46 protein-coding genes are annotated in these 49,749 nt (G+C 70.2%); 22 read left to right on the forward strand and 24 right to left on the reverse strand.

The features are described 5' to 3' along the window. Nucleotides 1-241: 241 nt before the first annotated feature. The 3 genes from ACZ7IB_RS12280 to ACZ7IB_RS12290 form a co-directional block, all read right to left on the reverse strand. Nucleotides 242-670 carry a hypothetical protein gene (locus tag ACZ7IB_RS12280; RefSeq protein WP_470911881.1) on the reverse strand — a complete coding sequence of 143 codons (429 nt, stop codon included), beginning with the start codon at nt 668-670 and terminating at the stop codon, nt 242-244. A gap of 123 nt (nt 671-793) precedes the next feature. Next, nucleotides 794-2,887 carry an ATP-binding protein gene (locus ACZ7IB_RS12285; protein WP_470911884.1) on the reverse strand — a complete coding sequence of 698 codons (2,094 nt, stop codon included), beginning with the start codon at nt 2,885-2,887 and terminating at the stop codon, nt 794-796. Continuing rightward, complete coding sequence (locus ACZ7IB_RS12290) at nt 2,865-3,593, reverse strand: response regulator transcription factor (protein WP_470911886.1); 729 nt, start codon at nt 3,591-3,593, stop codon at nt 2,865-2,867. Before ACZ7IB_RS12290 ends, ACZ7IB_RS12285 begins: the two co-directional genes overlap by 23 nt. A gap of 72 nt (nt 3,594-3,665) precedes the next feature. Between ACZ7IB_RS12290 and ACZ7IB_RS12295 the strand changes: the two genes are divergently transcribed. From ACZ7IB_RS12295 to ACZ7IB_RS12305, 3 genes are all read left to right on the forward strand, one after another. Then, nucleotides 3,666-3,824 carry a hypothetical protein gene (locus tag ACZ7IB_RS12295; protein ID WP_470911887.1) on the forward strand — a complete coding sequence of 53 codons (159 nt, stop codon included), beginning with the start codon at nt 3,666-3,668 and terminating at the stop codon, nt 3,822-3,824. Between the two features lie 218 nt (nt 3,825-4,042). Then, entirely contained in the window at nt 4,043-4,855 is an 813-nt protein-coding gene (locus ACZ7IB_RS12300; protein ID WP_470911889.1) for a maleylpyruvate isomerase family mycothiol-dependent enzyme, read from the forward strand. Nucleotides 4,856-5,011: 156 nt separating this feature from the next. Further along, nucleotides 5,012-7,144, forward strand: coding sequence for a tetratricopeptide repeat protein (locus ACZ7IB_RS12305; protein ID WP_470911890.1), 2,133 nt, complete (start codon nt 5,012-5,014; stop codon nt 7,142-7,144). Nucleotides 7,145-7,171: 27 nt separating this feature from the next. Here the strand turns inward: ACZ7IB_RS12305 and ACZ7IB_RS12310 are convergent, their stop codons facing one another. The 3 genes from ACZ7IB_RS12310 to ACZ7IB_RS12320 all read right to left on the reverse strand — a co-directional run bounded on the left by ACZ7IB_RS12310 (nt 7,172) and on the right by ACZ7IB_RS12320 (nt 11,046). Beyond that, on the reverse strand, nt 7,172-8,551 hold the full coding sequence (locus ACZ7IB_RS12310) for a hypothetical protein (protein ID WP_470911893.1): 1,380 nt from the start codon (nt 8,549-8,551) through the stop codon (nt 7,172-7,174). A 615-nt stretch (nt 8,552-9,166) separates the two neighbouring features. Then, nucleotides 9,167-9,382 carry a hypothetical protein gene (locus tag ACZ7IB_RS12315; protein WP_470911896.1) on the reverse strand — a complete coding sequence of 72 codons (216 nt, stop codon included), beginning with the start codon at nt 9,380-9,382 and terminating at the stop codon, nt 9,167-9,169. A gap of 35 nt (nt 9,383-9,417) precedes the next feature. After that, nucleotides 9,418-11,046, reverse strand: coding sequence for an IS200/IS605 family accessory protein TnpB-related protein (locus ACZ7IB_RS12320; RefSeq protein ID WP_470912473.1), 1,629 nt, complete (start codon nt 11,044-11,046; stop codon nt 9,418-9,420). Between the two features lie 235 nt (nt 11,047-11,281). On the opposite strand from ACZ7IB_RS12320, the gene ACZ7IB_RS12325 reads away from it, so the two are divergent. Continuing rightward, the gene (locus ACZ7IB_RS12325) at nt 11,282-11,548 is read left to right on the forward strand and encodes an SMI1/KNR4 family protein (RefSeq protein WP_470911898.1); all 267 of its coding nucleotides are present in this window, start codon (nt 11,282-11,284) and stop codon (nt 11,546-11,548) included. Nucleotides 11,549-11,704: 156 nt separating this feature from the next. Here ACZ7IB_RS12325 and ACZ7IB_RS12330 read toward each other — a convergent pair whose 3' ends face one another. Both ACZ7IB_RS12330 and ACZ7IB_RS12335 read right to left on the reverse strand, forming a co-directional pair. Further along, nucleotides 11,705-11,890, reverse strand: coding sequence for a DUF397 domain-containing protein (locus ACZ7IB_RS12330; protein WP_266904782.1), 186 nt, complete (start codon nt 11,888-11,890; stop codon nt 11,705-11,707). Beyond that, nucleotides 11,887-12,744, reverse strand: coding sequence for a helix-turn-helix domain-containing protein (locus ACZ7IB_RS12335; protein WP_470911900.1), 858 nt, complete (start codon nt 12,742-12,744; stop codon nt 11,887-11,889). Before ACZ7IB_RS12335 ends, ACZ7IB_RS12330 begins: the two co-directional genes overlap by 4 nt. Before the next feature lie 364 nt (nt 12,745-13,108). Here ACZ7IB_RS12335 and ACZ7IB_RS12340 point away from each other — a divergent pair, with 364 nt between their 5' ends. Beyond that, complete coding sequence (locus tag ACZ7IB_RS12340) at nt 13,109-13,555, forward strand: ATP-binding protein (protein ID WP_470911902.1); 447 nt, start codon at nt 13,109-13,111, stop codon at nt 13,553-13,555. 42 nt (nt 13,556-13,597) lie between these two features. Here ACZ7IB_RS12340 and ACZ7IB_RS12345 read toward each other — a convergent pair whose 3' ends face one another. Continuing rightward, nucleotides 13,598-14,785 carry a MarR family transcriptional regulator gene (locus tag ACZ7IB_RS12345; RefSeq protein WP_470911904.1) on the reverse strand — a complete coding sequence of 396 codons (1,188 nt, stop codon included), beginning with the start codon at nt 14,783-14,785 and terminating at the stop codon, nt 13,598-13,600. 483 nt (nt 14,786-15,268) lie between these two features. Here ACZ7IB_RS12345 and ACZ7IB_RS12350 point away from each other — a divergent pair, with 483 nt between their 5' ends. From ACZ7IB_RS12350 to ACZ7IB_RS12375, 6 genes are all read left to right on the forward strand, one after another. After that, nucleotides 15,269-16,528 carry an esterase/lipase family protein gene (locus ACZ7IB_RS12350; protein WP_470911906.1) on the forward strand — a complete coding sequence of 420 codons (1,260 nt, stop codon included), beginning with the start codon at nt 15,269-15,271 and terminating at the stop codon, nt 16,526-16,528. A gap of 24 nt (nt 16,529-16,552) precedes the next feature. Then, nucleotides 16,553-17,614, forward strand: a complete 1,062-nt coding sequence (locus ACZ7IB_RS12355) for an alpha/beta hydrolase (protein WP_470911907.1) — start codon at nt 16,553-16,555, stop codon at nt 17,612-17,614. 181 nt (nt 17,615-17,795) lie between these two features. After that, a complete protein-coding gene (locus ACZ7IB_RS12360) occupies nt 17,796-18,620 on the forward strand; it encodes an SAM-dependent methyltransferase (RefSeq protein WP_470911909.1) in 825 nt (274 codons plus the stop codon). Nucleotides 18,621-18,725: 105 nt separating this feature from the next. Continuing rightward, nucleotides 18,726-20,039, forward strand: coding sequence for a cytochrome P450 (locus ACZ7IB_RS12365; RefSeq protein ID WP_470911911.1), 1,314 nt, complete (start codon nt 18,726-18,728; stop codon nt 20,037-20,039). Beyond that, nucleotides 20,036-21,298: a cytochrome P450 family protein gene (locus tag ACZ7IB_RS12370; RefSeq protein WP_470911913.1), complete on the forward strand. Its 1,263-nt coding sequence runs from the start codon at nt 20,036-20,038 to the stop codon at nt 21,296-21,298. Before ACZ7IB_RS12365 ends, ACZ7IB_RS12370 begins: the two co-directional genes overlap by 4 nt. A 241-nt stretch (nt 21,299-21,539) precedes the next feature. Continuing rightward, nucleotides 21,540-23,597, forward strand: a complete 2,058-nt coding sequence (locus ACZ7IB_RS12375) for a phosphocholine-specific phospholipase C (RefSeq protein WP_470911916.1) — start codon at nt 21,540-21,542, stop codon at nt 23,595-23,597. Between the two features lie 57 nt (nt 23,598-23,654). Here ACZ7IB_RS12375 and ACZ7IB_RS12380 read toward each other — a convergent pair whose 3' ends face one another. From ACZ7IB_RS12380 to xylB, 5 genes are all read right to left on the reverse strand, one after another. After that, nucleotides 23,655-24,191, reverse strand: coding sequence for a DUF4232 domain-containing protein (locus ACZ7IB_RS12380; protein WP_470911918.1), 537 nt, complete (start codon nt 24,189-24,191; stop codon nt 23,655-23,657). Nucleotides 24,192-24,430: 239 nt separating this feature from the next. Then, a complete protein-coding gene (locus ACZ7IB_RS12385; RefSeq protein ID WP_470911920.1) occupies nt 24,431-25,798 on the reverse strand; it encodes a cytochrome P450 in 1,368 nt (455 codons plus the stop codon). Between the two features lie 261 nt (nt 25,799-26,059). Beyond that, nucleotides 26,060-26,905, reverse strand: a complete 846-nt coding sequence (locus tag ACZ7IB_RS12390) for a hypothetical protein (RefSeq protein WP_470911922.1) — start codon at nt 26,903-26,905, stop codon at nt 26,060-26,062. Continuing rightward, nucleotides 26,905-28,182, reverse strand: a complete 1,278-nt coding sequence (locus ACZ7IB_RS12395) for a VWA domain-containing protein (protein WP_470911924.1) — start codon at nt 28,180-28,182, stop codon at nt 26,905-26,907. Before ACZ7IB_RS12395 ends, ACZ7IB_RS12390 begins: the two co-directional genes overlap by 1 nt. Nucleotides 28,183-28,361: 179 nt before the next feature. Then, nucleotides 28,362-29,843, reverse strand: a complete 1,482-nt coding sequence (gene xylB / locus ACZ7IB_RS12400) for a xylulokinase (protein WP_470911927.1) — start codon at nt 29,841-29,843, stop codon at nt 28,362-28,364. Between the two features lie 300 nt (nt 29,844-30,143). Between xylB and xylA the strand changes: the two genes are divergently transcribed. Continuing rightward, entirely contained in the window at nt 30,144-31,313 is a 1,170-nt protein-coding gene (xylA, locus tag ACZ7IB_RS12405) for a xylose isomerase (protein WP_470911930.1), read from the forward strand. A gap of 206 nt (nt 31,314-31,519) precedes the next feature. Here the strand turns inward: xylA and ACZ7IB_RS12410 are convergent, their stop codons facing one another. The 4 genes from ACZ7IB_RS12410 to ACZ7IB_RS12425 all read right to left on the reverse strand — a co-directional run bounded on the left by ACZ7IB_RS12410 (nt 31,520) and on the right by ACZ7IB_RS12425 (nt 35,028). Further along, nucleotides 31,520-32,761 (reverse strand): ROK family protein, encoded by a 1,242-nt coding sequence (locus ACZ7IB_RS12410; RefSeq protein WP_470911932.1) that lies wholly within the window; start codon nt 32,759-32,761, stop codon nt 31,520-31,522. A gap of 429 nt (nt 32,762-33,190) precedes the next feature. Then, the gene (locus ACZ7IB_RS12415; RefSeq protein WP_470911934.1) at nt 33,191-33,835 is read right to left on the reverse strand and encodes a DUF305 domain-containing protein; all 645 of its coding nucleotides are present in this window, start codon (nt 33,833-33,835) and stop codon (nt 33,191-33,193) included. Then, nucleotides 33,832-34,482, reverse strand: a complete 651-nt coding sequence (locus ACZ7IB_RS12420) for a DUF3105 domain-containing protein (protein ID WP_470911937.1) — start codon at nt 34,480-34,482, stop codon at nt 33,832-33,834. The genes ACZ7IB_RS12415 and ACZ7IB_RS12420 overlap by 4 nt, the downstream gene beginning before the upstream one ends. An 87-nt stretch (nt 34,483-34,569) precedes the next feature. Beyond that, nucleotides 34,570-35,028, reverse strand: coding sequence for a hypothetical protein (locus ACZ7IB_RS12425; protein WP_470911940.1), 459 nt, complete (start codon nt 35,026-35,028; stop codon nt 34,570-34,572). A gap of 102 nt (nt 35,029-35,130) precedes the next feature. Here ACZ7IB_RS12425 and ACZ7IB_RS12430 point away from each other — a divergent pair, with 102 nt between their 5' ends. Both ACZ7IB_RS12430 and ACZ7IB_RS12435 read left to right on the forward strand, forming a co-directional pair. Next, complete coding sequence (locus tag ACZ7IB_RS12430) at nt 35,131-36,000, forward strand: LURP-one-related family protein (RefSeq protein WP_470911942.1); 870 nt, start codon at nt 35,131-35,133, stop codon at nt 35,998-36,000. Nucleotides 36,001-36,094: 94 nt separating this feature from the next. Further along, on the forward strand, nt 36,095-36,703 hold the full coding sequence (locus tag ACZ7IB_RS12435; RefSeq protein ID WP_470911945.1) for a GNAT family N-acetyltransferase: 609 nt from the start codon (nt 36,095-36,097) through the stop codon (nt 36,701-36,703). A gap of 49 nt (nt 36,704-36,752) precedes the next feature. Here the strand turns inward: ACZ7IB_RS12435 and pcaB are convergent, their stop codons facing one another. Continuing rightward, nucleotides 36,753-38,126 (reverse strand): 3-carboxy-cis,cis-muconate cycloisomerase, encoded by a 1,374-nt coding sequence (pcaB, locus tag ACZ7IB_RS12440; protein ID WP_470911948.1) that lies wholly within the window; start codon nt 38,124-38,126, stop codon nt 36,753-36,755. A gap of 268 nt (nt 38,127-38,394) precedes the next feature. Then, complete coding sequence (locus ACZ7IB_RS12445; protein WP_470911950.1) at nt 38,395-39,165, reverse strand: VOC family protein; 771 nt, start codon at nt 39,163-39,165, stop codon at nt 38,395-38,397. A gap of 148 nt (nt 39,166-39,313) precedes the next feature. On the opposite strand from ACZ7IB_RS12445, the gene ACZ7IB_RS12450 reads away from it, so the two are divergent. The 3 genes from ACZ7IB_RS12450 to thrS all read left to right on the forward strand — a co-directional run bounded on the left by ACZ7IB_RS12450 (nt 39,314) and on the right by thrS (nt 43,100). Next, complete coding sequence (locus ACZ7IB_RS12450) at nt 39,314-41,038, forward strand: FUSC family protein (protein ID WP_470911953.1); 1,725 nt, start codon at nt 39,314-39,316, stop codon at nt 41,036-41,038. Further along, nucleotides 41,035-41,541, forward strand: a complete 507-nt coding sequence (locus tag ACZ7IB_RS12455) for a MarR family winged helix-turn-helix transcriptional regulator (RefSeq protein ID WP_470911955.1) — start codon at nt 41,035-41,037, stop codon at nt 41,539-41,541. The genes ACZ7IB_RS12450 and ACZ7IB_RS12455 overlap by 4 nt, the downstream gene beginning before the upstream one ends. Before the next feature lie 263 nt (nt 41,542-41,804). Further along, nucleotides 41,805-43,100, forward strand: coding sequence for a threonine--tRNA ligase (gene thrS, locus ACZ7IB_RS12460; protein WP_470912476.1), 1,296 nt, complete (start codon nt 41,805-41,807; stop codon nt 43,098-43,100). 29 nt (nt 43,101-43,129) lie between these two features. Here thrS and ACZ7IB_RS12465 read toward each other — a convergent pair whose 3' ends face one another. From ACZ7IB_RS12465 to ACZ7IB_RS12480, 4 genes are all read right to left on the reverse strand, one after another. Further along, nucleotides 43,130-43,381 carry a hypothetical protein gene (locus ACZ7IB_RS12465; protein WP_470911958.1) on the reverse strand — a complete coding sequence of 84 codons (252 nt, stop codon included), beginning with the start codon at nt 43,379-43,381 and terminating at the stop codon, nt 43,130-43,132. A gap of 51 nt (nt 43,382-43,432) precedes the next feature. Next, nucleotides 43,433-44,188, reverse strand: coding sequence for an IclR family transcriptional regulator (locus ACZ7IB_RS12470; RefSeq protein ID WP_470911961.1), 756 nt, complete (start codon nt 44,186-44,188; stop codon nt 43,433-43,435). Between the two features lie 96 nt (nt 44,189-44,284). Next, entirely contained in the window at nt 44,285-44,404 is a 120-nt protein-coding gene (locus ACZ7IB_RS12475; RefSeq protein WP_470911965.1) for a hypothetical protein, read from the reverse strand. A gap of 5 nt (nt 44,405-44,409) precedes the next feature. Next, the gene (locus ACZ7IB_RS12480; protein WP_470911967.1) at nt 44,410-44,574 is read right to left on the reverse strand and encodes an SDR family NAD(P)-dependent oxidoreductase; all 165 of its coding nucleotides are present in this window, start codon (nt 44,572-44,574) and stop codon (nt 44,410-44,412) included. A gap of 429 nt (nt 44,575-45,003) precedes the next feature. On the opposite strand from ACZ7IB_RS12480, the gene ACZ7IB_RS12485 reads away from it, so the two are divergent. The 5 genes from ACZ7IB_RS12485 to ACZ7IB_RS12505 all read left to right on the forward strand — a co-directional run bounded on the left by ACZ7IB_RS12485 (nt 45,004) and on the right by ACZ7IB_RS12505 (nt 49,650). Continuing rightward, entirely contained in the window at nt 45,004-46,611 is a 1,608-nt protein-coding gene (locus ACZ7IB_RS12485) for a sensor histidine kinase (protein ID WP_470911969.1), read from the forward strand. Further along, on the forward strand, nt 46,608-47,015 hold the full coding sequence (locus ACZ7IB_RS12490) for a roadblock/LC7 domain-containing protein (RefSeq protein WP_470911971.1): 408 nt from the start codon (nt 46,608-46,610) through the stop codon (nt 47,013-47,015). The genes ACZ7IB_RS12485 and ACZ7IB_RS12490 overlap by 4 nt, the downstream gene beginning before the upstream one ends. Next, entirely contained in the window at nt 47,012-47,383 is a 372-nt protein-coding gene (locus ACZ7IB_RS12495; RefSeq protein ID WP_470911973.1) for a DUF742 domain-containing protein, read from the forward strand. Before ACZ7IB_RS12490 ends, ACZ7IB_RS12495 begins: the two co-directional genes overlap by 4 nt. After that, a complete protein-coding gene (locus tag ACZ7IB_RS12500; protein WP_327371360.1) occupies nt 47,364-47,978 on the forward strand; it encodes a GTP-binding protein in 615 nt (204 codons plus the stop codon). Before ACZ7IB_RS12495 ends, ACZ7IB_RS12500 begins: the two co-directional genes overlap by 20 nt. 70 nt (nt 47,979-48,048) lie before the next feature. Next, nucleotides 48,049-49,650, forward strand: coding sequence for a cytochrome P450 (locus ACZ7IB_RS12505; RefSeq protein WP_470911978.1), 1,602 nt, complete (start codon nt 48,049-48,051; stop codon nt 49,648-49,650). Nucleotides 49,651-49,749 lie beyond the last annotated feature (99 nt).

Consider the following 49,749-nt stretch of genomic DNA (forward strand, 5'->3'; position numbering starts at 1 on the left):
TTCCCTCCCCCCCCCCCCCCCACCCCCCCTGTGCCCATCGGCGAACCGCGAGGCGACCCCCCCCCCCCCCCCCTTTTTTGGGGGGGGGGGGGGGGGGGGGCCCCACCCCCCCCCCCCCCCCCCCCCCCCCCCCCCCCCCCCGCCACGAGAGAAGGTCAACCGCTGTGCACGGTCAGTTGTCGTGCGCGGTCAAATGGCCGTGCATGTGAGTTGCCGTGACATGACTGACGCGTCGGCAGTTTCAGCGGCCCTGCTGAGCGGCGGAGCGGCGGCGCAGCACGACCGTTCCCGCTCCCGCGACCAGAAGGGCGGCTGCGGCCGACCCGGCAAGGGCGGTGGTGCTGTCACCCGAGGTCCCGGCCGGTCGCTCGCCCGCGGCGACGCCACCGCGCGGAGCGGCGGCAGCGGGACGCTCGCCCGCGGCCGAAGGCTCGACCACGGCCGGGGCGGGACTGTCGCCCGCGGCAACACCGCCACGGGGCGCAACCGACGGCTCCGAGCCCCGCGGGGGCGCGCCGGTGACACCGGCCGGGGCGGCTGAGGCGGACCGCTCGACGGACGGCTTCGGTGCGGGCGTGCTGTCGGCGAAGGCCGCGGTCGACGGGACGAGTACCGCGCCGGCCGCGACAGCGGCAAGGACGGCGGTACGCAGGGACAGACGGTGGGGCATGGGCATGGCTCCATTCCAGGTCGGCCTCGGTGTGCCCGGAAGCCGGTTAGCACCGGGCGCAAGGCATGCCGACAGGCTGGCGTGAAGTTATGAAGAAACTGTCAGATCGCTGTGGTCATCGCATCAGGCCTGGCCCGCACCGCTTCCACGGCCGCCCACGGCACGCTCGGGTCCGCCCGCGCCGCTGCCGCGCTCGCAGCCGCCTGCCGTGCTCCCCGACACGCTCGTCGAGGCTCCTTGGGACTCGCCCGACCCACCAGCCTCTCCGCATTCATCCGACCCCGTCTGCGCAGGATCTGCCGGCAGCCGGAGCGTGAACACCGAACCCTGCCCCTCGACGCTCATCGCACTCACCGAGCCGCCGTGGGCCTCGACGAGTTTCCGTACGATCGCCAGGCCCAGCCCGCTGCCGCCGGTGCGGCGGCTGCGGGACTTCTCCGCGCGCCAGAAGCGGTCGAAGACATGGGGCAGATCCTCGGCCGAGATGCCGCCGCCCGTATCCGTGACGTCCACCACGACCAGGTCTGCGCACTCGGAGCCGTACGCATGCAATGTGACATTTCCACCGGCCGGAGTGTGACGCACCGCGTTGGAGACGAGGTTGCCGATGGCCTGACGCAGCCGGACCGGATCGGCAGTCAGCTCGGGACCGGAAGCGCCGGCCGTCGCCGTGAGGACGGCCAACGTGACTCCAGCCGTCTCCGCTCCTGCCTGGTGGGCCGCGGCGACCTGGCTCAGAACGTCCTCGACGCGTACCGGCTCGGGGTGCAACCGCAGCGCACCCGCGTCGGCCGCGGCCAGATCCTGGAGATCGTCGATGATGTGCTGCAGCTGAACGGCCTCCGTGTGGAGCGAGGAGATGAACGCCGGGTCGGGCTCCGCCAGACCGTCCTGCGCTGCCTCCAGCCAGCCGCGGATATTGCTCAGCGGGGTGCGCAGTTCGTGGGCGACGTCGCTGACCATGTCCTTGCGCTGTCCTTCGAGGCGGGCGCGGTGGGCCGACATGTCGTTGAAGGCCGCGGCGAGCCGCCCGATCTCGTTGTCGTCGGTGACCAGCACCGGCGCGGAGTCCTCCCCGTCCCGCATCCGTTGTGCCGCACCGGTGAGGGCGTGCAGCGGCCGTACGAGCCGGGCCCCGGCCAGCACGGTGGCTCCGACCGTGAGCGCCAGGACGAGCGCCGCGGCACCCGCGATCTTTGCGGTGTTCGCCGGGGAGAGGTCGAAGCCGGGCACGGTCGTGCCGCCCTCGTCGCCGATGAACAGCAGTGCGGGCGAGGCGACATAGGAACTGAGCTGCTCACGGCGGGCCGTGCCCACGCAGGATGCGGTGGCCCGGTCGTCGTCGCCGGTGCGGACGCTCGGCGCGGGAGCGGGCGACGGGGTGGAGACACCGGCGCTGGGCATCGGCTCGGGACCGCCGCCCCAGGACAGGTCCAGATTGAGCTGTACGCCCGTGCGGCCCTGACGTTTCAGGCAGGCATCGGCGAGCTGATTGAGCGCCCCCAGCGCCTTTCGCTCGGTCGCTGTCGGTTCATCCAATTTGTCGGATGCGCACCTGGTGCCCTGCACCCGGTCGGGATCGTTGCCCACGACCTCGATGCGCGGACGCCCACTCGGGCCCCGGACGACATCCGCCGCAACCCCGGACCGATTCAGGCACGCCACACTCCGGTCGGCGGCACGCTGCAACGCCGTACGCTCGGCCGCGGGCAGCTGGAACGGACCGACCGCGCGCGGGTCGACACGGTCGGCCGTGACGCCGGCCCGGCCCACCGTCTGGGACAGCGCCGTGTCCACGGACAGCGGATCCACGATCGCCGATGCCTCGGGCGGCAGCGCGGGCGGGGACGGCCGTGTGGCGGAATCGGCGAGTGGCCGGCGCTGCTCGGTGGTGAGGGCGATCCGCCGACCGGACTGCCGCGCCAGGTCGCGCACGGTGCTGTCGACGCCGTCCCAGGTCGGGTGGGTCGCCGCGTATCCGAGCAGGGTGTTGTAGATCCGGGCGTCCGCGGTGAGATTCTGACCCTGTTCCTGCTTGATGGCGCCGGAGGTGGTCTGTACGGCAAGCCAGGCCGTGGCGGCCACCGAACACGCCGCCACCAGCGCCGATACCGCCAACAGACGGCCGAACAGACTCTTGCGGAGCGGCAGCCGCGCCCGCTGCTCACGTCGAAGGGGCACACCACGCGCCCGGCTACGACGACGCACGCGAAGCATTCCTCGCCGGGTCCGTCAGCTTGTAGCCGACACCGAAGACGGTGATCAGCCGGGCCGGCCGACGCGGTGCGGGCTCGATCTTCTTACGCAGGTTCATGATGTGCACGTCGACGGTGCGAAAGCTGATGTACCGGTCGAAGCCGTGCAGCTCCTCCAGGAGCCGCTGCCGGGTGAAGACCCGCTCGGGCTCGGCCGCCATGGCGGCGAGAATCCGGAACTCACCGGGCGTGCACTCCACGAACCGGCCCTCGACCGACACCTCGTGCCGGACCGGATCGACCACGAGCGCACCCACCGTCAGTACCACATCCGCGGCGGGATCGACACCTGCCGCAACCCGCCGGGTGCGACGAAGCAGCGTCCGTACGCGCGCCATCAACTCACGCGGGCTGTACGGCTTCGTCACATAGTCGTCCGCACCGAGTTCCAGACCCAGCAGCAGATCGTCCTCCGTGCTGCGGGCCGTCAGCATCAGCACCGGCAGCTCCCGGTGCTCGGCGCGCAGCACACGTACCACGTCCAGACCGTCGGCCCGCGGCATCATCACATCGAGCACCAGCAGATCGGGCTCCCGGTGCCGGACCTCGGCGAGGGCCGCCAGGCCGTCCCCGACGACCGTGACCGCGTGACCCTCGTGTTCCAGATAGCGGCGTACAAGTTCGGCCTGCTTCTCGTCGTCTTCGGCGACTATGACGTTTGCGCACACGCGGACGATCGTAGATGAGTTCACCCAGGCCCCTCGTGGCGCCGGACAGCCGGGTTGCGCCACAAGGGGCTCGTGGCCGGCCGGCTGCTCGCGGTGGCGGGTGTCGGCTCGGCGCACGACCAGCATTCCGGCAGCGACGGTTCCGCCGTCTCCCGGGTGGCCGGTGCCTGTGCCGTCATTCTGCTCCGCTCCGCCCTTTTCGCCGACGCGGACGGGCGGGCAGGGCGGTAGCGCAGGACTGTGCGCCACCGAGCAGCCCTGCGCAGATCGCGCGTTCCGGCACGGGGGAGGCCGATGGTTCCGATTCTGGTGCTCCGGCTCTTGTCGCAGGCCCCGCCACCTGGTCTTGTGTACCGCGGGCACCGTGGGTGATCCGTGACGAGGTCCGCGGCCGGGCTGCGCACATCCGGCGCACAGACGTGGTCGAGGCGGGAAGAAACGTGGAATCAGTGACCGGACACGATGTACGAGACACGCTGCCCGAAGGGCTCGGCGAGGCGATACGCGCCACCGCCGAGGAGATCGCCGCGGTGCTGCACGGGGTTGCCGACACGGGCGTTCCGGTGCCCGGCTCGGAATGGACCCTCGGGCAGGCGGCAGCGCATCTGGCGCAGGCCAACGAGCTGATGGCCGACATCGCGGCCGGGAAGGAACGCAGCTACGGCGACGGAACGCCGCAGAGTCTGGCCGAAGCCAATGAGCGCGCGCTCGCCGGCTTCGGGGAGCGGGACGCCGGTCCGCTGGCCGAGATGATCGTGACGCACGCGGACGCGTACCTCACGGCGGTGGACCGGTGCACGACGGACGCCAACGTGGTCACCCCGTTGGGCCCGATGAGCAAGGCGGTGCTGGGCTCGTACCTGCTGACACACATGCTCGGCCATGGTTACGACCTCGCCCGTGCGGTGGGCCGCCCGCACATGCTCGACCGCACCCGCGTCGAGCTGTCGCTGCCGTTCATGATCACGGCGATGCCCCGGGTGACCGATGCCGCTGCGATCGCCCGGCTGACCGCCCGCTACACGATCCGCCTGTGGGGCGGAGCCCGCTTCGGCGTCACCTTCACCGACGGCGTCGTATCCGTCACCCCGCAGCCGCCCACCCGCCCGGACTGCACCATCCTCATCGAGCCGGTCACCTTCCTCCTGATGGCGCTCGGCCGGTGCAACCCATGGGGAGCCATGGCCCGCGGCCGTGTCCTCGCCTGGGGCCGCAAGCCCTGGCTCGCTCCCCGCTTCCCGGAGCTGTTCAAGGCGCCCTGAGGGGCGGGCGGATTTCCGGCGTCGGGCCAGGACGATCATCATTGCCATGTCCAAGGGATATCGACCCGTCTGACGCTAACGTTGATCCGGACGGTGGAAGCGGCGGTGCCGGGGAGGGCGCACCGCGCGGAACACCGGGAACGAGGAGTGCGCGACATGCTCGATCCCACTTCGGTGGCGGCGATTTCGGCGGTACTCGGCGCAGTTGGTTCGGGGATGGCCAACGAGGCCGGCAAGTGGGCCTGGGAGTCGACCGGCGGCGTCGTACGGAGAATCGTCGGCCGGGAGGTCCCCGCGCCCGTCGCCCCCCAGGAACGGGACGACGTGGCCCACATGGTCTACGAGCAGATCCGTACGAACCCGCAACTCGCGGCCTCGTGGAGCGCGTTCGCGTCCAGAGTGCACGGAGGACCGAATCCGGTTCGAGCCGCGCAGTCACACCTCCCCGCCTCCATAAGGTTCTTCACGGACCGCAAGGAAGCGATGAAGCAACTCCAGCGAGAGGCAACCCGCCGCGCGGACGGAAGGCCCCGGCTCGCCCTGGTGCACGGCCCGGACGGCATGGGTTCCAGCACGCTCGCCGTGCACTTCGGATCCCAGCCGACCCGGCTCTTCCCGGACGGCCAGATCTATGCCGACCTCGGCGGCGGGGGCGCCGGGAGCGCACGCGACGTCGGAACCGTACTGCGCACACTGCTTCGCCAACTGGGCGCGCGGGACGAAGAGATGCCGACCGCCACCGACCGGCTCGGTGAGTTCTTCCGCCATTGCGCAGCGGACCGCAAACTCCTGGTCGTGCTCGATCACGCGCACTCCGCAGCGCAGGTCCGGCCGTTCCTCACGTCGGCGCCCGGGGTGTTCACGATCGTCGTCGCCCGGACCCCGTTCCCCGGCCTCGACGCCGTACGGGTTCCCGTCGGTCCGCTCACGGACAGGGACGCCGTGCGTCTGCTCACCGATATCACCGACAAATCCACCGTCGCCGCGGCCCGCGCCACGCTGCCTGCGCTGCTCGCACGATGCGGCGGATCGCCGTACGCCCTGCGCGCCGCGGCGGACCGGCTCTGTGCCCCCACGCTTCCACCGCGTCAGGCCGTACCGGACAGCGATCCGGTACAAGGGGCGGCGGAGGACAACTACCAGCTCCTGACGCCGGAATCCGCCAAGTTGTACCGGCTGATGGCGCTGCGCAACTGGCCCGCCTTCGACGCCGCGACGGCCGGACCGGCCACCGGCCAGGACCCGGCGGTCACGGCACAACTCCTGGCGGATCTCGCCGACAGGATGCTCCTGGAACGCAGCCGGAGCGGCACCGACAACGGCCGCTACCACTACCGCCCCGGGGTCCGTGCACACGCCGAGGCGACAGCGATCCGCGAGGACGGAATCGCGGCCTGCTCCGCGGTTCTCACCCGCACGCTCCACGCATATGCGGACCTGGCGGCATCGGCGGCTCACCAGGCCCTCCCGGAGAGCTGGCGCGTCCCGGCACCCGTCGAGGACCGGATCGGGCAGAGGTACGCGGACCGGGGCGCCGCCCTCGACGCGCTGCTCGCGGAGCTGGGCAACCTGGTCGAAGCCGTTCGTTGCGCCGAGGAGTCCGGCGACCCGGACACCGCCGTACGCACGAGCCGATCCCTGTGGCCGCTGCAGCTCAAGGCGGGACACCACGAGATGCTGCTGCCGGCGCTGCGCATCGGAGCGCGTCTCGCCGACGCCCATCTCCCGGAAAGCCTCGATGCCGGAGCGCTCCACGCCCAACTGGCGCACTCACTGACCGAGTTAGGGCGTTGGGAGGAAGCGGAGACGGAGACACTGGCGGCAGCGCGGGCCGAGGAGTCGGCCGCCCACAAGCGAGGCCACGCCTCTGCCGTGGAGTTCCTGGGACTGCTCAGGCTGCATCAGTGGCGTTACCAGGAGGCCTACGAGTGCTTCGACGAAGCGGGCGTCATCCTGAACACGATGGGCGCACACGACGAGGGAACCGCCGACCTGCCGCGTGCCCAGGCCCTGTTGGAACGCCATCGCGGCCGAGCTTTGCGCGGGCTCGGACAAGGCGGGGAGGCCCGCGAGAGGCTGGAGACCGCACTGCGCCACTTCCGGGCGAGCGGCGATACGTACAACACGGCCCGGACGCTCACCGATCTGGCCGAGACCTGGTTGGACGAGGAGGACACCGAAGCGGCACTGCCGCTGATCGACGAGGCGATCACAACGCTCGACGGCCAGCGCGCGGAGTACCACCTGTCGCATCTGCGACGCATGAGAGAACGCTGCGTCACCCCGTAAACCCTCTTCCCGCCTCTGGCATCCCCGTCACTCCGGGGGCGTCAGAGGATCAACCCGCACGCGGTGAAGCCGAGTACCTGTCCGCACGGAGAGCCCGTCGGCCATCGCTTCCGCGAGCCGTTTGTCGGCTGCGGCCGCGTCGGGGCTGCCGGTGGCCAGCCAGGCGTACAGGGCGGAGGCGTACGCGGCGGGGTCCACACCGGACACGTCCCCCGCATCGGTACTGGGTACCGCCACCACCCGGATCGGCTCTTCGTCACGCACTCGGACCACACACGCGGACGGCCCGGTCACATAGGCGGCAAGGGAACAGCCCTGATGGCGCCGGAGTATCTCGGCAGTCCAGATCGAGGGGGATCCGAAACGCGGATCGTCCGGGGCCCCGTCCCGGAAGATGACATCGGCCAGATCCAACTGGTCCACGTCACGGGTGTCCTCGTGCACGGCGACATGCAATTCCCAGCCGCGATCCGAGCCCGCCCTCGGCAGCGGGCCCGCCCGACGGCTGACCGCGACCTCACCCGGCCCGAGTACCCGCGACAGAACGTGCAAGGGGACAGTGACCGCTCCGACCTCGTAGTCGGGCAGCGGGAGAGGCTTCAGCGAAGCCGGCCAACCGGGCTCCGGCGCACCCATCATCGAGTAGAAGAGCCTGCGCAACCGGACCGCTGATTCACCCGGCACGGAGGTGGTGAACCCGGCAGGCCCCGACAACGGCCGGTGACAGCCTATGAGTCTCTCGATCTGCGCCGACAGTGATACGTCGGGATCGAGCCGCGGCGCCTCCCGCATGAACGCGGAGATCGGCGCATCGGGATCGAGGGCGTCGAGCGGCGCGGCCCCCAGGAGCACAGGAGTGCCGAGGGCGGCAGCGTAGTAGGTGACGGAACCGTGGTCCCCGATCACGGCATCGGCGGCCAGCAGAGCCTGCCGCCACCCCTTCAGCGGATCGATCAGCGCCAGCCCGCCGCGCCGCGCGCGATCGAGCCAGGCGCGGATCTGACCGGGCCCATGGCCGTGCCAGATGTTCGGGTGCAGCACGGCGGCGAACCGGTACTCGTCCACGGGGAACTCGGCAGCGACTCGATCCAGCAGCCCAGCCACGACGTCACCGCCGCCCCCGCCATCACCGAAGAGCGACTCGGAGTTCCAGGTCGAATTCAGCAGGACCAGCTGCTGCCCAGGTCGCACTCCCAACGCACGGCGGAAGCGTTCGCGATAGGGACGGGCGGCGAGTATCCGGTCGAAGCAGGGATCCCCGGCGAGTACGGCTGTCGGCGCTGCCTCGGGACAGGCGATACGCAACCGTTCGTACTGCTCGGGATGGGAGAGGACGAGCGCGTCCGCGACAGGGGCGCCCTGCGACAGAAGCCACTCCGGCGCAAGCCCGAAAACGGGCGCAGGCACCGCCGCCCCCGCCCCCGCCCCCGACCCGGTGTCCGGTGTCCGGTGTCCGGTGTCCGGTGTCCGGTGTTGCCAGCCTCTTAGTGTATCCAACACCGTGCGACAGGATCGCCAACTTCCCGGAAAGAACGTCCAGTTGGCCGCCAAAACTGGCGGAGACGACCAGGTCCGCCGCTGTCTCGGCCGCCTGTTCCCACGGCAGGACCGGCACCCCGGTGTCGGCCAGCAACTCGGCCGTGCCGGCTGCGAACGCCGACGAGCCCGGACAGGTCACCAGCAGCTGGACGCGCCAGTCGTCGTCGAACAGGGGGAGCACGTCGAGCAGCCGGGTCGCGGCGGTCACGTTGTGCACGACGACGAGGACCCGCAGACACTTTCCCCGGGTCGCCCACCGCGCCGCATCATCCCCCACCGGCACCCGCACCCACCCGGCCCGCCCGTTCTCCATCCGTACGCCCCTCATCCGCCCCGGCCCACCCGTGGGACCCATGCCGCCCACGCGACCGGCCACGATAGTCAACCAGCGCGACCCATCGCGCCGACCAAGGGGGCGGAGCAGAGCTGACAGAGGGCGACGGAGCGACGCGCATCCGACGGGACGCCCCCGGGCGCCACCCCTCACGCAGCCATCGCCACCGCAGCCTTGCTCAGCGAGTCATCGCGCGACTGGGTCTGCTTCCGGTCGCCGAAGACGACGACCCGCAGCAGCGCGAACCGTCCGATCCCCGCCAGAGCGGACGCCGACAGATAGACCGTCTGCTCGACCAGGGCCGAGGGCTCGGACCGGACGGCGTACAGACAGAGCAGCGCCCCCGTCGTGAACGCATAGCTCACGGCGACCATCACCCCGGACTGAAGATGGACCGTTCCTAGCCAGTGTGCATGAGTGGGTCCTGGACCCACTGCTGCGTGCTGGGCGCATCCCGAACGGTGTTGGATGCGCTGGGTTGCCGCTTTCTCGTCCCGTTCGGCGGCACGTCTCTGGGGGCGTGATCCGTTGCGGGTGGGCGGGTTCCCTCACGCCCCCGGTCACCTGGTCCGGCCTGGACGGTCCGATGCCCCGCACGATCGCTCCGGTCGTGTGGGGGCGGTGCCGTCCGACGCCGGACCGGGTGTCCGAGGGCGCGTCGTCCGATCGCGATGCCGGCGGCATCGTGACGGGACATCTTTCGCTTGGGGGTGGCCAGTGGTTTCTGCCAGTGCTGGGCACCCCACATGCTGGTGTAGGCGGGGTCGACCGCGACAATGCTCAGGCCCTGTTCGGCGGCCATGGAGACCAGTCGGGCCTTGAGCTTTCCGGTCGGAATACCGGAGATGAGCCTCCGGAACCGCTTCTTGCGGCCGTGTTTCTCGCGGGTCTTCTCGGTGGTGAAGTCGAGGTCTTCGATGGCGATCGCGGGCACGCTGCACCGCTTGGCCCAGTTGATCAGGCGGGTCAGTGCGTGGCGGATCTGGGCGTCGCGGTGAGCAGTGGTGCCGGACAGGTCGTAGAAGAACCGCCGGGGCTCGCCGATGGGGTTGCCATGCGGGTCGAGGTGGTAGGCGGCGAAGTGGTCGGCGTTGGTGTCGACGCCGATCATGCCCCGGGCGCGGGCCGTCTCCAGCGGGATGGTCTGGACGACGGGGCGTTGCCAGGACGCGGTGAGGTACCAGCGGCAACGGTCAGTGTCGAGGTGGATGCGGTAGGCGACGGCCCGGTTCGCTTCGGTGCGGTCGGCCCACTCCTGACCCCGGTGCGCAAACGCCGCGGTCGAGGTGAGGGTGTACCGGCCGTGTTTGGCGTTGGCCAGGTGTGCGAGCGGGGCGGGCAGTTTGATGCTGACCTCGCCGTCCGGGGTGACGCGGATGGTCTCGTTCCCGAACCGTTTCCCGGACTCGCCGTCGGCGGCGATGAACCAGCGTTCCGCCTCCCAGCGATCCCGCCACTGGTCTTCGGTCAGCCGGGCCTGGGTGAGGTGGTGGCGGGTGTTGAGGAGGCGTTTGCCGCCCCGCACGACCCGGACGCGTCCGGCCTGCCGGTCGGAGACGGCGGCGGCGTGCCGGGCTTCCAGCGCCGCGAGGCGGCGGGACTTGTGGAACCACTCGCCTTTGGAGCGGTAGCCACCGGCTGCCCGCTTCGTTCCCGGCGCGCCGATGGGGAGGGACAGGCGGTGCCGCAGCGTCCCGATCCCGGCTTCCAGCGTCCGGATGTGCGCGGCCTGGCAACGGCGCGCCAACGCCCACTGATCGTGCGTGGCCTTGGTGATCGCACCGGCGATCCTCGACGATGACTGTGCGGTCAGGTCCCGCTTGCGCGACGCCCAGGTGTCCGCGCTGTGCTCCAGACCATCCGCACACCGGGCCCTGAGATCACGGGAAGCCAGACGGCCCTGATGCTCACCGACCGCACGCAGAACCTTCTCGTCTTGGGGCGTGAGGTGCTTGAGACGGTCCCGGACCGCCACCCCGCAAGGCCCGGGCACCACGAAGGGCGCGGCCAACTCCCGCACACCACCCACCACAACACCCCCCAGACTGGACACCTGCCACCTGCCCAACGAGCAATAGACGCCAAGGTCACCCATTCGATCCTAGAACTTCCGTTCCCGCTCGGTGAACCCGCCGACAGGACTCACTCCTGCTCACTACAACGCACTTCAGCTCAGCAAACCGACAGCAGCTCACAACCCTCGAAACTCGATGTCGGTGGCGCCGGATACCTTGCATCCGACGATGCACAACACTGGAGGGGACATGCCGTCTCAAGGAACAGTTCTCGCCGCACTCACGGTGGTAATGCCGCCACATGACGGGGCCGATGAGCAGGTGGACTGGGATGCGATCCGGCGGGCTTGGGGAGTCGGCTTCCCCTCCGACTACATCGCCTTCATGAGCACGTACGGAGTCGGCGGCATCGACGGCGCGCTGAGCGTCGTGACCCCCGAAGCGAGCACGCAGCCGGCCGACAGCCCAGACCTCGACGGCATGGCGGCCGAGACAGCCAACATGCGGCACATGTAGGAGTCCGAAGGAGGACCGGACGGGGTCGATGCCGGACCTGATTCTGTCGTCGCTTGGGGCGTCAGCTGCGGAGCCGACATCCTCGGCTGGCTCGCTGCTTAGGCCTGATGTCGGCCGGCCCGGTCCATGTGTGGACCGGGCCGGCCGCACGTGTCGTCAGTGATCCGCCGCGTACCGTACGAACCGGCCCCAGCCCTCGCGTCCGACCGCGAACGCTGGGCGGCTCAGGTCCTTGGAGTCCCGGACATGGACGGCCTGCTCGGCGACAGCGACCTCCACGCAGTCGTCGCCCTGGCTGCCGCTGTAGCTGGACTTGAACCAGGCGAGTTCCGTCGTACTCATAGCTCTCCTCGCAGTCGCTCCAACAGACCCCGCGATTCCTTGGGGTTCAGGGCCTGCGAACGCAGTGTGTCATAGCGCTGGTGGAGGAGACTCACCTCTTTCGGATCGGTGATCAGCCGTCCGTTCTGCTGTCCCTCGGAATACCCGAGGCGGCGCCCTTCCGGCGTTTCCAGCAGGCGCACCGGCCCGTCCAGGCACGCGTGTAACCCAGCCTCCAACGGCACCACTTGCAGCGTCACATTGCGCGGCGCGCTGAGCTCCAGTACGCGATCGAGCATGTCCCGCATCTGCTCCGGACCGCCGAACCTGCGCCGGAGGACATGCTCTTCCACGATGAAGCTGAACGGGACGGTAGGTCGTTCGTGCATCATCTTCTGCCTCTCCAGCCGCGCTGCGAGCTGGGCTTCCAGCTGCTGATCCGTCAGCAACGGAATCGTGCCCTCGAACACCGCCCGCGCATACGCGTCCGACTGCAACAACCCCGGCACCAGCCTGCACTCGTACGTGCACAGGCTCACCGCAACCTTCTCCAGCCGCGCCCACCTGCGGAACCAGGCCGCCAGTCCCGGCTCGCCGCGCGTCAGATGGGCTGCAGCTTTTCTCAGCGCGCCCGTGTTGCCGAGTGCCTCCTCCGCCCGCTCCACGAACGCGTCATCCGGCATGCGGCGCCCCAACTCCACCGACTCCACGGTGTGTTTGGAGAACCTCACGTGCGTGCCGAAGTCGGTCCGGCTGAGCCCGGCGTGTTCGCGGAGGGCCTGGACGACGGCCCCGAAAGTCCGCAGACTGTCCGAGGGGTCGGGTTCCCGCTCCTCCCGATCAGCCCCTGCCACAACGGCGTTGTCGGTCGTCATACGCGGCCACCTCCAGGTGCATGCGCGCGCGAACTTTCCGCGCTCAACTCACCCAGGGTGACGGAACGGCCGTCATGCTGTCCACCGAACGTGCCCGTACGCTGACTGAGCGTACGGAGTCCGACGGCCTGCGTGCAGTCTGGCGCGGACGGTGAACATGCCCAGGGGTCGCGGGCCCGGTGGTCAGCGGAACGCACTGCCCCGACACCTTCCCGAGCGGGAACTGTCTGGCATCAGCGATACGGGCCCGGCCCGGTGTGACGTCCGTACAACGTTCCGCCCCGGGGTCCTGCTCTCCGTACCCCTGTCTGCCGTACGGGAGTAATCCCTGGTCGGAGGCGTCTTACGGGGAAATCATGACGAGGTGAAACCATCGAACAACCAACTGGCCGAACCATCCCGTCCGGCAACCGAGTTCACGTTGCGGCTCAGCAGCACCCGCCGCGGTGCACGACTCGCCCGTACCCTCGCAGTCCAGCAACTGACCGAGTGGCGCGGAGTTCCGCACGACTCGGCCGCTGCGCAGGCCGTCGCACTCGTCACGGCGGAGCTCGCGTCCAACGCGATCACCCATGGGCGTCTGCAGGGCCGCGACTTCCGGCTGACGCTGCGGTTGTTGCCCGAGGCCGTCCGTATCGAGGTGACCGACACCCGTCCCGAACGCCTCCTCCCGGCTACAGCTCCGAAGCCCTGCGATCCGGTCGACGAGACCGGGCGCGGTCTGCTGCTCGTCGAGGCGTACGCGAGCCGCTGGGGATGCGCGGTTCTCGATGCCTGCACCAAGTGCGTGTGGGCCGAAGTGCTCTGCTGAGGGCGCAGGCAGGGGGCTGTGCTTGCCCATTTCCTGGCCGGTTCAGGGGGACTTGAGCATGCCGCGGAGCTCGGCGACGAGACCGTGTACATCGCGTTCTGTGACGGGTGCGGTGACGTGGCCGGTCATCGGGGCCGGGGGCGTATCCGGCTCCGAAGCGGGTCGGCGGCAGGCGCGGCAGAGGCCGTCGGGGAGTGCTTCCGGGCGGCCGGGGACACCGCACTGGGTGCACTCCATCATCACGCGGGGGGTATGAGCAGCCTGGGCGGTGGGGGCGGCAGTGGCGGGCAGGCGAGGTGGCATCTTGTCGCGGAGCCTGCGGCGGACGAAGCCCAGCGGTGAGTTGACCTCGCCCGGCAGCCCGGCGACGAGGGACCGGACGAGGTAGTCCGGGGCCACGCCCCGCGCCAGCCAGCCCGCGGCCAGCTCCTCCAACACCGTGCAGTCGGCTGCGGAAAGTGCCAGGCGCGGTTCGGTGCGGCCGAGTTGGGCCAGCGCCAGATAGGCGGCGGAGGGGCGCTCCGGGCCCGGGGCCGAGGAGGGCGCCGGGGACTGTGTGGGTGTCGGCTGTGTCTGCGGGGGAGTGGCACTCCGTTGCTGCGGTACGACGGCCGGAACGCGGGCGGGCCGGACGGGTGCGGGCGGGAAGAGCGACGGGGACAGGGCATCGACGGCGGTCGGCGGCGCGGGCTGTGGCGCGTCGCCGCGTACGGGCTCCGCAGCAGGTGCCGGAGACAGGGTCTCGTCCGGGACCCAAGGTGGCGGCGGGGCCGTAGCTGCTGCCTCGGCTGCGAACTCCTGGATCTCCGCCGGGACGATGCCCTGGCCCGCTTCGGCCGCGAGGTAGGCGGCCCACCACTCGTTGTCGTGCGCGGCGCGGGTCCAGAAGGTCCGGAAGACCCAGCGGACCTGCTCGCCCTCGCCGACCCGGCGCCGTACTCGACGCAGATGACCGGCCACCGACAGGGCGGTCAGGGCGGTGCTGACGGCCTGCTGGCCGTAGAGCGGGAGCTGCTTCGCGAGCGTCTTCACGCTCATCGCGGCGCCTTCGGGCAGGCGGTCGATGAATCCGGCGATATGGCCCTCGCGAGCGGGCAGCAGCGCGAAGTCATCGGCGTGGGGACGGCGTTGGTCCGGTACGCATCGCTTGCCGTAACCGGGCTTGGCCATACGGCACGGGGGTGAGGATGCGGGCGCGGGCAGGGCGGCGCTAAGGTTCTCGGTAGCCACGAGATCGGGGTCCTTCGATCTTGGGGTGAGACCCCGGCATGGTGCTCGTAACACCGCGTCGGGGTCGTTTTGTTGTGGCGGCACCGTAAGCAGGTGCGACGACGCGTCGCAAGCCGGTCACGATTAGTCGTACTTGCTCGCCGTTACGGGGCGGGGAGGTCAGGGGGGTTCCCACCCCCCTATGACCCGCCGGTCAAAGAAGGCACTCGGATCCCGGCGCCCGGGTCCTGCCGTTCGTGTCCCGGCGCCCGGATCCCGAAGCTCAGGACTCGGCCGAAGAGCCTGCTGCGTACCCACGAAAGAGTGAGGAGGGTCGTGCTGCAACTCGGGTTTCGAGACCCGGGTTTCGGGACCCGGCACATGGCGACACGACACACCCCTGCGCCCCGCACCTATGGCTGCCCACTCCATGGGAAGGTCCCCCGCACCGCCCTACCGTGGCGGATTCGGACCACCGAGCCCACCCCGGACGGGAGAGCCGCAATGCGCAGAGCAACGAGCACCCTGCTCGGCCTGCTTCTCACACTGCTGAGCCTCGGAGCAGCCACCACACAGGCCCACGCCGCCCCACCCAGCTACCTCACCCTCGAAGCCACCTACACCACCGTCGCCAACGGCTGGGATCACGTCGATCGCTACCTCGACACCACCAGCGGTTTCCATGCCGAGCAGTACCCCCAGGACGGCCGTGGCGACCAGGACGGTCAGCGACGCACCTTCTTCGGCGGCGTCAAGCAGCCCCATTCCGGCCGCTTCCTCCTCTACTCCGCCCCCGGCTGGAACAGCGGAAGTCACCAGACCCCCGTCCTCCTCGTCCACGGCGCCAACGACAACGCCGACCGCGCCTGGGCCAACCCCGGCGAAGCCGGTGGCTACGGCTGCGGTGCCGTCTCCTGCCCCAGCACCGGACTCATGCAGTACCTCGCTGCCCGCGGCTACCGTGTCTTCGCCGTCAACTTCGCCCATAAGCAGGGCGACAACCTGATGCAGGCCCAGCAGGTCGGCGACGCCATCGCCGTCATCAAGGACCGGCTCGGCGTCAGTCAGGTGGACCTCGTCGGCTGGAGCAAGGGGGAGATGTCCACCCGAGCCTACGTCTCCTCACTGCGCCCCACCTGGGGACGCCCCTATGCCGGAGACGTACGCCGCCTCATCACCCTCGGCGGCCCCAACGGCGGCTACGACTACCCCTATGCCCACGGCTGGGCCCATGACTTCAGCATCTGGCCCCAGTGCGGCGGCAGCGTCAACGCCCCTTCGCCCCACCTCTACATGACCTGCTACGGCACCTACACCGCCCACCCGGAATTCGCCTTCGCCCCCACCGACGGCTACGACGTCTATCCCGGACAGCGCCAGATGCTCGCCCGCTGGGACGCCACCTACGGCATCGACATGACCCAACAGGACTGGTACACCACCTACCACGGTGGCCAGGGCTTCTATACCTCCGGCACCGGCATCCAGACCGCCATCGACGCCGGCTCCCTGATCACCCCCCTCCACAAGGCAGGCATCCCCGGCTCCGTCGCCACCTACCTCCTCGCCGGCGGATCCCCGAGCGTCCTCGGCATCTACAACGAGAACCGCGGACCCAGCGACGGCGTGGTCTTCGTCGACAGTGCTCTCGACCGCACCGGCATCGCCAACGTCGCCGGCACCGCCCTCATCTCCACCGCCAACCACCTCCAACTCGGCTGGCACTCCTCCGCCGGCGCCCAGATCGCCGCCTGGCTCGGCTGACCCTGCCACTCCCAAGGACGGACCATGACCTCGCCCGCACTCCTCCCCGGCATCCACGCTCGACGGATCACCACCCCCCGGCTCACCCTCAACCTCCTCGAACTCCCCGGCCGGACCGGCGAACCCGTCCTCTTCGTCCACGGCAACGTCTCCGCCGCCACCTTCTGGCAGCAGACCATGCTCGACCTGCCGCACGCCTACCGCCCCCTCGCCGTCGACCTCCGCGGCTTCGGCGACACCGACTCCCTCTCCGTCGACGCCACCCGCGGCGTCCGGGACTACAGCGACGACCTCACCGCCCTCTGTGACGCCCTCGCCCTCGACCGCGTCCACCTCGTCGGCTGGAGCATGGGCGGCGGCATCGCCCTCCAACACCTCCGCGATCACCCCACCGCCGTCCGCAGCCTCACCCTCGTCAACCCCGTCTCCCCCTACGGCTTCGGCGGCACCCACGGTCCCGACGGCCGACTCAACCACCCCGACGGCGCGGGCTCCGGCGCAGGAACCGTCAACCCCGAATTCGTCCAGCGCCTCAAAGAAGGCGACCGCAGCGAGGACTCGCCACTCTCCCCCCGCGCCGTCCTTGCCTCCAGCTACGTCAAACCGCCGCTCCGCCCCGCATTCGAGGACACCTTCGTCGACGCCATGCTCTCCACCCGCACCGGTGACGACCATTACCCCGGCGACACCCGTCCCAGCGACCACTGGCCCGGCACCGCCCCCGGCCGCCGAGGTGTCCTCAACGCCATGGCCCCCACCCACTTCCGTATCGACGACCTGCACCGGATCGACCCCAAACCGCCCATCGGCTGGATCCGCGGCACCGACGACCTCATCGTCTCCGACACCTCGCTCTTCGACCTCGCCCACCTCGGTGCACTGGGCGTCGTCCCCGGCTGGCCCGGCGCCGAACACTGCCCGGCCCAACCCATGGTCGCCCAGACCCGCCACGCACTCGATCACTACGCCGCCACGGGGGGCTCCGTACGCGAAACCGCCATCCCCGACGCCGGCCACGCCGTCCACATCGACAAACCCAAGGAGTTCACCGCCGCCCTCCTCGACACCCTCACCGCGGGCCGGTGAAGCGGCCGGGCTGTCCCCCGCGAGGACCTGGATCAGCCGCCGTGTGAGCTGCTCGCCGAGGTGGGTGGGTTGGCCCGACTGATGCCGCGGGACGTTGGCGAAAACGCATATGCCCATAACTCTCCTGATGCCCAGGTAGGTTGAGGCCATAGCTTGATCACTTTCGCGTCCGGAGGTCTCCATGAGCGAGCAGCAGTCATCCGTCACCCTGCCTGCCACGCCGGTGTCGGATCGGATCGACACCACCAGGCCGCACTCCGCCCGCTTCTGGAACTACTTCGTCGGCGGCAAGGACAACTACGAGGTCGACCGTGAGATCGGTGACCAGATCAAGACGTTCTTCCCGGGCCTTGTCGACGTAGCGGTAGCGGGGCGGCAGTTTCTGCGCCGCTCGGTGAGTCACCTGGTGGAGGATCGGGGAGTCCGGCAGTTCCTGGACATCGGGACCGGTCTGCCCACTGCCGACAACACCCACCAGGTGGCCCAGGACATCGCCCCCGAGTCACGCATCGTGTACGTGGACAACGACCCGCTCGTGCTGGCGCACGCCCGTGCGCTGCTCACCAGCTCACCCGAGGGTGTCACGAACTACATCGATGCCGACCTCTACGAGCCGGACGTCATCCTTGCCGAGGCCGCGAAGACACTCGACTTCGACCGGCCTGTGGCCCTGATGCTGCTCGGCATACTCGGTCACGCGGGCGACTTCTCGCGGGCCCGTGAAGTGGTGGGCCGGCTGATGGCGGGCCTGCCGTCCGGCAGCCACCTCGTGGTGTACGACGGGACGCGTACCAGCGAGGGCATGATCGCCGCGGAGAAGGCATACATCGAGAGCGGCGCGGTGCCGTACTACGTCCGCGAGCCCGGCGAGATCGTCACGCTCTTCGACGGGCTGCGGATCCTCGACCCCGGCTTCGTCCGGCTCAGTGAGTGGCGGCCCGACGCCGACAGCGCGAGCGTGCCCGCCGACGTCGATGCCTTCGGTGGAATCGGCGTCAAGGAGTGACGCGCAGGCGCTGTCGGCGTCGGGCCGCACGTGAAACCTATAGTGAAGCCGCGTTGATCGTCCGACCACAACGCGCGAAGCCTTCGGCACAGGAGAGTCCGCACGATGACGATGCCCGCATCCGGTGTGCCCGAGCGCTCGTCCGTTTCCGTGTCGGCGCCTGGCGGAGGTTGCCCAGCGAGCGCCGTCGCGTCCGCCGTACGGCTCAGCGGTCCCGAGTTCCACACCGAACCCCATCTCGTCTACCGCGCCATGCGAAGCGAACACGGGCCCGTTGTGCCCGTCGAGCTGCCCGGCGGGTTTCCTGCCTGGCTGGTCATCGGGTACCGCGAACTCCACCAGGTGACCAGTGACGGCGAGTTGTTCCCCAGGGACGTCGGACTGTGGAATCAGTGGGAGCACATCCCGGAGGACTGGCCGCTGTTGCCGATGATCGGCCGGCCCATGCCGTCCATCTACTTCACAGCGGGGGCCGAGCACCGGCGTCACGCCGCGATGGTGGGGCAGGCCCTGGAAGAGGTCGAGCCATTCGAACTCCGGGGAGACTGCGAGCAGTTGGCCGACCGGCTCGTCGACGGGTTCTGTGAAAGCGGTACGGCCGATCTGATCGCCGATTTCGCCGTACCGCTCCCCGTACTCGTCCTCGCCCGTCTGCTCGGCTTCCCCGATGAGGACGGGGCGCTGATCGCCGGCGTTCTGAGGGATCTCGCCGACGGCGGACCGGGTGCGCAGGAGGCTCATCTGCGGTTCGGGGAGCACATGCAGCGGCTGTTGGCGGCCCGGCAGGCCGTGCCCGGGAACGATGTGACCTCCCGGATGCTGGCATACCCCGGCGAGTTCACCGATGAGGAGTACGTGCTCGACCTGATGGCCATCACGGCCGCAGGGCACCTCACCACCGCCGACTGGATCGGCAACTCGCTGCGGCTGATGCTCACCGACGATCAGTTCGCAGTCGCGCTCTCCGGCGGACGGCACAGTGTCGCCGAGGTCATGAACGAGGTGCTCTGGGAGGAGGGTCCGACGCAGATCCTCGCCGGTCGCTGGGCGGTCCGTGACACCCGGCTGGGCGGCAGGAGCATCCGCGCCGGTGACATGGTGCTGCTCGGTCTGGGCGCCGCCAACACCGATCCGCACATCCGGCAGCATCTCTCGACCACGGCGGGGATCTCCGGCCAGGGAGGCAACAGCGCGCATCTGGCGTTCAGCCACGGCGAATACCGCTGTCCCTTCCCCGCCCAGGAGATCGCAGAGATCGCCGCCCGTACCGGCATCGAAGTGCTGCTCGACCGGCTGCCCGACCTGGAGCTGTCCGTGCCGGCGCAGGAGCTCGTCCGGCGACAGTCCGCCTTCCTGCGGGGGATGACTGCGCTGCCCGTCCGGTTCACCCCCGCACGTCCGACAGGAGACTTCGCTTGAACTGCCCGCACGCTGCTGCCCAAGAGGCCACTTCGCGTGGCGGGGTCGTCGTCATCGACCCGCTGGTCCAGGATCTCGACGGTGAGACGGCGCGGCTGCGTGACGCCGGTCCGCTCGCCAGGATCGAACTGCTCGGCGTTCCGGCCTGGACCATCACCCGGCATGCCGTGGCCCGTCAACTGCTCGTCGACCCCCGCCTGGTGAAGGATCTCGACGCCTGGGGACTCTGGCAGCGCGGGGAGGTCACGCACGCCTGGCCGCTGATCGGCATGATCGATGCCGGGCGTTCCATGTTCACCGTGGACGGGTCGGAGCACCGACGGCTGCGTACCAAGACCTCCCAGGCACTCACACCGCGCCGGCTGGAGGAGATACGCCCGGAGATCGAGAAGTTCACCGAGGAACTGCTCGATGCCCTCGCCGAGCAGAGCGAGAAGAACAAGGGCGGTGCGGTCGACCTCAAGTCCGTGTTCGCGCAGCCGTTGCCGATGCGGGTCGTCGGCATGCTGATGGGGGTGGACGAGGCCGAGCACCCCATGCTGACGAAGCGGTACAAGGCGTTCTTCTCCATGCTCACACCGCACGAGGAACGCCTGGCGCTGCTGGCCGAGTTGGACGTCTTCTACGCCGCCCTCGTACGCGAGAGGACCGCCCGGCCGGCCGACGACCTCACCAGCGCGCTCATCCTCGCCGAAGAAGGCGGAGAGCCACTCACCGAGGAAGAGGTGGTGGGCAATCTCAAGGCGATGGTGGCCGCTGGGCACGAGACCACCATCGGGCTGATCCTGAATGCCGTACGGGCCCTGCTCAGCCACCCCGACCAGTTGCGCAAGGTTCTCGACGGCGAGATCCCGTGGGAGACGGTCATCGAGGAGACGCTGCGCTGGGACACCCCCACCACCCATCTGCTGATGCGGTTCGCCACCGAGGACATTCAGGTGGGCGACGACGTGATCGCGCAGGGCGAGGGCGTGGTGATCTCCTACCGCGCCATCGGACGCGACATCGAGCAGCACGGACCGGACGCCGATGCCTTCGACATCACCCGGCCGGCCCCGATCCGCCACATGACCTTCGGTCACGGCCCTCACATCTGCCCCGGAGCGGCGCTCTCCCGTGTGGAGGCCGGCATTGCCCTGCCCGCACTGTTCCGGCGCTTCCCCGGACTGCGGCCGGCCATTGCGGACGAGGAGATCCGCAAGCTGCCGGTGATGACGCAGAACGACATGGAAGCGTTCCCGGTCCTGCTGCACGGCTGACGCGTATCGAGGAGACACCGAGGGCCGCCCGAACCGTCCGGGCGGCCCTCCGGCCTGTCCGGGGGATCGGGGCCGGACAGGCCACCGCGGCCGCGCCCGCCACGCACGCCCATTCGTCGGCTGCTGTTCGGCGGAGCGCCACCGTACCCACACCACGTCGCTCTTTCGCAGCCCGGCGGACTCTGGAACACTCCAGTCGCTTGCGCCCCGATACCTCCTCACCCCACAGAGGTCCTCACCCATGGCTGAACTCGACCGACGCCGCTTCATGCAACTCGCCGGAGGCACTGCCGCCTTCACCATGCTGTCCAACAGCATCGCCCGCGCCGCCTCCCTCCCGGCCAAGGGTGCCACCGGCACCCTTGAGGACGTCGAGCACATCGTCGTGCTGATGCAGGAGAACCGTTCGTTCGACCACTACTTCGGCACGCTCAAGGGTGTACGCGGCTTCGGCGACCCGCGTCCGGTGACCTTGCCCAGCGGAAAGCCGGTGTGGCACCAGTCGTCCGGCATCAAGGAAGTGCTGCCGTTCCGGCCCGTGGCCGACAACCTCGGGCTCCAGTTCATCCAGGACCTCAACCACGACTGGGCGGGCAGTCACTGGGCGTTCAACAAGGGCAAGTACGACCAGTGGGTCCCCGCCAAGTCGGCGACGACGATGGCCTACCTCACCCGCGAGGACATCCCGTTCCACTACGCCCTCGCCGACGCGTTCACCGTCTGCGACGCGTACCACTGCTCCTTCATCGGCTCCACGGACCCCAACCGCTACTACATGTGGACGGGACACACCGGGAACGACGGCACCGGCGGCGGCCCCGTGCTCGGGAACGACGAGGCAGGGTACGGGTGGACGACGTACCCCGAACGGCTGGAGAAGGCCGGGGTTTCCTGGAAGATCTATCAGGACATCGGCGACGGGCTCGACGCCGCCGGGTCCTGGGGTTGGATCAGCGACGCATACCGTGGGAACTACGGTGACAACTCGCTGCTCTACTTCAACAATTACCGCAATGCCAAGCCCGGCGACCCCCTCTACGACAAGGCGCGCACCGGGACCGACGCCAAGAACGGCGACGGGCTCTTCGACAGGCTCCGGGCCGATGTGAAGGCCGGGTCCCTGCCGAAGATCTCCTGGATCGCCGCCCCGGAAGCCTTCACCGAGCACCCCAACTGGCCCGCGAACTACGGTGCCTGGTACATCGCGCAGGTGCTGGACGCGCTGACGTCCAACCCGGAGGTGTGGGGGAGGACCGCCCTGTTCATCACGTACGACGAGAACGACGGCTTCTTCGACCACATCGTGCCGCCGTACCCGCCCTCCGGGGCCGCGCAGGGGCTGTCTACCGTGGCGACCTCCGCCGACTACTTTGCGGGCAGAATAGGTTACGCCGCAGGCCCGTACGGTCTGGGGCAGCGCGTGCCGATGCTGGTCGTCTCGCCGTGGAGCACCGGAGGGTTCTCCTGCTCCGAGGTCTTCGACCACACCTCGATCATCCGGTTCATGGAACGCCGCTTCGGGGTGAAGGAACCGAACATCTCGCCCTGGCGTCGTGCCATCTGCGGTGATCTCACCTCCGCCTTCGACTTCGGCCGTACGGACACCGCCCCGGTCGCCCTGCCCTCCACGGCCGGGTACCTGCCCCCGGACCGCAACCGGCACCCCGACTACGTGCCCGCGCCGCCCGCCGTCGCCAGCATGCCGAAACAGGAACCGGGCTCCCGGCCCACCCGGCCGCTCCCGTACGCGCCGTTCGTGGACGGCTCGGCGAACCCGGCCACCGGAAAGTACGGCCTCACCTTCAGCGGTGGCGGCGCTGCCGGGGCGCAGTTCCTGGTGACGTCCGCCAACCGTACCGACGGACCGTGGACGTACACCACCGAGGCGGGCAAGAGCCTCTTTGACGCCTGGAACACGGCTTATTCGAGCGGTGTGACCAACCTCAGCGTCTACGGTCCGAACGGCTTCCTCCGCACCTTCAAGGGACCCGGCAAGGCGGCGGGGCCCGAGGTGACCGCCCGCCACAACGCCACCAACGGGCATCTTGACCTGGCGATGCGTCAAGCTGGTTCCGGAGACGTTCATTTGACGGTTCGTGACGCATACACCGGATCGGTCCAGACGTTCACGGTACGCGCGGGCGCGACCGTTACCCACTCGGTGGACCTGCGGGGGAGCAGCCGCTGGTACGACATCTCGGTGGTCTCCGACACGGACACCACATTCCTGCGCCGCTTCGCCGGCCACGTCGAGACGGGCGAGGCGGGTACGAGCGATCCGGCCCTGATCACCGGCTGAACCGCAGTCCGGGCGGGGCCGGGGCGGGGGCGGGTGCCCATGCCCCCGCCCCGCCTGTCAGCCCAACGCGTCCGCCAGGGCGCTGTCCGCCGCGGCGCGCGACTCCTGCCAGAGCGTGGTGACCGGCACCCACACATGGACACCCCTGGGCATGCCCACGGTGGCCGCACGGAAGGTGACGCCCAGGTGGGAGGGGTCGGCCGAGACGGACAGGCTGCCGACGACATGCCCTTCGGTGGCCGCCGGGTCCGCAGTGCGGACTGTGGCGTATGCTCGCTCGCCCCGCGCGAGCACGTAGGGTCCGCTCCCGGCAGGCGGCACGGCTTCGGCGGAGCCGTCCAGACCCCGGAAGGTGATCGTCGGGATCCGGTCCACGACACAGGCCCGGTCGCCATGGTTGGTAACGCTGATACGGGCGACGTTCCGCTGCCCGCCGGGTGAGGCATGCACATCGAGGGCCTTCTCCGGACAGATCCCGGGGAGGCTGACGGCCCGGGTGGCGGTGCTGCCGGTCGTGGCCGACGCCGCGGTGGCGGCCAGCGTCAGGGCGGCTGCGACGGTGAGTGCGGAGGTGAGAGCGGAGCGGAGACGCATGGTGTTTCTCCCGTTGGATCGACAGCCTGCGGATGCGGCCGGACGGCCCCGCGGTCGGTGAGGCCGACAGCGCCAGTGTGACCGGTATACCCCGATCCTCGCGACAGATCGGACATATTGGTTCGATATATCCGGCGTTGCCACGCACCCATTCGCCCGGGCGTTGGCGTGCTGCCCGGGGAACGGGGCGCTGGGCGAGGGTGGGGGAGACCGCCGCGGCCACCCCACCCCGTACGCGGCTACCGCGGTCGGACCGTCGCCATGACTTCGCGGTCCGGCTGCAGCGTCAGCGTCGGTACAGGGTTGACGGTGCCCGGGTCCACCTCCAGTTCGAATCGGCGTGCCAGCACAGCAAGGATCAGCACCGCCTCGACCATCGCGAACCGTGTGCCCAGGCAGACCCGGGGGCCGCCGCCGAACGGGAACCAGGCGTACTCCGCGATGTCGTCGCCGTCCTGTGGATCCCAGCGATCGGGACGGAATTCCTCCGGCTCGGGAAACCACCGCTCGTCGCGGTGTGTCGCCCACTGACTGGTCCACACCCTGGTGCCCTCCGGCATCGGCACACCACCGATCCGCGCACCCTCCTTGGCGACGCCGGTGACGAGCCAGATCGTCGGGTACAGGCGCAGGGTCTCCTTGACCACCGACTGGGTGTACGTCAGCCGGGCATAGTCGTCGAACTCCGGCTCACGGTCGCCGAGTACCCGGTCCAGTTCCTCGGCGAGCGCGGCGCGCGTCCGCGGATTGCGGGACAGCAGATACCAGGCCCACACCAGAGTGGAGCTGGTCGTTTCGTGCCCACCGATGTACAGGGTGACCGTCTCATCACGTATCTCCTGGTCCGTGAGGTGCGCACCCGTCTCGTCCACCGCGGTCAGCAGCCGGCTCAGCAGATCGGGGCGATCGTCCCCGCCGTCGCGGTGACGGGCGACGACCCGGCCCACCTCGGCGTCGATGACCGCGGCGGCCTTTCTGATCCTGGCCCGGCCCGGTGTCGGCACCCAGTCCGGCAACAGCGCGCCGATACCGGCGAACTCCTTGCCGATCTCCTGCTGCGCCACATCCATCGCCCGGCCCATCGCATCGGCGTCGGCCGGGGTGTCGACGCCGAAGATCGTACGGACCGCGATCTTCTGCGTCAGTGCCGCCATCTCGCGCTTGATGTCGACGCGTTCACCACCGGACCAGGTGTCCGCCAGCTCCGCCGCGCTGCTCGCCATCGTCGCCGCGTACGACCGCACCTGCTTGGGGCGTACGGAAGGCTGCACCAGTGACCGCTTCCGCCGCCAGTCCTTACCTCGGGCGACCACAACGCCGTTTCCCAGCACGGTCCGGAACGCGATACCGAGTGCGGGCTGGTCGAAGGTGCGTTCCGTCTCGGTGAGCAGCTCGCCTATGCACTCCGGATCGGCTATGTACACACACGGGTTGGGGCCGAATCGCCAGCCGACCATGTCGCCGTGACCACGCAGTCGCTCGAAGAAGGCGAGGGGATTCTTTCCGAACTGTGGCAGGTTCCCGAGAAACGGCAGCCCCTTCGGGCCCGGCACGATCGTGTGGCCTCGCGGCTCGGCATCGACGGCCGGGCCGGTCTCCGTGGACATGAAAGTCTCCGCTCCCTTGTGGCGCATCCGACGTGATGCGCAGCGACCTGACTTCAGCAGTACCGCACGGCATGGAAGGTGTCATCGGCCTTGTGCAGTACGTGAGTTGTCGAGGGTAGCGGGCGCCGTGCCGAGAACGTACGGGCGGCTGGACGGTCGACGGGATCTGTCCGCCGTCGCCGGACGGGCCCGGGTCCTCGGCCCGTCCGGCGGTGCGGTCCGGTGGGCTCGTGGTCCGGAGCCCGTTTTGTGATGTGCGGGTCAGACGCCCGGCGGGACCCGGGACGGGCGGCCGTTGCCGCGGGTGAGGGAGTAGCCGAAGACGGCCGCGAGCGCCCCCAGTACTCCGCCGCCGACCGTCCACAGCCAGCGGTCGGTCCACCAGCCGGAGGCCCAGCCGTCCTCCGGCTCACTGCCGAGCGCGACCTCGTCCGACGCGTCGTCGCCACTCGCGGCCGAGGAGTCCGAGGCCCGCTCGACGGAGGACACACCGGGGACCAGCGGCTCGGCGAGTGTGCCGTCCACATCCCCGGCGCCGCCCTTGTCGACGGCCGTGACCTCGACCTCGGTCTGCACCGGAAGACCGAGGTCCGCCGAGGGAAGGTCGACGACCGTGAGGCGTACGTAGTAGCTGCCCGGCAGCGGGTCGTTGGCCCACGGCTCGGACCAGGCGCGGACGGTCCGCAGCACGCAGGTCAGCTCGACGGTCGACGCGTCGGCCGCCGCCTTCCCGGTCTGGCGGCCGTACATGCAGGCCTGGCGGCGCCGCAGCCCGTCGTACACATCGACCTGCCAGGTCGACGCGCCGTGCCGGGTGGCGCTCTCCGGCAGGGTGATCTTTGCCTTGACGGTGGCCCGCTGGCCCGCGTCGGCGGGGAACACCCAGTACAGGTAGTCACCCGTGGACGCCCCGGCGGTGGCGCGCTGGTTCTGCTGGACCGCAGTGGCCGTACGGAAGGTGGTGCCGGCCTCGGTGGGGCCGGACCCGTCGTCCGAGGCGCTCGGGCTCGGGCTCGCCGACGGGTCGTCGGCCGCGGCGGCGCCCGCCGAGGTCAGCAGGGCGAGGCCGGTCAGCAGCGCACTCGCGAGCACACGTGTCGTACGCATCAGTTGGTCCTCCAGACGGCGATGCGCCAGCGCGAGATCCAGCCGGTCAGCAGACCCGCGACCAGTCCGGTGAGAACCAGTACGCCCAGCAGCCACCAGCCGCGGCCGAGACCGAACGCGGCGACATCGGCCGCGTCGTCCGGGGCGTCCACCAGGTCCACGGTCAGTTCGAGGGGCATGCCCGGCGCGGTCTTCACCGAGGCGGGGGCCGAGTAGGAGTTGCTGACCTGGAGACACACGGTCTCGGCGGCGGGCTTGTCGCCGCTGTCCGTGTCGTCCTGCTCGGGCTTCGGGTAGCGCAGGCCGGAGGAGATCGCATCGGTGCGGCCGGTGCCCGACTCCGAACCCCGGACGATTTCCCGGCCGTGTACGGTCACCGCCCGCAGCAGCACGCCGTAGTCATTGTTCACGGCACGGTCCGCGAAGACGCTCACCGAGGCGCGCAACTCCTGCCCGGGCGGTACATCCACCCGGTACCAGCGGTGCTCGCCGAACTTCTCCCGGTCGGTGTACAGACCCGCCTTGAGCTCTGGTGCCGCGGAGCAGCGGTCCGCGCCCTCCGTCGCCACCGGCGTGACGACGGGCTCGGCGGCCCGGTCGACCAACTGCTTGACACGGCCGGAGAGTTCATCGGTGTGCTGGACGGCGGTGTAGGTGCCGCCGGTGGCCTCGGCGATACAGGTCAGCTGCTCGCGGATCTTCGCGTTCGGCACCAGGCCCAGTGTGTCGATGACGAGGTGGATGCCACGGGCTGCGATGTCACGTGCCACCTCGCACGGGTCGAGCGGGCCGCAGGTGTCCTCGCCGTCACTGATCAGCACGATCCGGCGGGTGGAGTCGCCGCCTTCGAGGTCGTCGGCGGCGCCCAGCAGGGCCGGGCCGATCGGGGTCCAGCCGGTGGGGGCCAGGGTGGCGACGGCGGTCTTCGCCTCGGTGCGGTCCAGTGGGCCGACCGGGTAGAGCTGCTTGGTGTCCTTGCAGCCGACCTTCCGGTCATTGCCCGGGTAGTCGGCGCCGAGCGTCCGGATGCCGAGTTCCACCTGCTCGGGCACCGCGTCCAGGACCTCGTTGAACGCCTGCTTCGCCGCGGCCATCCGGGACTGGCCGTCGATGTCACGGGTCCGCATGGAGCCACTGACGTCGAGCACCAGCTCGACCTTGGGGGAGGTTTTGGTGGGGGTTTCATCTGCTGCGGCGGGGAGCGCCGAACCGAGCCCGGCGGTCAGGGTGGCGAGCAGGATGCCCACCCCGACCGTCAGCCTTCTTCTTATGATCATCGCCGGATACTATTGAAGATCGCTTCGCTTCCCCAAACCGGTCCGGAGGCGGCCGACGGGCCGTCACCCGGGCCGGTCGAGGGGAAGTGACAGCCGGTCAGTGTCCCTTGCGGGGTGTGTGGGGCCGGCTCCGGCATGCAGAGCTGTGCAGGGGCCAGGGTGTGTTGGGCGTACGGGTGTCAGGCCCTGCCCAGCAGTGGGCCCGCGGCCCGTTCCAGCGCCGAGCCGACCCGCTCCCAGGTTGCCGAGTCCCGCTGAACGGCGGGCAGTTGGGTGTCCTCGCCGGTGTTCCAACCGATGGCGATCGCGACCGGGTCCTCGCCGGTTGCCGCGGCGGCGGCCAGCGCGGCCGCACCCAGCGCCACCAACTCGCCGCTCCCGGACACGATCACCGGCCGGCCGGAGAGCCGCCGTACCGTCTCCACCCAGGTGCGCCCCCGGGCGCCGCCGCCGATCAGGAGCAGCGGCCGGGCGGCCACCTCGGGGTCGGCCGGGTCGAGGCCGCAGGCCCGCAGGAGTTCGTCGAGGGCACGCAGCACGGTGAAGACCGCGCCTTCGTAGGCGGCGCCCAGGAGTTGCTGCGGGGTGGTGTCGTGCCGCAGCCCGGTGAGCAGGCCGGAGGCGGTGGGCAGATCGGGGGTGCGTTCGCCGTCGAGGTAGGGGAGGAGTACCGCCTCGTCGCCGGGGACCGCGTCGTCGCGCTCCAGGCCGAGCAGTGCGGCGACCTTGTCCACGGCGAGCGTGCAGTTGAGGGTGCAGGCCAGCGGGAGGTACGTACCGTCCGCCGCGGCGAAGCCGGAGAGTGCCGTCGACGCGGGCCGTGTCCGGGAGGCGGCGAAGACCGTTCCCGAGGTGCCGAGGCTGAGGACGGGGTGGTCCAGCAGTCCGGCGCCGCCCAGCCCGAGGCCGACGGCGGCGCTCATGTTGTCCCCGGTGCCCGCGGCCACGGCGATTCCCGCCGGCAGGCCGAGCGCGTCGGCCGCTTCGGCGGTCAGCGAACCGATGCGGGTCGCACCGGTCTCGGCCACCTCGGGCAGCAACGCGAGGTCCAGACCGAGGAGTTCGAGCAGTTCGGGGTCGTACGCACCGGTCGCGGTGGAGTACCAGCCGGTGCCCGAGGCGTCACCGGGGTCGGTGACGGCGGTGCCTGCGAGGCGTTCGGTCAGGAAGTCGTGGGGGAGGCGCAGGGCCGCTGCCGCGGCGGCGTTCTCCGGTTCGTTCTCCCGCAGCCACTGCCACTTCGTCGCGGTGAGGGAGGCCACCGGTACGGATCCGGTCCGCGTGGTCCAGGCTTCGGCCCCGCCCAGTGCCGCGGTGAGGGCGGCGGCCTGCGGGGCGGAGCGGGTGTCGTTCCACAGCATCGCGGGGCGCAGGGGACGCCCCGTCCGGTCGAGGACGACCAGCCCGTGCTGCTGCCCGGCGACCGCGATACCGGTCACGGCGGAGGCGGCGACGCCGGACTCCTTCAGTCCGGCGGCGACGGCGTCGCGCAGCGCCTGCCACCACGCCTCCGGGTCGCTCTCGCGGGCTCCCGCCTCGCCGGTGACGACATGCGGTGCCCGGCCGACGGCGAGCAGCCGGCCGGTTCCGGCGTCGACGAAGGCGGCTTTGGTGGACTGGGTGGAGCTGTCCACACCGATGACGACGGTACGCGGCGGCATGGGTGACCTCATTCCTGAGCTGCGGGGAGATGGCTGCGGGGAGACGGATGCAGCGAGATGACTGCGGGGCATGTGTCGCTTCGGGGTGTGGTTGCTGGTATGCCGCCACAGAAATTTGATCGTACGGAAAACAAATTACGCGATCGATCCGGCGGGGGAACAGTGGTCTCTCCGGATTTCTGGCTATGCGGGGTTACGTGCCGGGTGCACTCGATGCATGATTAGTCATGACAGTAAACAAATAGGGTTCGGCCACCTCGACCGGTCATGGAACCCGACAGCACTGAAGGCGGCCAGACGATGACGGAACGCTTCACGCCCACGCCCGACGACAAGTTCACCTTCGGACTGTGGACGGTGGGCTGGCAGGGGCGCGACCCCTTCGGCGATGCGACCCGCACGGCGATCGACCCGGTCGACTCCGTGCAGCGGCTCGCGGAGCTGGGTGCGTACGGTGTGACATTCCACGACGACGACCTGATCCCGTTCGGCTCGACGGACACCGAGCGCGAAGGGATCGTGAAGCGGTTCCGGCAGGCGCTGGACGCGGCCGGACTCGTCGTCCCCATGGCGACGACGAACCTCTTCACCCACCCGGTGTTCAAGGACGGCGCATTCACCGCCAACGACCGGGACGTACGCCGCTACGCCTTGCGCAAGACCCTGCGCAACATCGACCTCGCCGTCGAACTCGGCGCCACCACCTATGTGGCCTGGGGCGGTCGCGAGGGCTCCGAGTCCGGCGCGGCCAAGGATATCCGGGTCGCCCTCGACCGCATGAAGGAAGCCTTCGACCTGCTCGGCGACTACGTCACGGAGCAGGGGTACGACCTGAAGTTCGCCATCGAGCCCAAGCCGAACGAGCCGCGCGGTGACATCCTGCTGCCGACCATCGGTCACGCCCTCGCCTTCATCGAGCGTCTGGAGCGCCCGGAGCTGGTCGGCGTCAACCCGGAGACCGGGCACGAGCAGATGGCCGGGCTGAACTTCCCCCACGGCATCGCGCAGGCAATCTGGGCGGGCAAGCTCTTCCACATCGACCTGAACGGTCAGTCCGGCATCAAGTACGACCAGGACCTGCGCTTCGGCGCGGGTGACCTGCGCCAGGCGTTCTGGCTCGTCGACCTGCTGGAGACGGCCGGCTACCAGGGCCCGCGGCACTTCGACTTCAAGCCGCCGCGGACCGAGGACTACGACGGTGTCTGGGCCTCGGCCGCGGGCTGCATGCGCAACTACCTGATCCTCAAGGAGCGCGCCGCCGCCTTCCGCGCCGACCCCGCCGTGCAGGAGGCGCTGCGCGCGTCCCGGCTCGACGAGCTGGCCCGCCCCACCGCCGAGGACGGCGTGGGCGGGCTGCTGGCCGACCGGTCGGCGTTCGAGGAGTTCGACGTGAACGCGGCGGCGGAACGGGGCATGGCGTTCGAGGCCCTGGACCAGCTGGCGATGGACCACCTGCTCGGGGTCCGCTGATCCCGGCCCGCAGCGACGCGGGGCCACGGGTGTGGGCCGGACACCAGATCCAGATGTCCGGCCCACACCCGTGCGCGTTCGCGTGGATCGGCCGACGGCCCGGCCTGTACCCGGTGGGGGTGGATCGGCCGGTTGTCCGGTCCGTGCCCGCCCGCGCCCGTGCGGGCGGATCAGCCGACTGCCCGGCCCGCACGCACAGGGGCGGATCAGCCGGTTTCCCGGCCGTCCGCGTACGCCACCGGGTCGGCCAGTACCCCCGTCATCACCAGCGCCGCAGCTCCCCGCGCCGCGTCACCCGCCACGGACGAGGCGCGCAGTCGGCGGCTCCCGGGGGTCCAGAGCCCGGACACCACCCGGCCGGTCAGCTCCTCGTCGGCGGGCGGTGACAGCCACGGCATCAGGTTCCGGTATATCCCGCCGAGGACCACCGCGTCCGGGTCGAGCAGATTCACCGTCCCGGACAACACCCGCCCCAGCATCCGGCCGGCCTCCGCGACAGCGGCCACCGCCTGCTCGTCCCCGGCCCGGGCGCGCCGTTCCAGCTCGGCCACCCCGGAGCCGCTGCCGGACTCCTGGATCCCGGCGGCCCGCAAGAGCGCAGCCTGTCCGGCGTACTGCTCCAGACAGCCGCGCGAGCCGCACCGGCACTGCGGTCCCTCCGCATCCACCACCACATGCCCGATCTCCCCGGCGAACCCGTGCGCCCCGCGCAGGAGTTCACCGTCGATGACCAGGGCACCACCGACGCCGATCTCGCCCGTCAGATAGAGGAAACTGCGGACCGTGTCGAGTCCGCCGAACCAGAGCTCGGCGAGCGCCGCCAGATTGGCCTCGTTCTCCGAACTCACCGGCAGTGCCTCGCGACCGGGTTGCTCGGCGGCGAGCGAAGCGGCGAAGAGTTCCTCGGCCGGAACCTGATTCCAGCCCAGGTTGGGCGCCTGGCGCACCGCACCGCCGGAGACCAGACCGGGCAGGGCGAGCGCCACCCCGACCGGGAACAGTTCCTGCTCGCGTGCCGACTCCAGGGTGCGCGCCGCGATCCCGGCCGCCCGCGCCAGCACCTCCGCGGGCGGCGCGCCGCGGTTGTCGAGGTGCTCGGTGAGCCGTACCCGGCCGGTGCCGGCCAGATCGACGACACATACCGACACATAGTCGATGTTGACCTCCACACCGAGCCCGGCAGGCCCCGTGCGCGCCACTTTGAGCGCGGTCCCGGGGCGACCCGCCTGCCCGCTGAAGGTCTTGCCGGACTCGGTGAGGAACCCGATGTCGATGAGTTGCTCGACGAGCGAGGACACCGCGGCCCGGGTCAGTCCCACCCGCGCGGCGACCCCGGCCCTGGTCGCCTCGACCTCGTCGCGGACGGCCCGCAGTACCAGACTGAGGTTGCTCCGGCGCACGGTGTCCTTGTCGGCCTTGGGCCCCAGCGGTGTGAGGTTGCTCTTCATGTTGGATCCGAGCCTATGCGATCCCTTGTGCGATCAGCCTGTGAGCTGGTGAGCTTTTGTGACCGGTAAGACCGACCGGCAAATGGGGGGCGGCGTCGCGGGGCTGGGCACGCACTCCCCCAAGGCCTTAAGGGCCAGGGGGGACCCCCTCCGGCGTTGTCGTCAATCACCAACTTCCCCAAGCTCTCGGCTTCGCTCGAGCAGGGGAGACCCCATCGCGTTGGCTCAATCCTCCGCCTTGCAGCTGCACGCACTCAGCCCCGCTCCTTCTCCCACCCCCCATTTGCCGGTCGGTCTAAGTCCTGAGGCCGTTCGCCGTCTCGTCGCCGAGGGCGGCCCGTTCGCGGGAGAAGGAACCCGCCGCGAACGGGCCGCCGGTGAAGGTGAACCCGTGCGGGCGCCCGCACGGGCCGTCGGAACGTACGGCGCTCAGGCCGTCGAACCGCGCTCCTTGAGCATGTCCGCCATGAGTGCGATTTCGGACTGCTGGCCCAGGACCATGCCCGCCGCCAGATTCCTGATCTCATCGGTTCCGGCCGCGGCGGCCGCCGCCTGTGCCATCTCCGCACCGGCACGGTGGTGCGCGGTCATCAGCTTCAGGAACAGCACCTCGGCGTCCTTGCCCTTCGCCGCCCGCAGTGCGTCGAGTTCGGTGTCGGTCGCCATGCCCGGCATCAGCGAACCGTCGCCTCCGGGCGTGACGGTGTGCCCCATCCACTCCATGGGGGGTGCGCTTGACGACTTCGCCCGGCCCCACATCTCCAGCCAGCCGAGCATCATGCCGCGCTGATTGGCCTGGGTGTTGATGATGTCGTACGCGAGCCGGCGTACTGCCACGTCGGACGTACGGTCGCGCACGATGAACGACATCTCGACCGCCTGCTGATGGTGGATCGACATGTCGCGCGCGAACCCGACATCGGCGGACGTGTCCGAGGGTGCGGTCGCCGGTGCGGCGGAGCCCGCGGAGGACGACGGCCGTACGAGCATCAGCGCGACCAGGCCCAGCGCCAGCAGCAGCACCACACCGCCCGCCATCATCATCGGGCGCGAGGAGCGGACCGCGGACGTCACTGGGCGACCCCGCCGTTGCAGGCCGCGCCCGGCTCCGGGGTCTGCGGACCCTGCACGTACTTGGTGAAGAACTGCGCCACGCGTGCGTCGGTGGCACTCGTCACCGTCACCTGCTTGCCCCAGGCGCTGAGCATGAGCGGGGCGGCCTGGTCCTCGACCGGACTCATCAGGGAGTAGGGCGTGGCCTCGACCCGCTCGCCCAGTTTCTTGACGTCGGCCGGCTTCGCCTTGCTCGTGTACGTGACCCAGACCGCGCCGTGCTCAAGGGAGTGGACGGCGTTCTCCTTCGGTATCGCCTTGGTGTAGACATCGGTATCGCAGTTCATCCACACCGGGTTGTGATCGCCGCCGACCGGCGGGTTCATCGGGTAGTCGACCTTCTTCTCGACGTGGTTCCGGGAGAGCTTGTCCCAGGTCCGCTCGCCCTGCACGGGTGAGGACTTGGCCTCGACCTCGGCCTCTTCCTTGTCGTTGGCGGCGGACATCAGGTAGCCGCCGCCCGCGACGAGTGCGGCGATCACGGCGACGGAGGCGGTGAGGGTGATGATGCGGCTGCGCCGCTCGCGGGCCCGCTCCTTGCGGCGGGCCTCCTCCAGCTTGGCGCGGCGTGCGGCAGCAGGGGGGTTCTGCTTCTTGGCGGAAGCCATGGAGAGTCGTCCTTCGGTTCAACAAGACTGATGGAGCTGAGGGCATGCGGGAGAACGTCCTCGGTGTCCCGAGGGCGGGCCCTGCCTCTAGATCCGTTGAACCTGCAGACGCAGATGGTCGACTTCCCGCACGGCGTCGTTGGACGGGCCGCGGATCGCGGCGGCGCCGGTGAGCGGGGCGACGGGGGCTGTGGCGGTCACGCCGGGAAGTGCCACGGGTGCGCTCTGGCCGGGCAGTACGACGGGTGTCGCATGCTCGGAGGTTCCGTGGCAGGAACTGCCGACGCCCCGGTCCTCGGGGGCATCGGCCACTACGGTCCGTACGGCCACGGGATGCGCGGGCGTCATGGCCCGGGCGGCGGCTGCGGTACGGGTACCGGACTGGTGCGAGGCCGAGCCCGGGGCTGCCATCCGGTGCGCGGACGAGTCCACGGCCGCGACCGAACAGCACGAGACCATGGCGAGCAGTACGAACAGCCAGCCGAGAACGGCCGACGCGTGGGCGCTCTGCCGTCGTCGGTGCGTCCGTTCGCTCAGCCTGTTCATCCCCGCCATCGTACGTGGTGTGTGAAGTTTCAACGAGGGGTGCACGCTGTGGATGTACGGGACGCGGCCGCCGTTGTCGGAGGGACGGGGTAGTGTGCCCCGGTGACAACGCACTCGAACGTATCTGCGGGCTGGTATCCGGATCCGCACGGCTCGCCCCAGCTGCTGCGCTATTGGGACGGTTCCCGGTGGACCGAGCACACCAACCCGGCCGGTGGGCAGCAGCCCCAGGCCGTGGCCCAGGCGCCCGCTCAGCCGCAGACTCAGGTGCCGCCGCAGCAGGCCGCCCCGCAGCATCAGCAGGTCGCCCACCAGCAGCCCGGGGTTCCGCCGCAGGCGGTCCAGCCCCAGCAGGGGGGCGTTCCCGGCGCCGGCTCGCTCTTCAATCAGCAGGTCCTGGTGGTGAACCAGAAGGCCAAGCTGATCGAGGTGACGAACGAGTACAGCGTCTTCGACCAGCACGGCAACACCGTCGGCTCGGTCGTCCAGGTCGGCCAGAGCGCCCTGCGCAAGGTGCTGCGGTTCCTGAGCAGCATCGACCAGTACCTGACCCACCGCCTCGAGATCCGTGACGCGTACGGCCAGCCGCAACTCCTGCTGACCCGCCCGGCGAAGTTCATCAAGTCCAAGGTCATCGTGCAGCGCCCCGACGGGCAGCCGGTCGGCGAGATCGTCCAGCAGAACGCCATCGGCAAGATCAACTTCGCGATCATGGCGGAGGGCCGGCAGATCGGTGCGATCAAGGCGGAGAACTGGCGCGCCTGGAACTTCGCGATCGTCGACCACAACGACGCGGAGATAGCCCGGATCACCAAGACCTGGGAAGGCCTCGCGAAGACGCTGTTCACCACGGCGGACAACTATGTGCTGCAGATCCACTACCAGCTGCCCGAGCCGCTGCTGAGCCTCGTCGTCGCAACGGCGCTGACCGTCGACACCGCCCTCAAGCAGGACGCCCGCGGCTTCGGCTGACGCGGGTACGCGGGAGCCCCCTTGTGCGATCTTCCGCACAAGGGGGCTCCCGTGTACCGCCGGAACGGGTTCCGCCCCGTGCGATGATGCGCCCATGCCGTACTTGGTGCCGCCCCATATCCCTGCGGGGCGCCTCGCGGACTCCGTACAACCCGCCCTGCCCGTCGCCGACGACCTGCTCCTGCGGCCGTGGCGGTACGCGGACGCGCCGGCCGTCCTCGCCGCCTTCGCCGACCCGGTCATCCAGCGCTGGCATCTGCGCCGGGCCGACTCCGAGGACGAGGCGCGCGACTGGATCGACCAGTGGCGGAGCGCCTGGTACTGCGAGACCGGAGCCCACTGGGCCGTCGTCCGCCCCGCAAGCGTGGCCGGCGGAGCCGAGGAAGTGCTCGGCCGGGTCGCGCTCCGCTCCCTGACGCCGGCCATCGGTCACGCCGAATGTGCCTACTGGACGCTGCCGGCCGCCCGCGGACGCGGCGTCGCGCCCCGAGCCGTCTCGGTGCTGGCGCGCTGGGCCTTCGACGAGATCGGGTTCGAGCGCCTCGAACTCGCCCACTCCGTGCTGAACGAGGCGTCCTGCCGAGTGGCGGCCAAAGCGGGCTTCGCCCTGGAGGGCACCAGGCGCCGGGGCATTCTGCATGCCGACGGCTGGCACGACATGCACGTCCATGCCCGGATCCGCGGGGACGACGTCCCTCGTTGACCGGTGTGGCGAATGAGCGGCGCCACCGGGTAGCGGACGGCGAGTGCGGTTATCCGCGGTCCAGCGCACGGTCCGTGAGGGCGCCTGCGCAGCCGGTGTACCGGGCGGGTTCGGTCAGGTCGGAAAGATCGAGACCGGCAAGTTCGGGCTCCTCGTCCAGCACATCGCCGAGGACATCGGCCAGATCCGTGGTCTCCGCCCGGGCCCGGGCGGCGGCGCTCACCAGAACCTCCTCGGCTCGCTTGCGGCCGATGCGCTCGGCGAACACGGCGGCCAGCCGCTCCGAGACGATCAGCCCGTCGGTGAGCTGGAGATTCTCCCGTATGGCGTACGGGACGACGCGCAGTTGGTCGGTGAGTTCGGCAGCGTCGTAAGCGGCCCCGCCGACGAGCCGCAGCAGTTCGCGAAGCGGCTCCCATTCGGCGTGCCACGACCCGGCCGGCCGCTCGTCCTCGGCTGCGAGCGAGCCGTACAGCGTCGCCGCCAGGCCGGGGGCACGACGGGCGGCCGCGGCGATCAGCGTGGCGCGCACCGGGTTGGCCTTGTGCGGCATGGTGGACGAACCACCGCCCTTCCCTTCGGTGACCTCGCCGATCTCGGTACGGGACAGGGTGAGCACATCGGCCGCCAGCTTGCCGAGCGCACCTGCCGTGAAGGCGAGCGCGCCCGCCAGATCGGCGATCGGGGTACGCAGACTGAGCCACGGCAACAGCGGTTCGGCCAGACCGAGTTCGTTCGCGAATGCCTGGAGCACGGTCAGCCCCCGGCCGTCGTCGTCGGTGACTTCGGCTTCGGCTTCGTCGATGGGCGTGAAGGTATTGAAGGCGGCCAACGTTCCTGCCGCGCCACCGAGTTGCGCGGGAAGCGATTCCCGTACGGCCGAGAGCCGGTCCCGTGCGTCGAGGATCAGCGCACGCCACCCGGCGGCCTTCAGTCCGAAGGTGGTCGGCACGGCGTGCTGGGTGAGCGTACGGCCGGCCATCGGGGTGTTCCGATGTGCGAGTGCGAGCCGTGCCACCGCCTCCGCGGACCGTGCCAGATCGTCGAGCACCGGTGCCAGGGCCCGGGCGGCGACCAGCATGGCGGCCGTGTCGAGGATGTCCTGGCTGGAGGCGCCCCGGTGCACGTACGGCCGGACGTCCTCCTCCACCGCGGCCACCAGGTCGAAGACCAGCGGGGTGACCGGATTGCCGCTCGCACGTGCGCGCACCGCCACATCCCGCACATCGAATCGGCTCGCGTCGGCCGCCGCGGTCACCGCCCGCCCGGCCTCGGCGGGGGCGAGCCCGCAGACGGACTGGGCGCGGGTGAGCGCGGCCTCGGCGTCGAGCATCGCCTGCAGAAAGGCGCTGTCGCCGGTGGCCGTCTCGGCGGGTGAGCCGGCCCGCCCGGGGGCGAGCAGTCCGACATCGCTCTCGTACATCAGCTGAACTCCAGGAAGACCGTTCGCCGTCCCCCTGCAGGCGGATGTCGAACTGCAGGCGGATGTCGAACCGGTGGGTACGCGGGTGTCGCGATCAGTGTGGCCCGGTGCTCGGCGTCCAGCGACTCCAAAAGCGTGTCACCTGCCGGAACGGCGGCCAAGAGGTACGGGACCCCGCCCGGCGGCAGGGCCCGTACCACCCGATTGCCCGTCGGCGTCCGTCGACATCCGGCCCCGCCCGGCATCCGGCTCCGACGACAGGACCTGGCTACTGGCCCTCGTCGCCCGCCCGGTGGATACCGAACACCGCACCCTGCGGATCCCGGACCACCGCGATCCGAGGTCCGTCCGGAACGCTCGTCGGGGGCATCAGCAGTTCGCCGCCCGCCCCCTGCGCGGTGGCCGCCGCCGCGTCGACGTCCGTCACGGCGAAGTACGGCAGCCAGTTGGGTGGCGCCTCCGGCGGGAACCTGTCGTCCATGATCAGCATGCCGCCGAAGTCCTCGCCGGCCACGCCCCACTGCGTGTAGCCCTCCGAAGCGGTGTTCACCGTCCATCCGAAGACCGCGGGATAGAAAGCGAGCGACTGGTCGGCCTCCCGGGTGATGAGTTCGACCCAGCCGAGCGCGCCCGGGTCGTTCAGCCGCTCGGCGCCGGCGAAGGCGCGGCCCTGCCACAGCGAGAACACCGCACCGGACGGGTCCGCGACCACCGCGAACCTGCCCTGGTCGAACACGTCCATCGGGCCGACCAGGAGCGAGCCGCCCGCCGACTTCACCTTCTCGACCGTGGCGTCCGTGTCCTCGCTGGCGAACGAGACCGTCCAGGCGGGCGGCTGTCCCGGCTGGTAGACCGGACTCAGTGCGGCCACTCGCGCATCTGCGAGGTGCGCCATGGTGTAGCCGCCCGCCTCCTCACGCGGATCGGTCTCGGAGCGCCAGCCGAAGAGCGCCGCGTAGAACGACTTGGCAGCCGGGATGTCAGGGGTGCTCAGCTCGATCCAGCAGGGACCGCTGGGCACCGGTTTGGTGAGCTTCATACGGATTCCTTCGTGGGTGCATCGACACGTGCCTGTCTGTCCTCGTGCAGTCGAACGCTATGGGTTCACGGAGGGAGCGGCCATCAGTGCCGCGGCCTCGTCGTCGAAGAAAATGTTTTACAGGTGTAATACCTGTTAAAGTATTTGGGTGAGCGATACAACCATCCGATCCCGGCAGCCCTCGGTCCGCAAACTCCCGCTGGCCGCACCCCTGCGCCTCGCCCGGCCCTCGGACATGTGGTTCAAGCCGGCGCTGAGTGTGGTCGTCGCCACCGCCGTACCGGATCTGCTGCTGTTCGCCATCGACCGGCTCGACCTCGTGATGTACACGATGGCCGGCTCGCTCTGTGCGCTGTACGGCCACAACCTGCCGTACGCCCGCCGCGCCCGAGCCGTGGCCGGAGTCGTCGTCTCCATGGTCATCGGCATGGCGATATCCCTCCTCGCGGCCTCGCTCACCGGATCGACCGCCGTGCTGATCGCGGTGGGCGCACTGCTCGCCGCCGGACAGAAGATGCTCTGCGACGCCACCCGCATCGGCCCGCCCGGGCCGGTGATCTTCACGTTCGTGACCTCGGCCGCACTCTTCGCCCCGCAGCACCTCGGCGAGGTACCCGGCCACCTCGCGCTGACCCTGGCCGCGGGTGTGATCTCCTGGCTGGTCACGGTCGGCCCCGCGATGATCCGCAGGGAGGGTCCGGAGCGCCGGGCGACCGCCCGCGCACTCGACGCGGCCGCAGCATACGTCACCGCCCCCGGCCACCGCACCCGGCGCGCCGCGGTCGCGGCCGTGCACACGGCCTGGCAGGCGCTGCTCGCCGCCGGACGCCCCACGCCCGTACGCCGGGCTCTCGAACGTCTCGTCGTCCACGCCGAGGCCGCCCTTGCCGGGGGCGCACACGGGGCTTCCCCGATCGCTCCCGCCGCTGCCCCCGCTCCCGCCTCCGACCCCGAACGGCTCCGCGCCTGGGCCCGGCAGACCCGTGCCCGCGGACCCGTCCCCACTCCGCCGCCCGCCCCCGGCACGTCCGATGAGTTGTTCGGCATCGACGCCGAACGGGCCGCCCGGCACACACGAAGCCGCCGCGACGCCCGCCGCGCACTGCTGCGCAACCTCGCCCCGGGCTCCCCGCTGCTCCCCATCGGTACCCGTGTGCTCATCGGCTGCGCCCTGGCCGGATATGTCTCCCAGGCGGCCGGCGTCGGCCGGCCCTACTGGGCGATCGTCACGGCCGCGTCCCTGTACCAGGCCAATGTGACATTGTCCTGGAACCGGGCCCTTCAGCGGACCCTTGGCAATCTGCTCGGCGTCCTCGTCTTCGCCGCCGTCCTCCCGGTCAGCCGCACCGGACCGCTGGCCCTCATCGGCTTCTGCCTGTTCTTCGGCTTCGCGGCCGAGGCCCTGATCACCCGCAACTACTGGCTCGGCTCCATCGCCGTCACGCCGATGGCCCTGCTGGTCCTGGAGTTCGGCGGCACCCACCCGGCCGGTGAGCTCATCCGCGACCGGGTCCTGGACACTGTGATCGGCGCCGGCGTGGGCATCCTCGCCGCCATGCTGGTGACCAACCGCCGGGCCGCCGGACGCCTCGAAAAGGCCCTGGCCGCCACCGACCGGGCCCGCGCCCACGCCGTACACGCGCTCGCCGCCCCGCAGCCCACGCCCGCCGCCCTCGACGCCGCGCGCCGCAGGCTGACCGGATCGCTCGTGGAACTGCGCGAGGCCGACGACACCGCAGCGGGCGAATGGTGGCAGCGCGCCCTGCCCCAGGAGCAGGTCCTCGCGGCCGAGCAGGCCGGACACCGTACTCTCGCGGCGACAGCAGCACGGCAGGGGCTGATCGCCCCCGCCCAGGAGAACGGAGCGGTGTGACCGACGACATCGTCGCCTCGGTGGTGCGGCAGTGGCAGGCCGTCAACCCGGAGCTGGACACCGGACCGATGGAACTCATCGGCCGTATCAACCGCTGCGCGGCCCTGCTCCAGCAGGCGGAGGACGCCCCGCTGCGCGCCGCCGGTCTGACCCGCGCCGAGTTCGACCTGCTCGGTGCCGTGCGCCGTACCGACCGCGAACTCACCCCCGGCGAGCTGGCCAGGGAGACGTTCTCCTCCGGCGCCGCCGTCACGAAGCGTCTGCGGGTCCTTCAGGAGCGTGGGCTCGTCGACCGCCGCAGCGACGCCCGCGACCGCCGCGTCGCCCATGTCCGCCTCACCGAGGAGGGCCGCGACCTGGTCGACCGGCTGCTTCCCCGGCAGCTGGCGTACGAACGCATGGTGCTGTCCGGCCTCGACGAGCAGTCCCGTACCCGGCTCAGCGCCCAGCTCAGCGAGTTGCTGGTGCAGCTGGAGGGACGCATCGGCGGCGCCCGGCGCTGAACCGGGGGCCGGGACTCCGCCGGGTCGGCCCGCGGTCGGGACCGGCAGCACCGCACTGCCGGGCAGCACCGCACTGCCGGGCAGCACCGCACTGCCGGGCAGCACCGCACTGCCGGGCAGCACCGCACTGCCGGGCAGCGCCGCAGGGCCGGCAACGCCGGAAACAAATCCCGCGCGGACAACGGTACGTCGCTGCTAACGTCCGCCGCATGAAGCGCGCTGCCATGACGACGACGCCGGAGAGTGTCCCGGCGCGCTGACAGCTGTTCAGTCCGAAGCCCCGGGGCGAGTGCCCCGGGACTTCGCCTTGTGGTCACTCGTCCGACGACCGCGAGGAGACCGTCATGAACGACCACCGCAAGCTCGGCCGTGAGCTGGACCTGTTCGACACCGACCCGCTGATCGGCGCGGGACTGCCGTACTGGCTGCCCGACGGCGCAGTCGTGCGCCATACCTTGGAGGAGTACATCCGCACCGCCGAACGGCGGGCGGGCTACCGGCACGTGTACTCGCCGGTGCTCGGCAAGCGGGAGCTGTACGAGATCTCCGGGCACTGGTCGCACTACAGCGACGACATGTTCCCGCCGATGGACCTGGGCGGGGAGCAGGTCGTGCTGCGGCCCAGCCTGTGTCCGCACCACGCGGTCATCTACCGCTCCCGCTCCCACAGCTACCGCGAACTGCCGCTGCGCATGGCCGAGCTGGGTGGCATGTACCGCTCCGAACTCTCCGGAGTGCTCGGCGGACTGACCCGTGTGAGGGCCATCCAGCTGAACGACGCGCACATCTTCTGCACCCTGGACCAGGCGGCCGAGGAAGCGCAGGCCGCGCTGGAACTGATCCGCCGGGCGTACCGGGCGCTGGGCGTCAGCCCCGCCCGCTACCGGCTCTCCCTTCCGGGACCCGGCGGGAAGTACGTCGCCGCCCCCGAGATGTGGCAGCGCTCCGCCGCCCTGCTGGCCGAGGTCCTCGACCGCTCCGGCCTGCCCTACGAGGCGGCCGAGGGAGAGGCCGCGTTCTACGGCCCGAAGATCGATGTCCAGGTCACCGACAGTGCGGGCAGGGAGTCCACCCTGTCCACCGTCCAGGTCGACTTCCACCAGCCGGCCCGGTTCGACCTGCACTACATCGGCCCGGACGGCGCGAAGCACCGGCCGGTCATGATCCACCGCAGCATCATCGGCAGCGTGGAGCGAGCCGTCGCCCACCTCATCGAGGAACACGGCGGGGCCTTCCCCGCCTGGCTCGCCCCCACCCAGCTGGCGATCCTCCCGGTCTCCGAAGCCGAACTGCCGAATGCCGAGGCGCTCGCCCGGCGGTGCACCGGTCTCGGGCTGCGGGCCGAGATCGCAGGACCGGAACGCGGCACCCTGGGTGCCCGCATCCGGGAAGCGCGACTGGTGCCCTACCAAGCCGTCATCGGTGCCAGGGAAGCCGCCGACGACCATGTCGCCCTGCGCCTGCGCGACGGACGCCGGCACGATCCACAGTCCGCCGCCGACATCCTCGCCCGCATCGTCGCCCTGGTGGACGCCCACAGCACCGACCTCTGGGACTAGGGAGAGGTGCCGGGCTCCGGAGCAGGCCCTCAGACGGCCTGCTCCGGGGGCCTGCCCATCCGTGGATGCAAGGCCAGGATCAGCACACACACCACGGCGGCGGCCGGCGCGAACAGCGGCGCCGCGGCCGGCACGGGCCGTCGGCCGACGGTGTCGGAGAGCGGCCCGGAGACCAGTGGGGCGGGGACGAGGGCTGCCGCGTACACGGCGAACACCAGGGTCTGCACGACGGGCGAGAAGCCGAACTCCGCGCGGTACAGGCCATGGAGCGGGCTCGGCACGGCAGAAGGCCGGTCGTGCCGGTTGTCATGGGTGGTGGTACGGAGTCCGCTTCAGAGTGCGCCCAACAGCGTGGCGGACCGGCGCAGTTCCTCGGCGCGGCGGATGAGTGCCACGTCGTCGCCGCGGTCGGCGGGCGCCGATGCCATCAGGGCCAGCCGGTCCCGCCAGCTCGCCCCGGTCAGCGGAACGGCGACGGCGCTCATGCCCCGGACCGACTCCCCGCGGCTGAGGGCGTAACCGCAGGAGCGGATCTCGTCGAGCTCCGCGAGCAGTGCGGACCGCGAGGTGAGGGTGTTCGGGGTGACCTCCGGCAGCTCCTCCTGCGGGTAGAGGGCGCAGACCTGTTCCGTCGTCATCCGGGAGAGCAGCATCTTGCCGCCCGAGGTGGCGTGGGCGGGATGCGTACGGCCCATCTCCAGCATCACCCGCACCGGGTGCGACGACTCGCGGCCGTCGGTGATGATGATCTGGTCGCCGATCAGCGCCGCACTCTGTACGGTCTCGCCGGTGCGCTGTACCGCGTCGTCCAGTACCGCTCCGAGCTGTTCGCGGACGGCCGTGCCGAAGCCCGCCGGGCGGCCGAGCCGTACCAGTTCGGGACCGGCGCAATAGCCCCGGCCGGAGGAGTCCCGGATCGCGAAGCCGCGTCCCTCCAGGGTGCTGAGCACCCGGTGGGCGGTGGACCGGCCGACGGAGAGCCGCTCGGCGGCCTCGGAGACGGTCAGCGCGTCATGGGTGAGGAACAGCTGCATCAGCCGGAGCCCGGTGTCCAGCGATTCGATGGTGTAGCCCCGCGTCGGCCCCATGGTGTGTCCGTTCTTCTTCGTTTCCGGTATGTCGCTTCTTCGGTTTCCGGTGCGTCCTGCGACGGGACGTGCCCGGACATGATCCGGGGTGGCGGCTCAGACCGCGGTGCAGCCGCCGTTCACGACGAGTTCGGTGCCGGTCACGAAGCGGGATTCGTCGGCGGCCGGATACAGCACTCCGTACGCGATGTCCTGCGGGGAACCGCGGTGACCCATCGGGGTTACCGGTGCGTGGCAGCGCTGCCGGTGTACTTCTCGGCCGGGGCCAGGTCGGCTGCGACGACCGTCGCGCCCTGTGCGGTGAGGACGCGGCAGACCTCCGCACCGATACCGCCCGCACCGCCCGTCACTATGGCGACCTCGCTGTGCACCCGCCCTTCAGTCATGAATGTGCTCCTTTCGATCCGCTTCGATCACATGTGCCCAAGTCCCTCAGTGCGGTACGGAATGGATCGGTCCTGGGGTCGAGTCATTCGGTTGCTTCTCCAACCACCGTACTTCTTCCGCAAGAGTGCTCGAATCGACCTTCCGGGCGCCTCTGTGATTGTCCCTCTGTGAGGTACGAAGAGTGCTCTGCCTCGCGAATTTCCCTCATTTGTTACTCCTTGTGCACGCGTGGAAGCGGTGCGTGCAAAAACTCGTGAGTGTATTACCGCGGGAGCGCTCGTGCAGGGGGTTGGGTGAATGTGCCGAAGCACTGTTCCGATCTGACTAAGCTCACGCGTAGTGAAGTCGAGTTGATATGAATTCGAGCGCTTGTTCCTGAGTGTCCTGCAAGCGCGTATACCTCCCGAATCAACCGCCAGAGGTTTTAGATGGTTCGTGTTGAATCACCGCCGATCGAACGAGAAACCCCCGTCGTTCGCGCCATGTTGCTGCCCGTGCTCCTGATGGGCGGTGCCACCGCCGCCGCGGTGGCACTGGTTTCCGCGGCCGCGCGGATACCAGTCGTCTGGTGCGGCGCGCTCGCCACCGTCGTGGTCGCCGCACTCACCCTTCAACTCGCCCGCCGGGCACGCGATCTGCGCACCCAGCGCGCGGTGTACGAACGGCGCTTCGTCGACCTGGAGCGGCGCATCGCCACACACGACGACGAGACCGTGCGGATCAGCAAGGAGCTCCTGCCGGCCGCCATCCACCGGCTGCGCGTGGGCAATTCACCCGAAGAGGTGCTCCGGGACGTCGTCGACGCGGACGAGCTGTACCGCGACCTGCCCGACGCCCAGCGCAACCTCGTCTACACGGTGCTGAACATCGTCGACAACGAAGAGGCGATGCGTGACTCCGCACAGCGCGCCTTCGTCAACGTCGCCCGGCGCGTCCAGGCGATCGTCCACCGCCAGGCGAGTGAACTGCGGGAGATGGAGGAGCACCACGGGCGCAACCCCGACGTATTCGACGACCTGCTCCGCATCGACCACGGCACCGCGCTGATCGGCCGTCTCGCCGACTCCATCGCGGTACTCGGCGGCGCCCGCCCCAGTCGCCAATGGCCCAAGCCCGTACCGCTGTTCAGCGTGCTGCGCGGCGCCATGTCGCGCATCCTGGAGTACCCGCGCGTCGATCTGCACTCGATCGCCAAGGTCGCCATCATCGGCACGGCCGTCGAACCGCTCATCCACGCCTGCGCCGAACTCCTCGACAACGCCACCCGCTACTCACCGCCGCAGACCCGGGTGCACGTCACCGCCGTCGAGGTGCAGACCGGCATCGCCATCGAGATCGAGGACGGCGGCGTCTCGCTCAGCGAGGAGGCCCGCGCGCGGGCCGAGAACATGCTCGCCAGGGCCCAGGCCGGCTCCAACATGAACGACCTCGGCGAGTCCCCGCGACTCGGCATGGCAGTCGTCGGACGGCTCTCGCGGATGTACGACCTCCAGGTCTCGCTGCGGCAGTCCGCGTACGGCGGTGTCCGCGCCGTACTCATCGTGCCCCGCGCCATGATCACCACCGGCCCCGCTCCCGGCATCGCCCACGGCATCGGCGCCACATCGAGGCCCACCAGCGACATCGACCAGGAGGCGATGAAGCACGTCGTGCCGGCACGCCGCAAGCCCCGCCCCGTGGCTCAGCGCCCCGCCACCGGACCGGTCGCACCCGTCACCCGGCCGGCCGTCCCCGCGGCCGCCATGGAGGACGACGTCCCCGTGGTGACCGAGTGGACCGCGGGCGGTCTCCCGCAACGCCGCAGCCGCGGCCGCGCCCCTCTGGGCTCGCACAACCTCCCCGCGCAGGCCGTGGACCCCACCGCAGGACAGCGCAACGGCCACACCAGCGGCCACGGTCAGGGGAACGACAGCGGCAAGGCGCAGCCCCCCGGACTCTGGCTGGAGGCCTTCACCAACGCCGTCAACGGTGTGCCGCAGGAGCCGAAGACCGACGAAGACTCTGACGATGCCTGGGACAAGGGAGACCTGAAGTGATCCAGCAGCGGGGAAATATGGACTGGATGCTCAAGGAACTGGCAGACGACGTGCCGGACATCCACCAGATCGTGGTGCTCTCCGCCGACGGTCTGCGCATCGCCCGGCACGGCGGCGACCCGGATGTCGCCGACCGTCTCGCGGCGGCCTGCGCGGGGCTGCAGAGCCTGGCCGCCGCCGTCGCCTCCGAAATCCCGTACAGCGACGGCCTCATGCGCCTCGTCGTCATCGAAGTCACCGGCGGCTTCTTCTACTTGATGGCCGCCGGAACCGGGGCGTACCTCGCGGTGCTTGCCGGTGAGACGGTCGACGCGGGGCTCGTCGGGTCGCGGATGCGCGACCTGGTCGTCAGGATCGGCGCCCACCTGACGAGCCCGCCGCGCCATGATGGGCAGGCCGGATGAATCCTCCCCGACGAGAACGCCGAAAGGCCGATCCGGCACTGAGCGACCCGGAACGGCTGTACGTGATCACCGGCGATCCCGACGGCAGTGAGCGGGCGCCGCTCGACCTGGTCACGATGGTCGTCGCGAAGGCCCAGCCGACGCCGACGGTCCAGCCCGAGCAGGCCGTGATCCTGCGGCTCTGTCAGGCGCCGTTATCCGTCGCCGAGATCTCGGCGTACCTCGGTCTGCCCTTCAGCGTGGTGACATCGCTCCTCACGGAACTCCTCGCGACCGAACTCATCGAATCGCGCGCGCCCATCGTCCGCGCCACTCTCCCGGACAGGTCCCTTCTCGAAGCGGTGATGCATGGACTTCAGAAGCTCTGACACGATCACCGGCCCCCGGCGCGAGGACGTCCTTCCCACCACGGCGACAGCCGCGGTGAAGGTCGTGATCGTCGGAGGGTTCGGGGTCGGCAAGACGACCATGGTCGGATCCGTCAGCGAGATCCGGCCGCTGACCACCGAAGAGACCATGACCCAGGCCGGAGTCGGCGTGGACGACAACTTCGGGGTGGAGAGCAAGACCGCCACCACTGTCGCCATGGACTTCGGCCGGATCTCCATCAGTGAGGAACTGATCCTCTATCTGTTCGGCACCCCGGGCCAGGAACGGTTCTGGTTCCTGTGGAACGGCCTGTTCGAAGGCGCCCTCGGCGCGGTGGTCCTCATCGACACCCGCCGCCTCGAAGTCAGCTTCGACGTCATCGGGCGGCTGGAGGAGCGCGGCGTGCCGTTCGTCGTCGCTGTCAACACCTTCCCCGACGCCCCGAAACACCCCGTCGAGGCGCTGCGTGCCGCTCTGGACCTCCCCGAAGAGGTCCCGATGATCGACTGCGACGCCCGGCTGCGTGCCTCCAGCCGCGACGTACTGATGACGCTGATGCGCTATCTGCACAGTCTGGCCCTCCCGCTCGCCTGACAGCAGTACACACACCCCCCCCGCGCGTCCCATCCGTCTGGTCCTTGGAATCCTGATCCCTGGAGCGATCGTGACAACCCCATTCCACTACGAGCCCGGAGCGGCCCAGGGGCCGGTTCCGCCCCCCGAGTGCCCGGCCCACGGCCTCGGCATCGGCCCCGGCGGACTGCGCCGGCTCTACGGCCCGGAGGCCGAGCGGGACCCCCACGGGCTGTACGACAAACTGCGCGCCGAACACGGCAGCGTGGCCCCCGTGCTGCTGCACGGAGACGTACCCGCCTGGCTGGTCCTCGGGCACAGCGAGAACCTGCACATGACCCGTACCCCCTCGCAGTTCTCCCGCGACTCCCGACGATGGCGGGCCCTGCAGGACGGCACCGTCGCCCCGGACCACCCACTGGCCCCGATCTTCACCTGGCAGCCGGTCTGTGTCTTCGCCGACGGCGCCATCCATGAACGCCAACGCGGCGCGGTCACCGACAGCATGGGCCGCATCGACACCCGCGGGGTGCGCCGCCACGTCAACCGCTACAGCAACCGGCTCGTCAACGACTTCTGCCAGGAAGGCCGTGTCGACCTGGTCAGCCAGTTCGCCGAGCGGCTGCCGATGATGGTGATGTGCGCGATCCTCGGCATGCCCGAGGAGTACAACGACCGGATGGTCCAGGCGGCCCGCGACATGACCCGCGGCACGGCGACCGCGGTCGCGAGCAACGCCTACGTCCTCGAGGCGCTGACCCGGCTCGTCCAGCGCCGTCGGCGCGAACCCGCGGACGACTTCGCCACCTGGCTCGTCGAGCATCCGGCAGGAATGAACGACCAGGAGGTCAGCGAGCATCTGCGGCTGATCCTCATCGCTTCCTACGAGGCGACCGCCAACCTGATCGCCAACGTCCTGCGCATGGTGCTCACCGATCCCCGCTTCCGGGCCAGGCTCAGCGGCGGTCATATGACGGTGCCTGAAGCGGTCGAGCAGACCCTGTGGGACGAACCGCCGTTCACCGCGGTCTTCGGCCGCTGGGCGGTCGGCGACACCGAACTGGGCGGTCAGCAGATCAGGGCGGGCGACGCCCTCATCGTCGGCATCGCACCGGCCAACACCGATCCGCTGGTGCGGCCCGACCTCAACGCCGACATGGAAGGCAACCGCGCCCACCTCGCTTTCAGCGGCGGCCCCCATGAATGCCCGGGGCAGGACATCGGACGCGCCATCGCGGACGTCGGTGTCGACGCCCTGCTCATGCGGCTCCCCGACCTCGAACTCGCCGTCGACGAGCGCGAGCTGAGCTGGATCGGGAACATCATGGGCCGGCACCTGGTGGAGCTTCCGGCGGATTTCGCCGCGCGTCAGCCGCAGGACGACAAGGAACCGCCGTCCATGGGGAGGCCGAACCTGCCGCGTCAGGACCGGGAGGTGCAGTCCACGGTCCGGCACACCGCCCCCACACCCGGACGCACTCCCGGTGCGGCACCGGTTCCTGCCTCGATGGGTGCGCCGGGTGCGCCCGGTGCGCCTGGTGCGCCTGGTGTGACGTCCACTGCGACGGTGACCGACGAGTCCGGTGGCACGTCCGCCGGGCGGTCCGCCGCGGGCCGGATCCCGCAGCAGCGCGGGCAAGCCGCACCCGCGAGGCTGTGGCGGGCCGTATCGCGCTGGTGGAGCGGCAGCTGAACCGGCGGGAGCCGAGACGAATCACCGGCCCGGGGGGGGGGGGGGCGCCGGTCCCCTCGGCCCCCGGCCGGGTCTTTCTTGGTCTGTTTGGGGGGGACT

The organism is Streptomyces sp. NPDC037301 (genome assembly GCF_055602785.1).

Bases quoted from the DNA above. Each gene is read 5' to 3' on its own strand.
- ACZ7IB_RS12390 (WP_470911922.1), bottom strand. From the start codon at position 26,905: ATGCGTACGACACGTGTGCTCGCGAGTGCGCTGCTGACCGGCCTCGCC.
- ACZ7IB_RS12470 (WP_470911961.1), bottom strand. From the start codon at position 44,188: ATGGGGCCGACGCGGGGCTACACCATCGAATCGCTGGACACCGGGCTC.
- ACZ7IB_RS12495 (WP_470911973.1), top strand. From the start codon at position 47,012: ATGAATCCTCCCCGACGAGAACGCCGAAAGGCCGATCCGGCACTGAGC.
- ACZ7IB_RS12305 (WP_470911890.1), top strand. From the start codon at position 5,012: ATGCTCGATCCCACTTCGGTGGCGGCGATTTCGGCGGTACTCGGCGCA.
- ACZ7IB_RS12355 (WP_470911907.1), top strand. From the start codon at position 16,553: ATGACCTCGCCCGCACTCCTCCCCGGCATCCACGCTCGACGGATCACC.
- ACZ7IB_RS12480 (WP_470911967.1), bottom strand. From the start codon at position 44,574: ATGACTGAAGGGCGGGTGCACAGCGAGGTCGCCATAGTGACGGGCGGT.
- ACZ7IB_RS12385 (WP_470911920.1), bottom strand. From the start codon at position 25,798: ATGTCCACGGAGACCGGCCCGGCCGTCGATGCCGAGCCGCGAGGCCAC.
- ACZ7IB_RS12425 (WP_470911940.1), bottom strand. From the start codon at position 35,028: ATGAACAGGCTGAGCGAACGGACGCACCGACGACGGCAGAGCGCCCAC.
- ACZ7IB_RS12435 (WP_470911945.1), top strand. From the start codon at position 36,095: ATGCCGTACTTGGTGCCGCCCCATATCCCTGCGGGGCGCCTCGCGGAC.
- ACZ7IB_RS12420 (WP_470911937.1), bottom strand. From the start codon at position 34,482: ATGGCTTCCGCCAAGAAGCAGAACCCCCCTGCTGCCGCACGCCGCGCC.
- ACZ7IB_RS12375 (WP_470911916.1), top strand. From the start codon at position 21,540: ATGGCTGAACTCGACCGACGCCGCTTCATGCAACTCGCCGGAGGCACT.
- pcaB (WP_470911948.1), bottom strand. From the start codon at position 38,126: ATGTACGAGAGCGATGTCGGACTGCTCGCCCCCGGGCGGGCCGGCTCA.
- xylA (WP_470911930.1), top strand. From the start codon at position 30,144: ATGACGGAACGCTTCACGCCCACGCCCGACGACAAGTTCACCTTCGGA.
- ACZ7IB_RS12330 (WP_266904782.1), bottom strand. From the start codon at position 11,890: ATGAGTACGACGGAACTCGCCTGGTTCAAGTCCAGCTACAGCGGCAGC.
- ACZ7IB_RS12335 (WP_470911900.1), bottom strand. From the start codon at position 12,744: ATGACGACCGACAACGCCGTTGTGGCAGGGGCTGATCGGGAGGAGCGG.
- ACZ7IB_RS12445 (WP_470911950.1), bottom strand. From the start codon at position 39,165: ATGAAGCTCACCAAACCGGTGCCCAGCGGTCCCTGCTGGATCGAGCTG.
- ACZ7IB_RS12485 (WP_470911969.1), top strand. From the start codon at position 45,004: ATGGTTCGTGTTGAATCACCGCCGATCGAACGAGAAACCCCCGTCGTT.
- ACZ7IB_RS12475 (WP_470911965.1), bottom strand. From the start codon at position 44,404: ATGGGTCACCGCGGTTCCCCGCAGGACATCGCGTACGGAGTGCTGTAT.
- ACZ7IB_RS12285 (WP_470911884.1), bottom strand. From the start codon at position 2,887: ATGCTTCGCGTGCGTCGTCGTAGCCGGGCGCGTGGTGTGCCCCTTCGA.
- ACZ7IB_RS12365 (WP_470911911.1), top strand. From the start codon at position 18,726: ATGACGATGCCCGCATCCGGTGTGCCCGAGCGCTCGTCCGTTTCCGTG.
- ACZ7IB_RS12380 (WP_470911918.1), bottom strand. From the start codon at position 24,191: ATGCGTCTCCGCTCCGCTCTCACCTCCGCACTCACCGTCGCAGCCGCC.
- ACZ7IB_RS12395 (WP_470911924.1), bottom strand. From the start codon at position 28,182: ATGATCATAAGAAGAAGGCTGACGGTCGGGGTGGGCATCCTGCTCGCC.
- ACZ7IB_RS12280 (WP_470911881.1), bottom strand. From the start codon at position 670: ATGCCCCACCGTCTGTCCCTGCGTACCGCCGTCCTTGCCGCTGTCGCG.
- ACZ7IB_RS12360 (WP_470911909.1), top strand. From the start codon at position 17,796: ATGAGCGAGCAGCAGTCATCCGTCACCCTGCCTGCCACGCCGGTGTCG.
- xylB (WP_470911927.1), bottom strand. From the start codon at position 29,843: ATGCCGCCGCGTACCGTCGTCATCGGTGTGGACAGCTCCACCCAGTCC.
- ACZ7IB_RS12500 (WP_327371360.1), top strand. From the start codon at position 47,364: ATGGACTTCAGAAGCTCTGACACGATCACCGGCCCCCGGCGCGAGGAC.
- ACZ7IB_RS12410 (WP_470911932.1), bottom strand. From the start codon at position 32,761: ATGAAGAGCAACCTCACACCGCTGGGGCCCAAGGCCGACAAGGACACC.
- ACZ7IB_RS12325 (WP_470911898.1), top strand. From the start codon at position 11,282: ATGCCGTCTCAAGGAACAGTTCTCGCCGCACTCACGGTGGTAATGCCG.
- ACZ7IB_RS12350 (WP_470911906.1), top strand. From the start codon at position 15,269: ATGCGCAGAGCAACGAGCACCCTGCTCGGCCTGCTTCTCACACTGCTG.